Below are 56,907 nucleotides of genomic sequence, written 5' to 3'. Positions count from 1 at the left end.
CCGCCGCTGGCGACCGGCGCCCAGATCGGCGATTCGGGCACCGGCGTGCACTGTGTGGCGGGCATCCTGGCCGCGCTCTACCAGCGCACCCGCACCGGGCGCGGCCAGCGGGTGAACGTGGCGATGCAGCACGCGGTGCTCAATCTGTGCCGGGTCAAGCTGCGCGACCAGCAGCGGCTCACCCACGGACCGCTCGCCGAGTACCCGAACGACAACTTCGGCGACGAGGTGCCGCGCAGCGGCAACGCGAGCGGCGGCGGGCAGCCCGGCTGGGCGGTCAAGTGCGCGCCCGGCGGCCCCAACGACTATGTGTATGTGATCGTGCAGCCGGTCGGCTGGGAGCCGATGACCCGGCTCATCGGCCGCCCGGAGCTGGCCGAGGACCCGGAGTGGGCGACGCCTGAGGCGCGGCTGCCGAAGCTGGCGAAGATGTTCCAGCTGATCGAGGAGTGGTCCAGCACGCTGCCCAAGTGGGAGGTGCTGGAGCAGCTGAACGCCCACAACATCCCGTGCGGGCCGATCCTGTCCACGAAGGAGATCGTCGAGGACGCGTCGCTGGCGGCCAACGAGATGGTCGTCCGCGTCGACCATCCCGAGCGCGGGGCGTTCACCACGGTCGGCTCCCCGCTCAAGCTCTCCGACTCCCCCGTCCAGGTCGACCGCTCGCCGCTGCTGGGCGAGCACAACGCGGACGTGTACGGCGAGCTGGGGATCGGCGACGACGAAGTGCGGCTGCTCAAGGCGAACGGGGTGATCTGACAGTGAGCACGGATCAGGCGGTTCCGTACGAGAAGGACGCCGTACGCGCGGTACTGGACGCCGTACGCGCCGAGGGGCGCACCACGCTGACCGCGCCCGAGGGCAAGCGGATCACGGACGCGTACGGCATACCGACCCCGGCCGAGGGGCTGGCCGAGTGCGCGGACGACGCGGTGGCGCTCGCCGACCGGATCGGCTTCCCCGTCGTCCTCAAGATCGTCTCCCCGGACATCTCGCACAAGACGGAGGCGGGCGGGGTCCGGGTGGGACTGGGCTCGGCGGCCGAGGTGCGCGGCGCGTTCACCGCGATCGTGGCGAACGCCCGCGCGTACGACCCGACGGCGCGCATCCGGGGCGTACAGGTGCAGCAGATGGTCCCGGACGGCGGGACGGAGGTGATCGTCGGCGCGGTCACCGACCCGACGTTCGGCAAGGTGGTCGCCTTCGGGCTCGGCGGGGTGCTGGTGGAGGTGCTGAAGGACATCACCTTCCGGCTGGCCCCGGCGAGCCGGGACGACGCGCTGTCGATGCTGGACGGAATCCGGGCGGCGGAGGTGCTGCGCGGGGTGCGCGGCGGGGAGCCGGTGGACCGGGACGCGCTCGCGGATCTGATCGTGCGGGTGTCGGACCTGGTCGCGGACTTTCCCGAACTGACCGAGGTCGATCTCAACCCGGTCTTCGCGACCGGGAGCGGAGTACTCGCCGCCGATGTGCGGCTACTGATCGGCGACGACGCGCCACCGGCCCGCCGCCGCTACTCCCGCGAGGAGATCCTGGCCGCGATGGGGCGGCTGATGCGACCGCGTTCGGTGACGGTGGTGGGCGCCTCCAACGAGCCGGGCAAGATCGGCAATTCGGTGATGCGCAACCTCATCGACGGCGGCTTCCCGGGCGAGATCCACCCGGTCAATCCGAAGGCCGACGACATCCTGGGCCGCAAGGCGTACGCGTCGGTGCTGGACGTGCCGGGCGAGGTGGACGTGGCGGTCTTCGCGATCCCCGCGAAGTTCGTACCGGCCGCGCTGGAGGAGGTCGGCCGCAAGGGCATCCCGAATGCCGTGCTGATCCCGTCCGGCTTCGCGGAGACCGGCGAACACGAGCTGCAGGACCGGATCGTGGCCATCGCCGAGGAGCACGGCGTCCGGCTGCTGGGGCCGAACATCTACGGCTACTACTCCACCTGGCAGGACCTGTGCGCCACGTTCTGCACCCCGTACGACGTCAAGGGGCCGGTGGCGCTCACCTCGCAGTCCGGTGGCATCGGGATGGCGATCCTGGGATTCGCGCGGACGACGAAGACCGGCGTCTCGGCGATCGTCGGGCTCGGCAACAAGTCGGACGTCGACGAGGACGATCTGCTCACCTGGTTCGGCGAGGACCCGAACACCCAGTGCATCGCGATGCATCTGGAGGACCTCAAGGACGGCCGCGCCTTCGTGGACGCGGCGCGCGCGACGGTGCCCAGGAAGCCGGTGGTGGTGCTGAAGGCGGGCCGTACGGCGGCGGGCGCGCGGGCCGCCGGGTCCCACACCGGGGCGCTGGCCGGGGACGACGCGGTGTACGACGACATCCTGCGGCAGGCCGGGGTGATCCGGGCGCCGGGGCTGAACGAGATGCTGGAGTACGCGCGGGCGCTGCCGGTGCTGCCGGCGCCGCAGGGCGACAACGTCGTCGTCATCACCGGCGCCGGGGGCTCGGGAGTGCTGCTGTCGGACGCCCTCGTGGACAACGGGCTGTCGCTGATGGAGATCCCGCCGGATCTGGACGCCGCCTTCCGCCGCTTCATCCCGCCGTTCGGCGCGGCCGGGAACCCGGTGGACATCACCGGGGGCGAGCCGCCGTCCACGTACGAGGCGACCATCCGGCTGGGCCTGGAGGATCCGCGCATTCACGCGCTCGTCCTCGGCTACTGGCACACCATCGTCACCCCGCCCATGGTCTTCGCCGAACTGACCGCACGGATCGTGGCGGAATTCCGGGAGCGCGGCATCGCGAAACCGGTGGTGGCCTCTCTCGCGGGTGACACCGAGGTCGAGGAGGCGAGCCAGTACCTCTTCGAGCGCGGCGTCGTCGCCTATCCGTACACCACGGAAAAGCCGGTGGCCGTGCTGGGCGCGAAATACCGCTGGGCCCGCTCCGCGGGGCTGCTCACGTAAACCACTCCCGTTCTCCGGAGGGGACGCAACATGAGCGCAGAAGAACGACCGGACGGGCTGGTCGCCTTCCGGGAAATACAGGACAGCAAAGGGCGCGTGTACCGCGTCGGCGAGACGGACCGCGACATTCTCGGCTTCAACCGGAAGCTGATGGTGTATCTGCCGTGGATCGCCATGATGGCCATCAGCGTGTCCGAGTACGCGTACGGGTCCGCGGAGGACACGCTCTCGGAGGCCCACGGCTGGACCCAGAGCAACACCTTCTGGATCCTCAGCGTCTGGGTCTTCTTCCAGGCCGGGATCGCCTTTCCGGCGGGCTGGTTACGGGAGAAGGGCATTCTGACCGCCCGCCGGGCGATGCTGACGGGGGCGGGGCTCTGCCTCATCGGCTTCCTCGCGCTATCCCATCTGGACGACGTCTTCGCCGCGATCTGCGGCTTCGGCGTGGTCGGCGGGCTCGGCTCCGGGCTCGTCTACGCCACCTGCATCAACATGGTGGGCAAGTGGTTCCCGGAGCGGCGCGGGGCGAAGACGGGCTTTGTGAACGGCGGCTTCGCCTATGGCTCGCTGCCCTTCATCTTCATCTTCAACTACTGGTTCGACACCGGCAATTACCATGGAGTGCTCGACTTCATCGGCCTCTATGTGCTGGCCGTCGTCGCCCTCTGCGGCTGGTTCTTCAAGGACCCGCCCAAGAGCTGGTGGCCCGCGCATATCGATCCGCTCACCTTCGGCGGCAATGCCAAGAGCGCGAAGAGCCTGGCGAAGAATCCGCCCGCGGTGCGTCAGTACACCCCCAAGGAGGCCATCAGGTCGGGCATGCTGCCCCTGATGTGGCTTTCGCTCGTGCTGACCGCCGGGGTGTCCATCTTCGGTATCTCCTTCCAGGTCGACTACGCCAAGGAAGTGGGCTTCGGCCCGCTGGTCGCGGCCTCCTCGATGGGCATCATGTCCGTCATCAACGGCGTGGGCCGCGGCCTGGTGGGGTGGCTGTCGGACTTCTGGGGGCGCAAGACGACCCTGGTGTTCGTCATCGTGGTGCTGGGTCTGGCGCAGTTCGGGGTGATCTGGGCGGGAAATATCCGCAGTGAGTGGCTGTTCCTGTTCTTCGCCTTCCTCTCCGGATTCGGCGGCGGCGCCTTCTACCCGATGTTCGCGGCGCTGACCCCGGACTATTTCGGCGAGAACTACAACGCCACCAACTACGGCCTGGTGTACAGCGGAAAGCTGATCAGCGGGCTCTTCGGCGGCGGGCTCGGCTCGATGGTGGTCGACGACTGGGGCTACGACGGGGCGTACGCGCTCGCCGGTGGCATCTCCATGCTGGCGGCCGCGGTCGCCCTGCTGCTGCGGCAGCCGGGCCGGCCACGGGTCCGGGACATCGCCCCGAACCCGCAGCCGATCAGCCGCGAGGCGGTGTGAGCCACCGGCGTGTTCAGTCGCCGCAGCGCCCGGTGCGCAAGTAGCGGGCGCTGCGGCGGGCGGTGGTGAGCGAGCTGGCCGGGTTGTCGTGCTCCACCATCCACTGGTGGTTCCGGCGGCCCCCGTGGGTCCTGCCGACCTTGCCGAGGAAACGTACGTAGTCGATGTCACCGTCCCCGACGTCCACCATGCGGTAGCCGTCGGGGACGGTGTCGTCGCGCTCGCCGTCCTTGACGTGGAACAGCGGGTAACGGTCCGGGTCGGCCAGCACGTAGTCGAGCGGTTCGAAGGGCGCCGGGGTGCCGTCCACCCGCTTGCCGAAGCGGTGCTGGGCGACGTACGCCCAGTAGATGTCCATCTCCAGATGGACCAGCTCAGGGTCGGTCTCGGCGAGCAGCACGTCGTAGAGGCGGACGTCCGGCTTGTCGGTGGCGAACATGAACTCCTCGGCGTGGTTGTGCTGGTAGAACTTCATCCCGCGCGCCTTCGCGGCCGCGCCGTAGGTGTTGAAGTCCTCCGCGCAGCGCTTCCAGCCGTCGACCGTCGTGCCGTAGCGCCAGGGGCCGGACGCGGTGCCGATGTGCGGCAGGCCGAGGGCCTGGGCCTCGTCCAGCACCTTGGTGAGGTTGGTGGCGAAGGTGTAGGCGTTCGGGTCGTCGGAGTAGTAGCCGACGTGGCTGCCGATGCCGCGCAGCCCGTTGTCCCGCAGCAGCCGCTTCAGCTGCCGCAGGGTGATGGCGCCCGCCGATCCTTGGGTGTATCCGGCGAACTCCACCTGGTCGTAGCCGTAATCCGCCAGTTCCTCGAAGACGCGGGCGAAGCCGATGGACTGCACCTGGTCGCGGAGGGTGTAGAGCTGGATGCCGAGGTGGCCGCGCGGGACGATCGGACCGCGTCCGCCGTGGCTACGGGCCGTTGCGGTGGTGGTGCCGAGCAGGGTGGCGGCGGTGGCTCCGGCGGCGACGCCGAGGAAGCCTCGGCGGCGGAGGGTGGCGGCGAGTTCCGGGTGCTGGGCGCTCTTCACGTGCGGGTCTCCTGTCGATCGGGGTCTGTGGTGTGATCCAGTCCGGCGAGGCGGAGGAGCAGCGATTTGACGTCGGTGGCTGCCACCCGGCCGGATACGGCGTCCGGGCGGGAGCAGAGGAGTACGGGCCCGTCCTCGTCCCGCTCCGGCAACCGGCCGTGGCTGCCGCGCACCGGGGACGGATCGAGGGGGACGACGGCCATCCGGTAGCGCATCCCGAGCTTCTTGCGGGCCAGCGCGGTGGCCGCCTTGACGCGTACGTACGGATCGACGGGGTCGAGGAAGAGTTCGGCCGGGTCGTAGCCGGGCTTGCGGTGGATCTCCACCAGCTGGGCGAAGTCCGGTGCGCGGTCGTCGTCCAGCCAGTAGTAGTACGTGAACCAGGCGTCCGGCTCGGCCACCGCGACCAGTTCCCCGGAGCGGGGGTGGTCCAGTCCGTGCGTCTTCTTCCCCTCGTCGTCGAGGAGTTCGGCGAGGCCGGGCAGGCCGTCGAGGGCGGCCCGGGTGGCGGCCAGGTCCTCGGCGCGGCGTACGTAGACGTGGGCGAGCTGGTGGTCGGCGACGGCGAAGGCGCGGGAGGCGCCCGGGTCCAGGTACTCCATGCCGTCCTGGGTGTGCACCTCCAGCAGCCCGGCGCGGCGCAGCGCCCGGTTGATGTCCACGGGGCGGGACACGCGGGTGATGCCGTACTCGGACAGCGCCACGACCGTGCGGCCCCGGGCCCGCGCGTCGTCCAGCAGCGGGCCGAGGGCGGTGTCGAGGGCGGCCGCGGCGGCGTGCGCGCGGGGGTCGTCGGGGCCGTAGCGCTGGAGGTCGTAGTCGAGGTGCGGGAGGTAGGTGAGGGTGAGGTCGGTGGGGTGGTGGCGCAGGATGTGGCGGGTGGCGTCGATGATCCACTGGGAGGAGACCAGATCGGCGCCGGGGCCCCAGAAGTGGAACAGGGGGAAGGTTCCGTGGGCGGCGGTGAGTTCGTCGTGCAGGGCGGGCGGCCGGGTGTAGCAGTCGGGCTCCTTGCGGCCGTCGGCGTAGTAGACGGGGCGCGGGGTGACGGTGATGTCGGTGTCCGCGCCCATCGCGTACCACCAGCAGATGTTGGCGACCGTGTAGCCGGGGTGGGCGCGGCGGGCCGCGTCCCACAGCTTGTCGCCGCCGACGAGGCCGTTGTGCTGCCGCCACAGCAGGACGTCGCCCTGTTCGCGGAAGTACCAGCCGTTGCCGACGATGCCGTGCTCGGCGGGGGTCGCGCCGGTGAGGAACGTCGACTGGGCGGCGCAGGTGACGGCGGGCAGCACGGTGCCGAGCGGGGCGTACGAACCGGAGTCGGCCAGGGCGCGCAGCCGGGGCATATGGGCGAGCAGGCGCGGGGTGAGGCCGACGACGTCGAGGACGAGGAGCGGTGCTGGCCCTCTTGTGATGCTGCTGCGTGGAGCGCTCACGGCAGCTCCTTGAGGCCGAGGTCGGTCAGCAGATCGCGGGCGAGGGCGAGTTCGGCGGCGATGCCGTCGGCCAGCCGGTCGCGGTTGCGGGGCCGCAGCTCGGGCGGCAGCGCCTGCCAGGTGTACGTCTCGACCTCCAGGTGGCGGGTGAGCGGCGCCGGGCCGCCGACCAGATGGGCGAGGGTGTCGGTGAGGACGGGGAGGGTGGAGGTGAGCGGCGGCTCGGGCGGGGCGTGCAGGGGGACGTGGAAGTGGGAGCGCCAGGGGGCGGTGGTGTCGAGCCCGCGCGGCGCGAGGGCCTGGTCGAGGTCGTCGGTGCCGCGTACGCCGTGCGTGGCGGTGCGGGTGCGGGTCTGGTGGAGGAAGCGCGGCTCGGCGAACGCCGCCAGGGCTGTGCGTACGGCGGGGCGGTGCGGCTCCTCGGCGTGCAGCGCGGCCGAGAGCTGCGCCTTGACGATGGGCACACCGGCCGCGGTGAGGGCGGCGGTGGCGGTGTGCGGGTCCTCGAACTGCGTGGCGAGGTGGCAGGTGTCGAGGCAGAGGCCGACGCGGCGGCGGGGCGCTCCCCCGGGGAGCGCGGTCAGCGCCTCGATGGCCTGGTCGGTGGTCTCGACGGTGCAGCCCGGCTCGGGTTCCAGGCCGATGCGGATCGAACGGCCGGTGAGGTCCTGCAGCGCGTCGAGCCGTGCGGCGAGCGTGGTGAGGTGGTCGAGCGCGGCGCCCCGCCGGGCGGGGTCGAACGGGGTGCGCCAGGCGAGCGGCAGGGTCGAGACGCTGCCCTCGGTGACGTCGTCCGGGAGCAGGGCGGCCAGCAGCCTGGCCAGGTGGCCGGTGTGGGTCAGCCGCTCGGCCTCCGTCCAGTCCGGCCGGTACACGCGGTACTTGACCTCTTCGGCGCCGAATCCCTCGTAGGGGAAGCCGTTGAGGGTGACGACCTCCAGACCGCGCCGGTCGAGTTCGGTGCGCAGTCGGCGCAGGGCGGCCGGGTCGGCGGTCAGGGTGCGGGCGGCGTCGCGGGCCAGCCACAGGCCGATGCCGAGGCGGTCGCGTCCCAGGCGGCGGCGTACCGGCTCGCAGTGGTGCCGGAGCTGGTCCACGACGCCGTCGAGGTCTTCGGCGGGGTGGACGTTGGTGCAGTAGGCCAGGTGGACGGTGGAGCCGTCGGGGTGGCGGAAGCGCATGGGGTCACCGGCCTTCCGTGGTTACCGGGGCGCCGCGGAGGATGGAGTTCCCCTCGTGGGTGGCTTGGGGTGTGGTGTCCTCGACGTCGAGGTCCAGCCGTCCGCTGAGCCCGTAGAACGCCACCGGGTTGCGCCACAGCACCTGGTCGACGTCGTCCTCGGTGAAGCCCGCCGCCAGCATCGCCTCTCCCACGTGGCGCGTCTTCAGCGGATCGCTGCGGCCCCAGTCGGCGGCGGAGTTCACCAGGATGCGGTCCCGTTCGGTGGCGTACTCGCGCAGCACGCGCACCATGCGGTCCGGGTCCATCTTGGTGTCCGGGTAGATCGAGAACCCGAGCCAGCAGCCGCTGTCGGTGGCCGCCTTTACGGTGGTCTCGTTGAGGTGGTCGAGCAGGACGCGGTCGGTGGGGAGGGCGGATTCGTGGACGACGTCGAGCGTGCGGGCCAGGCCCGCGGCCTTGTCGCGGTGCGGGGTGTGCACGAGGGCGGGCAGCCCGTGGTCGGCGGCGAGCTGGAGCTGTGCGGCGAGCGCGGTGTCCTCGGCGGGGGTCATCGCGTCATAGCCGATCTCGCCGACGGCGACCACGCCGTCCTTGACGAGATAGCGCGGCAGTTCGTCCAGTACGGGGAGGCAGCGGGGGTCGTTGGCCTCCTTGGGGTTGAGGGCGAGCGTGCAGTGGTGGGCGATGCCGTGCTGTGCGGCGCGGAAGGGTTCCCAGCCGAGGAGGGCGTCGAAGTAGTCGTAGAAGCTGGCGGGCGAGGTGCGGGGCTGACCGAGCCAGAACGACGGCTCGACGAGGGCGCGCACGCCCGCGGCGTACATGGCCTCGTAGTCGTCCGTGGTGCGGGAGGTCATGTGGATGTGCGGGTCGAAGATGCGCATCAGGGCTCCTCGGGGGTCGTATGGGCCAGGACGCGGGTCAGGTCGGCGGGCACGTCCCGCCCGGCGGCGGTGCGTTCGCGCGCGTAGTCGGTCAGCATGCGGGCCAGCTCGGCGTCGCCCCGGGCGCGGGCGGGCCACTCGGCCACGGCGTCCAGGGGCACCCCGGTGAACAGGCACTTCAGTACGGCCTGCCGCCAGCCGTGCGCGTCGAGATGGCGCGCCGCGTACGGGCCGACGGCGGCGGCCACCAGGCGGGTGTCGTTCGTGCGCAGGGCGTCCTCGACCAGGGGGAGGGCGTCCGGGCCGGGGGCTTCGAGATGGGCCAGCGCGAGGAGGACGGCCCGGCGTTCGGCGGCCGTGCCGCGTGTGTAGAGGCGGGTGAGCGTGGGCACGTCGGGGCGGGCGGCTCGGAGGAGCAGGACGCGGGTGGCGGCGGCGAGTTCGTGGCCGGAGCGGGTGTGGCGGGCCGCGGCGGCGAAGTCCGCCTCCCAGTCGGGGGTGGGGCCCTCCTGGGCCGCGCTGGCCAGGGCGCGGTCCAGCCAGGCGGCGGCGTCGCCGTCGAGGTGGTCGCGTACGGTCGCGATCAGCATGGGACGCCTCCCGCGGCGGCGGTCCGCTCCGCCGCCTTGAGGTACGCCAGGGAGGAGCGGGCCAGTCCGGGCCCCGCGTGCGAGTGGCGGGGCAGCTCGACGCCGACCAGGCCCCGGTAGCCCGCGGCGTGCAGGGCTGCCAGCACCGGCGGGACGTCCATCTCGCCCTCCCCGAACGGCAGATGCTCGTGCACACCGCGCCGCATGTCCTCGATCTGCACATGCCGTATCCACGGCGCGGCCGCGCGAACGCAGTCGGCGGGCGGCTCCGGCTCCAGGCACTGGCAGTGGCCGATGTCGAGCGTCAGCCCGAGCGCGGGCGGATCGCCCAGCGCCCGGCGGAGCCGGTGGAACCCGGCGAGATCGCCCAGCAGATGCCCCGGCTCGGGCTCGACGGCCAGGGGCACCCCCGCGGACGTGGCGGCCTCCAGCACGGGCTGAAGGGCGTCGCCCAGCCGCTGCCAGGCGATGTCCTCGGCGGTGCCGTCCGGTCGCGCCCCGCTGAAGCAGTGCACCGCGTGCGCCCCCAGCTCCGCGGCCACCCGCACGGCGCGCAACAGCAGATCCACCCTGGCGCCGCGGGCCCCGGGGTCGGGGTCGAGGAGCGTGGGGTGGTGCTTACGTCCCGGGTCGAGCACGTAGCGGGCCCCGGTCTCGATGGCGACGCCGAGCCCGAGCCGTTCGAGCCGCTGCCCGACGCGGCGGGTGCGGGCCGCGAGATCCGGGGCGAGGGGGTCGAGGTGCATGTGGTCGAGCGTGAGCGAAACCCCGTCGTAGCCGAGGTTGGCGAGCAGGGCGAGGGCATCGTCGAGCCGAAGGTCGGTCAGGCCGTTGGTGCCGTACGCGAAGCGGAGCGCGGCGGCGGCCGGTGTCGGGATGCTCATGTCGGGCTGACCTTTCTGGACAGTCGCCGCGCGACGGGCACCAGCAGAAGCAGCCCCACCCCGCTACGCCCCGCCCCCGCGCGGCAGGCAAGCGCCGCCTGAAGCGGAATCATCGCCCGGATGCCACCACCGACGGCCCGCTGAAGGAGATAGGGGGAAGGGTTGAGCGCGGCGTGCGCGAGGGGGCGAGCGGCGGTGACGAGATAGGCGGCGGCGAGCGCGGCGGTGCGGGCACGGGTGGCTGGCGCACCACGCCGAGCGAGCGCCGGGGCCCGGCTTGGCCGCAGGCGGGCCGCCGGGCCCGCCACTGTGGCCGCCGCCCGGCCACCTGCGGCTGGGGCGACGCCCGGGACTCGGCCCCGCGAGGCGGCACCCGTCGCCCCCGCGGCCAGCCCCCGCAGGGCGGCGCGGGCAGCAGGTGGAACGCCACGGGGCGCGGGGGCTCGTCGAGGGGATGGGGGCGTTGGGGGGTTGCTGGTCGGTGTGGGGGGTGGGCGGGTGGCTGTCCAGGTTATTGCTGCGGCCGTGGCCAGGGCCGCGAGGGGGGCCTTCGTGGAGCCGCCCGTTGCCTCGTGCCGGGAGACCGTCGTCACGGCGAGGGTGTGGGCGCCCAGGAGGGCGGCCGGGGCGACGGCCTGCCGGGCAGCGGGGGCGTACGTGGCGGTGGCGCCCAGGAGCAGGTCCAGGGAGCGGGCCGCGGCCATGGCGTACGGGCCCGCCGGGGTGTTCTTCAGCCCCAGGTCGTACGCCCACACCGTGCCCGCCAGGGCCACGGCCGTGGCGAGGGCGCGGCGGCCCGCCAGGGCCGCGCACGCCAGGCCCGCCCCCGTCAGGCCCGTCGCGGCGGTCAGGGCGGCGGCCGGGGTGATACGGCCCGACGGCAGGGGGCGTGCGGGGCGTTCGATGGCGTCGAGGTCGCGGTCCGCCCAGTCGTTGAGGGCCATGCCCGCCTCGTACAGGCACAGCGAGGCGCCCATGGCGAGCGCGGTGCCGCGGTTCGGGGCGGTCCGGGTGGCCGCCGCGCCCGCGAGGGCGTCGCCGGGGACGGTGAACACGGCGGAGATTCTCAGGAGTTCCGCCCAGGCCCGCCCCTGTGACGGCGTCACGACCGCTCCCGCAGGCGGGACGCGAAACCGGTCAGGGCCGCGTACTGGTCGGCCAGGCCGGGCGGGCCGCCGTCCGGGTCCTTGAAGTAGAAGCCGAGTTCGGTGAGCGGCCCCGTGAGACCCGCTTCGTGGGCGCGGGCCGTGAGGCGGGCCAGGTCGAGGACGAGGGGCGCGGCGAGGGCGGAGTCGCAGCCCTGCCAGGTGGTCTGGAGGACCATGCGGGCGCCGAGGAAGCCGTCAAAGGCGACGTGATCCCAGGCGGTCTTCCAGTCGCCGAGTGCGGGCACGTTGTCGATGTGCAGCTCGCCGTCCGGGAGTTCGCCGAGGGTGTCGGCGAGGACCCGGGCCTTGCCCGCGTTCTTCGCGGCCGCGGCGGCGGGGTCGGCGAGGGCGGCGCCGTCGCCGCCGCCCAGCAGGTTGGTGCCGGACCACGCCCGTACGGGCAGCGCACGCTGCGCGAACATCGGCGCGAGCACGGACCGCAGCAGCGTCTGCCCGGTCTTGCCGTCGCGCCCGGCGTACGGCAGCCCGGCGCGGTCGGCTTCGGCGCACAGGCGGGGGTGGTGCAGCCCGGTGGAGGGGGTGAAGTTGACGTACGGGCACCCGGCGCGGAGGGCGGCGGAGGCGTAGAGGGAGCTGGGCGGCAGCCGGTCGCCACCGGCGGGGGCGGCGGGTTCGGTGGAGGCGACGTTGACGACGACGGCGCGGGCGAGGCGGTGGTCGCGGAGGAAGGCGTCGAGGTCGCGGGCGAAGGCGTCGATCAGCTCCTCGTCGTCGCGGGTGTCGCCGGGGTGCGGGCCGCCGGGGCGGATCGCTTCGTCGGCGGCGCTCAGTTCGGTGCGTACGGCGTCGGGCAGCCCGTAGGGCAGAACGCCTTCGGCGGTCAGTGCCTCGGCGCGCTTGGGGAGCGGGGTGGTGGCGGTGTCGTGGCCGCCGAAGACCAAGTCGCCGAGCGCGGGCAGACCGGTGTCCGCGAACGGCGCGGTCTCGGTCACCATCCCGGTCGCGGGCTGGAGCCCGGCCGCGACGGCGGCGCACCCGGCGACGGCGGTGGTGGCGACCGAACCGCGCGCGCCGATGAGCCAGATGCCGGTGCGGAGCCCGCCGCCCGGGGTGCCGGTGGGGTGTTGACGGGGGTTCGGGGTGTCGGGGCCGGTGGTCACAGGCTGCCTCCCGGGTGTGACGGGTACGCGGTGGCGTGGCGGTGGTCGCGGAGTGGTGCGGGGTGCGGCGCGGTGGTGCTGGGGTGGGCGGTGCGGGTGCGGGGCGGTGGTGTTGGCCCGCGTGTGGTGCTGTTCGCGCGGGTGCGGCGGTCGGGTGCGGTGGCGCGGGCGCCGTGGCGATGTGCGGTGGTGCCCGTCCGGGGGCGGGTCGGCCCGTGTCCTGGGCCGCCGGGCGTGGCCACCCGCCGCCGGGCGTGGCCACCCGCCGTCGGGCGAGGGGCCACGCCCGCCCCCGTCCGGTTGCCCGGGCCGGAGGCCGTTGCGCGGCGGGGAGGAGGCGGCGTACTCCTCCCCGCCGCCTGATGCCGCCCTACGGCTCCCCTCGGGCCGTTGGGCGGCAGATCACAGGGCCGGTCAGGACGGCAGTTTCTTGACGCGGATGTCACGGAAGTCGACCTTGTCGCCGTCTCCGTGGTTCTGGATGCCGATATGGCCGCCGCGCAGGCTGCGCACCGGGTCGTGGTTGGTGAAGTCGTTGATCCGTACGCCGTTGAGCCAGACCTGGAGGCGTTCGCCGCGCACCCGGATCTCGTACGTGTTCCACTCCCCCGGCGGGTTCAGCGCCGCGTCCCGCTTCGCGAGGTCGGCGGACTGGAAGCCGTACACCGCGCCGGTTGTCTTCTCCGGGGCGTCCGTCGCGTCGATCTGGATCTCGTAGCCGCGGTCGACCGCCGACCAGGGGTCGTCGGAGGCGGGGAAGCCGACGAAGATGCCGGAGTTGTCGTCACCGGAGGCCCCGGCCATGCGCCAGTCCAGCTTCAGCGAGTACGAGCGCAGCTCGCGCGCCTCGTACCAGAGCAGGCCCATGCCGCCCGTCGAGGTGAGCGTGCCGCCCGCCGGGTCGTGGGTGAAGGCACCGGGTCCGGCCTGCTTCCAGCCCGCCGTCGACGTGCCGTCGAACAGCGGCCGGTAGCCGTGCTCCGGGCGGCAGTCGGCGCGGGCGGCGCCGGTGGCGTAGCGGATGCCGCCGAGCAGGTGCTGCCGGAAGGCGGGGTCGGCGTAGGACTCCTTGGTGTGGCCGAGGCCGGTGTAGAAGGCGCGGCCGCCGCGGTAGTCCTGGCACCAGGCGATGGGGTGGTCCTCCCCCATCGAGCCGCCCTCGTAGGACGTTTCGTCGAGGGTGGCGAGGATGTGGGCCCGGTCGCGCGGGTTGCTGCGGTAGTCGTACCACTCGTCGGTGCGCTGCCATGCCGCGCCCAGGTGTGCGGTGGCCGGGTGGGCGCGGTCCTCGACGGCGACGGTGGCCTGCTGGATGGCGGGGTGGGTGCGGAAGTACGCGCCGACGAGGCCGCCGTAGAACGGCCACTCGTACTCGGTGTCGGCCGCCGCGTGCACCCCGGCGTATCCGCCGCCCGCCCGGATGTAGCGCTCGAAGGCGGACTGCTGCGCGGCGTCGAGGACGTCGCCGGTGGTGGAGAGGAAGACGACGGCGTCGTAGCGGGCCAGGTTGGCGCGGGTGAAGGCGGTGGCATCCTCGGTGGCGTCGACGGCGAAGCCGTGCTGGGCGCCGAGTTCCCGGACGGCGGCGATGCCGTCGGGGATCGCGTCATGGCGGAACGCGGCCGTCTTGGAGAAGACGAGGACGCGGTCGCTCCGGGGCGGCGGCGCGCCGGAGGCCGCCGCCGGGGCGAGGGCCGTGGCGGCGAGCAGCAGCGCGGCTACGGCGGACGTACGCAGGAGGGCGAGGCGGGGTCTGGAGCGGCGGGGGTGCGCGGGCATGGGCGGGTGCTCCTTCCTCCGGGTGCGGCCCGGGGCGGACGGGTGCGCCGCCCCGGGCCGGGCCGCGGGCGGGTCAGCCGGTGCCGATGGTGAAGTCGTCCACGTCGTACAGCGCTCCCGCACCGCCCTTGAAGACGAGGTAGAGCGTGGTGGTACGGGCCGGGGGCTTCCGCAGCTCCGTCTTGACGTCCTGGAACTTCTCCCAGTCGCCGGTCACAGGCACGGTGGCCCGGCCCAGCAGCCGCCCGGTCGGGGAGCCGGTGCGCACTTCGAGGGTGCCGCCCGCGCCCGCGGAGGAGACGCGTGCGGTGAAGTCCTTGGCGTTGCCGAGGAGGTACGGGGTGAAGGCGATCCAGTCGCCGTTGTCGATGTTGCCGACCGTCTTGCCGCCGTTGGCCGGGGTGTGGTTGATGACCGTGACGCCCTGGGAGTCGCCGTAGTGCTCGGCCTGGCGGTGCCGGGGCTGGACGACGTTCTGGTCGTGGGTGGTCAGCGACGGCTGGCCGCCCCCGCCGTTGTCGGTGTACTCGGCGTCGAAGACCCCGAAGATGTTGGCGTTGGGGTCGTGTTCGCTGTCAGCGCTCGTCTTGAGCGTTCCCGAGCAGCCGGTGGCCGAGGTGATGGGGTGGCCGTGGCTGTCGTGGCCGAGGACATGGGTGACCTTGACCTTGGCGCAGTCGATCTTCCCGTCCTCGGGGTCGGTCACCTTCACCTTGAACGGCACCTCGTCGCCGAAGGTGAACAGCTGGCCGTCGCCGGGCAGTTGCAGCGTCACCTTGGGGGCCGTGTTGCCGACCGTGAGGTGCACGCTGGCGCTGCCGCTGCGGCCGGAGGGGTCCTTGGCGGTGACGGTGGCGGTGTAGGTGCCGTTCTTGGTGTACCGGTGGGTGGGGTTCGCGGCGGTGGAGGTGTGGCCGTCGCCGAAGTCCCAGCGGTACGTGAGGGCGTCGCCGTCGGCGTCGGCGGTGCCCGCGCTGCTGAACGCGACCTTCATGGGCGCCTTGCCGGACGTACGGTCGGCGGCGGCCTCGGCGATCGGCGAGTATCCGTCGGTGGCGTTCTCGATGCGGTAGAGGGCGGAGTGCTCGTCCCCGTTGAAGTAGCCGAGGCCGTAGTCGAGGACGTACAGCGCGCCGTCCGGGCCGAACGCGGAGTCCATGACCTGGGTGCCGCTCCACGGGAAGTCGTTGATCTTCTGCACGGTGCCGTCCGTGCCCTGCTCGATGCGCTTGATCCACTGGCGGCCGAACTCGCCCGCGAAGAAGTCCCCGTCGTAGGCTTCCGGGAACTTCACCGGGGAGTCGAGCGAGGCGTCGTAGCGGTAGACCGGACCGGCCATCGGCGATTCGGAACCGGAGCCCAGCTCGGGCACCGAGTCGTTGTCGTACGGGAGCCAGGCGGGCTGGGCGGGCGGCAGGTCGGTCAGCCCGGTGTTGTGCGGCGAGGTGTTCTTCGGCGCGGCGCAGTCGAAGGCCGTGCCGGAGGCGCCGGTGGCGAAGTCGTAGTCGACGTACGGCTTGTTGTCGGCGATGCAGTACGGCCAGCCGAAGTTGCCGGGCTTGGTGACGCGGGCGAACTCGACCGCGCCGCCCGGTCCGCGCTTGGGGTCGGCGGCGCCCGCGTCCGGTCCGTAGTCACCGACGTAGACCGTGCCGGTCGGCTTGTCGACGCTCATCCGGAACGGGTTGCGGAAGCCCATCGCGTAGATCTCGGGCAGGGTCTTGTCGGTGCCGGGCGCGAAGAGGTTGCCGTCCGGGACGGTGTACGAGCCGTCCGCGGCCACCTTGATGCGCAGGATCTTGCCGCGCAGGTCGTTGGTGTTGCCCGCGGAACGCCGGGCGTCGTAGGCCGGGTTGCGGTCGGGGCGCTCGTCGATGGGGGTGAAGCCGTCGGAGGCGAACGGGTTGGTGTCGTCGCCGGTGGAGAGGTAGAGGTTGCCGTCGGCGTCGAAGTCGATGTCGCCGCCGACGTGGCAGCAGATGCCGCGGGAGGCGGGGACGTCGAGGACCTTCTTCTCGCTGCCGGAGTTCAGGGTGCCGTCGGAGTTGAGGGTGAAGCGGGAGAGCCGGTTGACGCCGTCGAACTTCGCGAAGTCGGCCGCCGTGCCCTCGTTGGGGGCGTCGCCCGCGGGGGTGTCCAGCGGTGGCGCGTAGTAGAGGTAGATGGCGCGGTTCTCCTGGAACCCGGGGTCGATGCCGACGCCCTGGAGCCCTTCCTCGTCGTGCGAGTAGACCGGGAGCTTGCCGGACACCTTGGTGTCGCCGGCCGCGTCGGTCAGCCACAGGGTGCCGTCGCGGGACGTGTGCAGCACCGAGCGGTCGGGGAGGACGGCGAGCGACATGGGCTCACCGGTCTCGGCCGCGCCCTTGGCGAGCGTGACCTGCTGGAACTTCTCCTCCGCCTGCTCTGCGGCCGCTTGTGCGGGTGGTGCGGTGAACGCGAGCCCCGCGCCCACGAGCAGGGAGCTCGTGAGCAGCGCGAGGGAGCCGCGCAGTCCATGCCGTTTCCTGTGCACGCTGATCCTCCGGGAAAAGAGGGGGTGTACGGACGGGGGCCGTTGACCGCCCGACCTGGCACAGGCGCGCGCCGTCGCGCCGTTCGGTGACCGGTTCGGGGTGAGGGGCCCCATGTGACCGGTACATCTCAAGGACGGTAGCGGGGTTTGTCCGGTTCGGAAACCCCTTTGACGGAGGGTGGGTTGGCTTGGTCCGCGGGGAGGACAAAGCCGCCGGGTTTGAGCGGGGCCCTGTTTCCCCACCCCGGCCCTTCCCGAAACCGGGGGAGGTCCCCCAGCCCCCCCGGCGGGGCCCGGCCTAGCCGGGGCGGGGCCGAGCGGACCGCACCCGGCCCCCGGGGCTCTGGGGCCCGGCACGCGGCCACGCCGGGGCCGGTGTACGCGCCGCTCGGGCCCCGGGCCGGGCAGGGTGCGGCGCGTCCTCGCCGGACCGCACGCGGACAGGGCCCACCCCAACACGCCCCGCACCACGGCCACACCGGGGACCGGTGTGCCCACCGTCCGCGCCCCGGACCGGCCAGGGAACGGCGCGCCCCCGCCGAACCGGCACCCCATCCCGGAGACCGCTGTACGCGCCGTCCGCGCCCCGGGCCGGGCAGGGTGCGGCGCGCCCCCGCCAGACCGCACGCGGACAGGGCCCGCCCCAACGCGGCCGGGGACCGGTGTGGCGGCGGGGCTGCCGGGTCGGGGGGCTGGGGGCTTGCCCCCGGTTTCGGGAAGGGGCGGGGTGGGGGAAGAAGCGGGCTCAGCCGGAGCCGAAGGCGGCGTCGAACGCGGCCGTCGGGGGGTCGAAGTCGTAGGACTTGAGGCGGCGCAGGGCCTCGGGGGCGCCGGTCAGGCGGTCCATGCCCGCGTCTTCCCACTCCACCGAGATCGGGCCGTCGTACGCGACGGAGCGCAGCATGCGGAAGACGTCCTCCCAGGGGACGTCGCCGTGGCCCGCGGAGACGAAGTCCCAGCCGCGGCGGGGGTCGCCCCAGGGGAGGTGGGAGCCCAGACGGCCGTTGCGGCCGTCGAGGCGGCGGCGGGCCTCCTTGCAGTCGACGTGGTAGATCCGGTCGCGGAAGTCCCACAGGAAGCCGACCGGGTCGAGGTCCTGCCAGACGAAGTGGCTGGGGTCGAAGTTGAGGCCGAACGCGGGGCGGTGGCCGATGGCTTCGAGGGCGCGGTGGGTCGTCCAGTAGTCGTACGCGATCTCGCTCGGGTGGACCTCGTGGGCGAAGCGCACGCCCTCGGCGTCGAAGACGTCCAGGATCGGGTTCCAGCGCGTCGCGAAGTCCTCGTAGCCGCGGTCGATCATGCCGGGCGGAACCGGCGGGAACATGGCGACCAGGTGCCAGATGGACGAGCCGGTGAAGCCGATGACGGTACGTACGCCGAAGGCGGCCGCGGCGCGGGCCGTGTCCGCCATTTCGGCGGCGGCCCGCTGCCGTACGCCCTCGGCGTCGCCGTCGCCCCAGATGCGGGCGGGGAGGATCGCCTGGTGGCGTTCGTCGATGGGGTGGTCGCAGACGGCCTGGCCCACCAGGTGGTTGGAGATCGCCCAGCACTGGAGGCCGTACTTGTCGAGGAGCTGACGGCGCCCGTCGAGGTAGCCGGGCTCGCCGAGTGCGCGGTCGACCTCGAAGTGGTCGCCCCAGCAGGCGAGTTCGAGACCGTCGTAGCCGAAGTCGCGGGCGTGGCGGCAGACCTCCTCCAGCGGCAGGTCCGCCCACTGGCCGGTGAAGAGGGTGAAGGGTCTGGGCATACGGGACTCCTCCTCAGGCGGGCACGGGGGTGTAGACGCAGTTCTTCTCGGCGCTGTCCTCGACCGCGGCCAGCACCCGCTGCACCTGGAGCCCGTCCTCGAAGGACGGCTCGGGGTCGGTTCCGGCGGCGATGGCCTGCACGATGTCGCGCGCCTGGTGGACGAAGGTGTGGTCGTAGCCGAGGCCGTGGCCCGGGGGCCACCATGCCTCCAGGTAGGGGTGGTCGGGCTCGGTGACCAGGATGCGGCGGAAGCCGGAGTCGGCGGCGGGCGCGGTGTGGTCGTGGAAGGACAGCTCGTTGAGCCGTTCGAGGTCGAAGGCGAGCGAGCCGTGGTCGCCGTTCAGCTCGATGCGCAACGAGTTCTTACGGCCCGCGGCGAACCGGCTGGCCTCGAAGGACGCCAGCGCGCCGGAGGCGAGGCGGCCGGTGAACAGGGCCGCGTCGTCGACCGTGACCGGGCCGCGCGCCGCCGCGCCCGCCCCGGCGGGCAGCGGACGTTCCCGTACGAACGTCTCGGTGAGCGCCGAGACGCCGACCAGCCGCTCCCCCGCCAGATACTGCGCGAGGTCCACGATGTGCGCCCCGAGGTCGCCGAGGGCGCCGGAGCCCGCCAGTTCCCGGCGCAGCCGCCACACCAGGGGGAATTCCGGATCCACGATCCAGTCCTGGAGGTAGGTGACCCGTACATGGCGCAGGACGCCGATCCTGCCCCCGGCCACCATGCGGCGGGCCTGCGCTATCGCGGGCGTACGGCGGTAGTTGAAGCCCACCATCGCGCGCTGCCCGCGGGCGCGGGCGCGGCGTGCCGCAGCGGCCATGGCTTCCGCTTCGGCGACCGAGTTGGCGAGGGGTTTCTCGCACAGCACGTGCTTACCGGCCTCCAGCGCGGCGATCGCGATCTCGGCGTGGCTGTCGCCGGGGGTGCAGACGTCGACCAGCTGCACATCGTCCCGGGCGATCAGATCGCGCCAGTCGGTCTCGGCGGCCGCCCAGCCGTGTTTGTCCGCGGCGGCGCGGACGGCGTCCGGATCGCGGCCGCAGATGGCGGCCATGGCCGGGCGTAAGGGGAGGTCGAAGACGCGGCCCGCGGTGCGCCAGCCCTGGGAGTGGGCGGCGCCCATGAAGGCGTAGCCGACCATGCCGACGCCGAGGCGGTCCGCTTCGTGTCGCGCTGCATGTTGCGCTTCGTGTTGCGCTTCGGGGTGTGCCATGAGGCTCCTCTCAGATCGCGGCCGATGCGAGGTGGAGCGGGGTCTAGCTGAATCCCGTGGGGAGGTACTGGTCCACGTTGTCCTTGGTGACGACGGCCGAGTAGAGCGTGAGCGAGGCGGGGATCTCCAGCTCGGCCAGCCCCCCGACGCCCTTGCCCTGGCCGAGCGCGCGGGCCAGGTCGATGGCGGAGGCGGCCATCGTCGGCGGGTACAGGACGGTGGCCTTGAGGACGGAGTTGTCGGCCTTGATGGCGTCCATGGCGCGCTTGGCGCCCGCGCCGCCGACCATCAGGAAGTCGTCGCGTCCGGCCTGCTGGATGGCGCGTTCGGCGCCGACGCCCTGGTCGTCGTCGTGGTTCCACAGGGCGTCGAAGCCGGAGTGGGCCTGGAGCAGCTGGGCCATCTTCGACTGGCCGGACTCGACGGTGAATTCGGCGGCCTGGCGGCCGACCTTCTTGATGTTGGGGTAGTTCTTGAGCGCGTCGTCGAAACCGGCCGTGCGCTGGCGGGTCAGCTCCAGGTTGTCCAGCCCGGCCAGCTCCACCACCTTGGCGTTCTTCTTGCCCTTGAGCTGTTCGCCGATGTAGCGGCCCGCGTTGAGCCCCATGCCGTAGTTGTCGCCGCCGATCCAGCAGCGGTACGCCTGCGGGGAGGCGAAGACGCGGTCGAGGTTGACGACGGGGATGCCCGCCTTCATGGCCTTCAGCCCGACCTGGGTGAGCGCCTTGCCGTCGGCGGGCAGGATGACCAGGACGTCGACCTTCTTGTTGATGAGGGTCTCGATCTGGCCGATCTGCTGGGCGGTGTCGTTGGAGCCCTCCGTACTGACCAGCGTGACGTCCTCGTACTCCTTGGCGCGCCGTTTGGCCTGCTCGTTGATGGCGTTGAGCCAGCCGTGGTCGGCCTGCGGACCGGCGAAGCCGACGGTGACCTTCTTGCCGGGCTTGGTGTCGCTGGCACCGGCGGGCTGCTTGCCCTCGTCCTTGTCGTCGTTGTTCTCGTTGCTGGTGCAGCCCGCCGCGAACAGCGCGCCCGCCGCGGCGGTGCCCAGGAGGAGGTTTCTGCGGCTGGTGGGGCTTCCCGGGGTGTGGTTCATGACGGTGTGCTTCATGACGTCGAACGACCCTTCTGTACCAGGACGGCGGCGACGATGATCGCGCCCTTGGCGATCTGCTGGACATCGCTCTGGAGGTTGTTCAGGGCGAACAGGTTGGTGATCGTGGTGAAGACGAGGACGCCGAGGACGGAGCCGGTGATGGTGCCGCGGCCGCCGCTGAGCAGGGTGCCGCCGATGATGGCGGCGGCGATGGCGTCGAGTTCGTACAGGTTGCCGTTGGTGTTCTGGCCGGAGCCGGTGAGGACGATCAGCATGAACGCGGCGATGCCGCAGCACAGCCCGGACAGCAGGTACAGCAGCAGCCGCTGGCGCCGTACGTCGATGCCCGCGAGCCGGGCCGCCTCCGGGTTGCCGCCGATGGCGACGGTGCGCCGGCCGAAGGTCGTACGGCCCAGCAGCAGCCAGCCGAGCACGGTGGCCGCGGCGAAGATCAGCACCAGCGGCGGGATGCCCAGCACATAGGCGTCGCGGAGCCCGAGGTCCAGCACCGGCTTGACGGTGACGACCTGCGTCTTGCCGTCGCTGATCTGGAGCGCGAGGCCACGGGCGGAGGCCAGCATGGCGAGGGTGGCGATGAACGGGACCATGCCGCCGTACGCGATGAGCACCCCGTTGACCAGCCCGCAGCCGAGCCCCACGAGCACGGCGCACAGCAGGATGCCGCCGAACCCGTAGTCCTGGGTGGCGAGCGTGGTCGCCCACACCGAGGCGAGCGCGACGATCGCGCCGACGGACAGATCGATGCCGCCGCTGGTGATCACGAAGGTCACGCCGACGGTGACGACGCCGATGACGGACGCCTGGGTGAGGACGAGTTGCAGGTTGTCGGTGCTCAGGAACTCGTCGGGCTTGGTGATGCCGCCCACGACGGCCAGGACGGCGAGCACGCCGAGGAGGGAGAGGTTGCGGAGGTCGGCGAGGCGTCTGAGGCCGCCTGTCCTGGCGGGTGGGCCGGGGGCGGGCCCGGCCGTCTTGGTCAGTGTGGCCGCGGCGCCGGGGACGGCGTCGGCGCCCGCCCCCGCGTCGGTGCCTCCGGGTGAGTTCAGCACGACGGACTCCCTTCCATCACGAGATCGAGGACGCGGTGCTCGTCCAGTTCGCCCGCGGGCGCCGTATGGACGACGCGCCCCTCACGGAGCACCAGCACGCGGTCGGCGAGGCCGAGGACTTCGGGCAGTTCGCTGGAGACCAGCAGCACCGCCATGCCGTCGTCGGCGAGGCGCCGTATCACCGCGTACAGCTCGGCGCGGGCGCCGACGTCCACCCCGCGGGTGGGCTCGTCCAGCAGCAGCACCCGGCAGCCGCGCAGCAGCCAGCGCGCGAGCACCGCCTTCTGCTGATTGCCGCCGGACAGCGTGCGCACCGGGCGCTCCGGGTCGTCCGGGTGCAGCGACAGATCGCGCACGCTCCGGCGGGCCGCGTCCCGCTCGGCGCCACGGTCCAGCCATCCGGCCCGGGAGAAGCGGGCGAGGGAGGAGACGGAGACGTTACGGGTGACGGACTCCAGCATCAGCAGCGCCTGCGCCTTGCGCTCCTCGGGCGCGAGCCCCAGCCCGGCGCGCACGGCGGCGGTCACGCTGCCGGGGCGCAGCGGGCGGCCGTCGACGAGAACACGGCCCGCGGTGGGGCGGCGGGCGCCGTAGACGGTCTCCAGGATCTCGGACCGGCCGGAGCCGACGAGTCCGGCGAGCCCGACGATCTCGCCGGGCGCCACGTCGAGGTCGACCGGCTCGAACTCCCCGGCCCTGGCGAGCCCTTGGAGCCGCAGCACGGGGTCCTGTGGCGCGGGGGTGGTGGCACGCCGCGGAAACGCGTACTCCACATCCCGCCCTGTCATCAGCGCGACGATGTCGCGGGTGGGCGTCGTACGGGCGGGCAGCCCGCGGGCGGCGGCGCGGCCGTCCTTCAGCACGGTGACGCGGTCGCCGATGCGGCGGATCTCCTCCAGCCGGTGCGAGATGTAGACGACCGCCACACCCCCGGTGGTGAGGTCGCCGACGATACGGAAGAGGTTGTCGACCTCGTCGGGGTCGAGCGCCGCGGACGGCTCGTCCATGACGATCAGCCGTACGTCGTGCGAGAGGGCGCGGGCCATGGACACGATCTGCTGTGCCGCGGCGGAGAGTTCGCCCACCAGGCGCCGCGGGTCGATCTCGGGGTGCCCGAGGCGGGCCAGCAGCTCGGCGACGGTGGCCCGGGCGGCCCGGGACCGCACGAAACCGGCGGTGGCGGGCTCATGGCCGAGGAAGATGTTCTCGGCCACGGACAGGCCCTCGACCAGGTCGAGTTCCTGGTAGATGGTGGCGATGCCGAGGCGCATGGCGGCCACCGGTGACTTCAGGGCGACCGGCGCGCCCTGCCAGACGATCTCCCCGCCATCCGGCTGGTGGGCCCCGGCCAGCACCTTGATCAGCGTGGACTTGCCCGCGCCGTTCTGCCCCAGGAGGCAATGGACTTCGCCCGCCTGGACGTCGAGATCGACGCCGTCGAGGGCCCGTACGCCGGGGAAGGACTTGGTGATGCCGGACATGGTGAGGAGCGGGGGCGGGTTGGTCTGACGCGGTGCGGGTGGTGCCATGGCGAGCCTCCTCGGGCGGGTCGCTGTGGCGGTGCGAGTTGCTGTCGCGGTGCGGGGTTGCTGGGTGCGGCTTGCTTGTGCCGTGCGGGTGGTGCGGCTGCTGCTTCTCCCCCACCCCGCCCCTCCCCGAACCGGGGCTCCACCCCGGCCCCCGCTCCTCAAGCGCCGGAGAGGCTGGTGACGCCGGAGCCCCGGCGCCTGCCTGCGACAGGCACCCCGGCCCACCGGCCCCGATTCGCCGGGTGACCGGCGGCCGGTCCCGGAGCACCGGGCGCCCTGCGCCGGGGCCTGGGAGCCAGGTCCGGGGTCCGGGACCGGGTCCCACTTCGGCTGCGGGATCCGGTGGTCGGGGTCCGGGGTAGGGAAGGGCGGGGTGGGGAAAGCCGCCCCTCGGAGGTCACCGTGCTGCGCGCTGTGCCTCGGTACGGTCCGTACCGCGGGGGCGGCGGGCCGTAGGGGTGGAGCCGGGCGGCGGGGCGGGTCAGGCTGGGGAGAAGAGGTGGTCGCTGATCAGGCGGGCCGCGCCGGTGACTCCCGCGGCTGGGCCCAGTTCGCCCAGCACGATGGGGAGGTTGCCGGTGGCGAGCGGGAGGGACTGGCGGTAGACCTGGGTGCGGATGGCGGCGAGGAGCGTGTGGCCCAGGCCGGTGACGCCGCCGCCGATCACCACCAGGCCCGGGTTGAAGAAGCTGACGAGACCGGCGATGACCTGGCCGGTGCGCATGCCGCCCTCGCGGATGAGTTCGAGGGCGGCGGCGTCCCCGGCCGAGGCCGCCGCCGCGACGTCCGTGGCGGCGAGTTGCCCCGCGGCTTCCAGCCGCGCGGCGAGTTCGGCGGAGCGGCCGTCGCGGGCGGCGGCCTCGGCGTCGCGGGCGAGGGCCGCTCCGCCGAAGTACGCCTCCAGGCAGCCGTGGTTGCCGCAGGCGCAGGGGCGGCCGTCGGGCTCGGCCTGGATGTGCCCGATGTCGCCCGCGCTGCCGGTCGTACCGCGGTGGACATCACCCCCGACCACGATGCCGCAGCCGATACCGGTGCCGATCTTGACGCAGAGGAAGTCCTTGACGGAACGGGCGACTCCGGCGTGCTGCTCCCCCATGGCCATGAGGTTCACGTCGTTGTCGACCATGACGGGACAGCCCAGTTCCTGGCTGAGCGCCTCCCGTACGGGGAAGCCGTCCCAGCCCGGCATGATCGGTGGCGCGACGGGCACGCCCTCGGGGTACCGGACCGGGCCCGGCACTCCGATGCCCGCGCCGTCGAACCCCTCCGCGACGCCGGAGGCGCGGAGCTTGGCGGCCATGGCGAGGACCTGTTCGAACACCGCGACCGGGCCCTCGCGGACATCCATGGGCTGGGTGAGGTGGCCGAGAATCTCCAGTTCCGCGTTGGTCACGGCGACATCGACGGACGTGGCGCCGATGTCGACGCCGAGCAGCCGCAGGGCGGGAGCCAGCCGTATGTTGTGCGAGCGGCGCCCGCCCCGTGAGGCGGCGAGTCCGTCGGCGACCACCAGTCCGGTATCCAGCAACCGGTCGATCTCGACGGCGAGCTTGGAACGTGAGAGGTCGATCTGATCGCCCAGCTGAGCCCGGGAGTTGGGGCCACCGTCGCGCAACAGGCGGAGCAGCCGGGCCTGATGCGCGTTCGCGGGTCGTGCCGTCATGCGCCTCACGCCGCCCCTCCCGCCGTCATCGGCATGCACATGGTCGGGCTTTCACGGGGAACGTAGCAGCGGTTGTCGGGGGTGGGAAGAACTTGCGCCGCAATCCATGCCGACTTTCTCCTGTGGAAGGACAAACTCAAGGACAGGCAGGGGCGATTTCCCGTCAGTGCCGCCCCGTACCATTCCGATCATGGAGATAGCGACCTACCTCACCCTCGTGGCCGTCGTCATGCTGTACGGCGCGCTGGAAGCCCGCCTCAAGCGGATGGAGCGCCGGGCCGCCCGGCTGGAGCGCAAGGCGGACCTGATCCTCGACCACCTGGGCCTCCGCCAGGAGGAGCCGGGCATGGAGCGAGTGGCGGCCCTGCTGCGCCAGAACAAGAAGATCCAGGCCATCAAGGAATACCGCGAGATCACCGACGCCGATCTCAAGGACGCGAAGGAAGCGGTCGAGCGGATGGACGGGACGCGCTGAAGGCCCGTTGAAGGACCCGAGGAGAAGTCAGTCCCTGGGGCGCTCGTGATAGCTGTGCCGCGTGTGCTCCGTGTGCGCGCGCATGACCGCCGTGGCGCGCTGTTCGTCGCGCGCGGCGATGGCGTCGATCAGCTCGCGGTGCTCGGTCCAGGACTGCTTGCCGCGCTGCCGGGCCACCGGGGTGTAGTACCAGCGGACCCGGCGGTGCACCTGGGCGGCCAGATCCGCCAGCACCGCGTTCCCGGCGAGGGCCATCACCGTGGCGTGGAATTCCGCGTTCGCGGCCACCGCGCCGTCCACGTCGTCGTCCAGGACCGCCCGTTCACCGGTGGCGCACACCTCCTCCAGCGCCGCGACCCCCTCCGGCCCCGCGCCCGCGGCGGCCAGCCGCGCGGCCTCGGCCTCCAGCAGGGTGCGGACGGTGAGGAGCTGATCGGCCTCCTCCTCCGTGGGCTCGTGCACGAACGCGCCCTGCGCCGGACGCAGATCGACCCACCCCTCGGTGTTGAGCCGCTGAAGCGCCTCGCGCACCGGCTGCCGGGAAACGCCGAGGTGGCCCGCCAGTTCGCTCTCGACGAGGTGCTGGCCGGGGCGGAGGGCGCGGGTGGTGATGAGTTCGAGCAGCGCCTCGTAGACGCGCTCGCGCAGCGGCCCGGGCCGCTCCAGCCTCGGCACCGCGCCCTGCGGCAGCCCCTTGGACAGCATCGCGCCCCCTGTGGATCGGCATCGGCCGGATTCCCGGATTGGTTATTGTCTACAGTTTACGCATACCGAGGGCTACGGTCTCAGGCCCGCGTGCAGGACAATGAGACCTTCCAGCACGCACCGAACCACGCACAGAACCGGGACTGATCGACATGGGACGGGTCACTGAGCGACGCCGCGTCATCCGCGTCCGGGACGGGGTGGCCAGCACCCGCCCGGACACCCTGGTGGCCGAGGAGCCGCTGGAGATCCGGCTGAACGGCCGACCGCTGGCGATCACGATGCGCACACCGGGCGACGACTTCGCACTGGCCGCCGGATTCCTGGTGAGCGAGGGCGTGCTCGGCAGCGCGGACGAACTGGCGAACATCGTCTACTGCGCGGGCGCGACCGAGGACGGCTCCAACACCTACAACGTGGTGGACGTGAGGCTCGCCCCGGGCGTACCCGTCCCCGACATCACCCTCGAACGGAACGTCTATACGACCTCGTCGTGCGGCCTGTGCGGCAAGGCCAGCCTGGACGCCGTCCGCACCACCGCGCGCTGGCGGCTGGACGAGCCGGACGGCCAGGACACCCCGGTCCGCATCACCCCGGAGACCCTGACCGCCCTCCCCGACCGGCTGCGCGCCGCCCAGCGCGTCTTCGACCGCACCGGCGGGCTGCACGCGGCGGCGCTGTTCACGCCGGAGGGCGAGCTGCTGGACGTACGGGAGGACGTGGGCCGCCACAACGCGGTGGACAAGCTGGTCGGGCGGGCCGTCCAGCAGGGGCGGCTGCCGCTGTCCGGGGCCGTGCTGCTGGTCTCCGGCCGGGCCTCCTTCGAGCTGGCGCAGAAGGCGGTCATGGCGGGGATCCCGGTGCTGGCCGCGGTCTCGGCACCGTCCTCGCTTGCCGTGGACCTGGCGGACGAAGCGGGGCTGACGCTGGTCGGCTTCCTGCGCGGCACCTCGATGAACGTGTACGCGGGCGAGCACCGGCTCGCGCTGCCGACGCCGGTCGGCGTCGTCTGACGACACCCCGAGGGCTCGCCGATAGCCGTCACCCGAACGTGTACTTGACCGACCGTTCTGGAAAGGTGCTACGGTTTTCCCATGGCCAGAACGAAGGAATTCGACCCGGAGGCCGCGCTGCAGTCGGCTCTCGAACTGTTCTGGCGGCGCGGCTATGAAGCGACCTCGATGGCGGATCTCGTCGACCATCTCGGCGTCGGCCGCGCCAGCATCTACGCGACCTTCGGCAACAAGCGCGAGCTGTACCTGAAGGCGATGGACCGCTACGCGGAGACCCGCGATCCGAACCTGCTGACCGAGCTGTCCCAGCCGGGCCCCGCGCTGCCCGCCGTGCGGGCGCTGGTGCGCCGCTTCGCCGAGGAGGCGACGTCCCCCGAGAAGCGGCTGATGGGCTGCCTGGTGACCAACACCGCGACCGAGCTGGCCCCGCACGATCCGGGGATGGCCCGCCGGGTGGAGATGAGCTGGGATCATGTGGAGACCCCGCTGCACTCCGCGCTGATCCGGGCCCAGGCCCAGGGGGAGCTCCCCGAGGACCGCGACCCCCACGCCCTGGCGCGGATGCTGTTCGTCCTGCTGCAGGGGCTGCGCGTGGTCGGCAAGGCGTCGGACGACCCCGCCCGGGTGCGGGACGCGGCGGAGCAGGCCCTGTCCCTGCTGGACTGACCCCGACTGAACCCCACCCCACGGGGTGCCCGCTTTTCGTGGCCGCATATTGAACCGAACGGTCAAATTGAATCCGCAAGGAGACATGCAATGAACCGCTTCACCGGAAAGACCGCCCTCGTCACCGGAGCGGGCTCCGGCCTCGGCCGGGCCATCGCGCTCGCCTTCGCCGCCGAAGGCGCGTCCGTCGTGGCCGCGGGGCGCACCGAAGCCACCCTGGCCGAGACGGTCCGCCTCATCGAGGCCGCCGACGGCCGGGCCGCCGCCGTCGTCGCCGATGTCACCGACTCCGACCGGCTGCGGGATCTGGTGCGCGATGCCGTCACCCGCTTCGGCCGACTGGACATCGCCGTCAACAACGCCGGGATACTGCGCGGCCGGGGCCCGGTCGGCGAGATCAGCGAGGAGGACTGGGACGCGGTGCTGCGCACCAACGTGACCGGCGTCTGGCTGGCGATGAAGCATCAGATCGCCCACATGAAGGAGAACGGCGGTGGGGTCATCGTCAACGTCTCGTCCAACCTCGGTGCCCATGTCCGGGTTCCGGGTCTCGGCGCGTACAGCACGTCGAAGGCGGCGGTGGCCACGCTGACCCGGGCGGCCGCGCTCGACCACATCCACCAAGGCGTCCGGATCAACGCGGTCAGCCCCGGCGCCTCCGACGGCCCCATGTCGCTGAATCCCGGCGAGACCGAGGCCGACCGAGCCGAGCGGATGAAGACGACGACCCCGCTGGGCCGTCTCGCGGAGGCGGAGGAGATCGCGGCGGCGGTGCTCTACCTGGCCTCACCGGCGGCGGGTTCCGTGGTCGGCACCGACCTCGTCGTGGACAGCGGTTCCTCAGCCTGACGGCCCGGTCGTCAGGTCCGGCCGTCGGGCCCGGTCGTCAGGTCTGGTCGTCAGGTCTGGTCGTCAGGTCTGGTCGTCAGGCCCGGCCGTCGGGTCGGCCCCACCCCCGCCCGGGAGCTGGCTCCACCCGGGCGGAGGGCCTGGCACCACCCGGGCGGTGGCCGCCACCGTGTGGTCCCGGCGCCCTCGCCCCGGCAGGCTGATGAGACATGAACCGACGCATCAGGGCGGCCCGTTCGCACCTCGCCACCGCCGCCACGGCGGCCGCAGCCCTCCTCATCGGCGCCACCGCCGTCCTGGCGGCCCCGCCCGATCGCCACACCCTGCCCACCACCCCCGCCTCACACGCCTCGACCCCACTCACCTCGGCCCCTCTCACCCCACGATTGCTGCACCACCGGGTGGCCCGGGTCCTCAAGGACGCCGGGTACACCGGCATCACCGTGGAGGTGCGGGACGGCGGCCACCGGATCCACGCCCGCGCGGGCAGGGCCGAGCGGAACACCTGCCACCCCATGCCGTACGGGGCGAACTACCGGGCCGCGAGCGTCACCAAGACCTTCGTGGCCACCGTGGTGCTGCAACTGGCCGCCGAGGGGCGGCTGTCGCTGAGCGATTCCGTGGAGAAGTGGCTGCCGGGCGTGGTGCGCGGCCACGGCAACGACGGCAGCCGGATCACCCTCCGGAATCTGCTCCAGCACACCAGCGGCATCTACCGCTACGACCCCACGGAGGACACCGGGGGCACGGCCGCCGCCTTCGAGCGGAACCGGTACCGGCGCATCGGCCCCGGGGACATCGTCGCCGGGGCGATGAAGCACCGGCCCGACTTCCCGCCCGCCGCCCAGAACGACCCACACCCGCGGTGGAACTACTCCAACCCCGGCTATGTCCTCGCCGGGATGGTCATCCAGAAGGCCACCGGGCGGCCATGGGCCACGGAGGTCCGCGACCGGATCGTCCGCCCGCTGGGCCTGACCGGCACCTACGCACCCGGCGACGATCCGCGCGTACCCGGCCCGCACGCGCACACCTACCACCGCTTCCCCGGCTCCGCCGAGTGGACCGACACCACCGTCCGCAACGTGGCCTCGGCCGACTCCGCGGGCGCCCTGATCAGCACCGACCGCGACCTGGACCGGTTCCTCACCGCGCTGCTGGACGGGCGGCTGCTGCCACCGGCGCAGCTCGCCGCGATGCGCCGCACCGTCCCCGTCGACGCGGACTACGAGCGGGCCTTCCCCGGCATGCGCTACGGCCTCGGGCTGGCCCGGCAGCCGCTGAGCTGCGGCGGATACCGCTGGGGCCACGGCGGCGACCTCGACGGCGGCACGATCAGGACCGCCACCGACCCGGGCGGGCGGCGCTCGGTCGTGATCATGACCACGGGCACGACGTCCGACGACAAGAAACTCCTGGCGGGCGAACGGGCCGTGCAGGCACTGCTCGACAAGGTGATGTGCGGACGCACGGGCTGACGCCGCCCGGACACCGCGCGCCTCCGCGAACCGGCTACTCCTCCCTGCACGGCTCGTCCGCCTCGGCCACCCGCCGCAGCAACGCCACCAGTTGCTCGCGCTCCGCCGCGCTCAGCCCCGCCGTCAGCTCGTCGTTGGCCTCGTCACCCAGCCGCCGCGTGCGCACCAGCCGCCGTTCGCCCTCCTCCGAGATGGCGATCGCGTTCTTCCGGCGGTCGCGCGGATCGGGGCTGCGGGTGACGAGCCCTTCCCCCTCCAGATCGCCGACGATCCCCACCATGTCCTTGGGGTCGATGCCGAGGCTGCGCCCCAGCTCCGCCTGCGACACGGGCCCCAGCTCCGCGACGGCGGACAGCACCGCGTGATGCATCATCCGCATCCCCTCCCGGGCCAGCGCCTCCGCCACCAGGCGGTGCCCGCGGGCGGCGGCGCGGCCGAGGAGCCAGCTGGGCAGGGAGCGGATCCGGGCGGGGGCGAACGGGGTCTCGGGCATGGCCTCAGCCTACCCACCACATCATTGGCCCACCCAACGTTGGAATTCCCAACGATTCCGGTTAGCGTTGGTCCACCCAATGAATTCGGCACCCCAGCAGGAGGCCCCATGCGCCGCGTCCGCTTCCCTGCCCACGGCGGCCCGGACGTCCTCCGCCTGGAGGAGGCCGATCCGCCCACGCCCGCCCCCGGCGAGCTGCTGATCCGCACCGAGGCGATCGGCGTGACCCTGCCCGGGGTGCGCCGTGTCCGGGACACCGGCACGCCGCTCCCCGGGACGCTCGGCGGCGATGTCGCGGGCCGGGTGGCCGCGCTCGGCGACGGCGTCACCGGCTTCGCCGTCGGCGACCGGGTGGCCGCGATCTCGTTCTCGGATTCGTACGCCGACCTCACCACCGCCCCCGTCTTCACCGCCTCGCCCATCCCGGACGGCGCGTCCGCCGTGACGGCGGTCGCCCTCGTCCGCGGCGGCCATGTCGCCCTCGCCGCCCTCGCGACCGCCGCCCCCTCCGCCGACGAGTCCCTGCTCATCACGGGCGCCGCGAGCGGCGTCGGCCATCTGGCGGTCCAACTGGCCCGCGCCCAGGGGATACACCGCGTCGTCGCGGCCGCCGGCTCCCCGGCGAAGGCCGCGTTCCTGCGGGACCTCGGCGCGGACGAGGTGGTGGCGTACGGGGACGCGTCCTGGGGCGAGCCGGTCGACGCGGTGCTCGACGGCGTCGGCGGCGACCTCCTGCCCCGCGCCCTCGCGGCCCTGGCCCCCGCCGGTCGGCTGATCTTCTTCAACTCCGGCGGCGGCACCGTCCCCGCACACGCGCTGCTCGCCGGTTCGAAGACCGTCACCGGCCTGACCATGGCCCATTTCTCGCGGACCCGGCCGGAGTTGTACGAACGGCACGGCCACGAGCTGTGGCGGCTCTTCGCCGAGGGCCGTCTGCGCCCCGCCGTGCACGCGGAACTTCCGCTCGACCAGGCCGCGAAGGCCCACGACATCATCGAGTCCCGTACCAGCCGGGGAAAGGTCGTCCTCGTTCCCTGACGCAACATCCCGATGACGCACGGTGCTTGTCCCGGCCGGGGGCAAAGCGGGACACTTCTGCGACAGTCTCCATGAGACGTGGGATGTCGTGATGTCTTGATGTCCAGATGGCTCTGAAGGGCAGGTCGTGACCATGGCGTCAGATCCCCGCACACGCCCCCGGACCAGACGTTGGCGGCGCCGCGCCCCGGTGCTTCTCGCCGCCGCGGCACTGGCCCTGACCCCGCTTCCGGTACGGGCCGCGGACACGGCTGACACCGTGTCCGCGGCCCGTACCGCTACCGGCTCCACCTCGGACTTCGCAGAGCAGATCCTCTTCAAGTCCACCCAGGACACGGGGTATTCCTGCTTCCGGATCCCCGCGATCGTCACGTCCAAGGACGGCACCCTGCTCGCCTTCGCCGAGGGCCGCAAGGACAACTGCGGCGACGCCGGGGACATCGACCTGGTGCTCAAGCGCTCCACCGACGGCGGCCGCACCTGGAGCCCGTTACAGGTGGTCAACGAGGGCGGTGGCGACACCCACGGCAACCCGGCGCCCGTGGTGGACACGCGCACCGGCCGGATCCTGCTGGCCAGCACGTACAACACCGGCCGGGACGACTCACAGAGCTGTGACGTGCCGTGTGACCGCACCCCGCACCTGCAGTACAGCGACGACGACGGCGCCACCTGGTCCACCCCGCGCGATCTGGGCCCCGCCCTGCTGCCGCCATCGTGGAACTCCTGGTACGCCACCGGCCCGGTGCACGGCATCCAGCTCAAGCACGGGCGGCACAAGGGGCGGCTGCTCTTCACCGTCAACACCGAGAGCCACGACGGCACCCGCATCACCGCCAACCACGCGGCGCTCGCCTACAGCGACGACGGCGGCAGGCGCTGGAAGATCGGCGCGGTGGACTCCTATCCGATAGCGCAGGACGGTACGTTCCGTCAGAAGCCGTCGGAGATGACGCTGGTGGAGCGGGCCGACGGCTCGGTCTACGTCAACGGGCGCGAGCAGGACGGCACCGACCTCGGCCACCGCGACTACGCCATCAGCCACGACGGCGGCGAGAGCTTCGCCGCGCCCTTCCGCACCCTTCCCGGCCTGTCCACCCCGATGGTGCAGGGCGCGGTCCTGCGGCTGCGCGACCCGGGTCGCGACGGCCCCGGGCGGCTGCTGTTCTCGGCGCCCGCCGACCCCGACCGGCGCCGCACCATGATGATCCGCTCCTCCTGGGACGAGGCCCGCAGCTGGGAGGGGACCGACCGCGGCAAGGTGGTCACCACCGACTGGTCCGGCTACTCCGACATGGCCCTGATCTCGCCCGGCACGGTCGGGCTGATGTACGAGGGCGGCGCGGTGGACGCCCGCGACGAGATCCGCTTCGCCCGCTTCACCGAGAACTGGCTGGGCCCGCGCGCCGCCCCGTCCCCGGTCACGGACGACCGCGCGCCCCGGGCCCGCCCGGCGACCGTCCTCGGCGGCGCCACCGGGACGGAAGGCCGCTTCGGCGGGGCGCTCGCCTTCGACGGCGGCGACGACGCCGTACGCCTCCCCTACCGCTCGTCGCTGCCGCTCGGCACGCGTGACTTCACCATCAGCCTGTGGTTCCGCTACTCCGCAGCCTCCGGGCAGCACCCCTTCCTCTGGATGGGCGGCATCGGCAGCAAGCAGGCCCAGGTCTGGCTGCGCGGGGAACCGTCCTCGAACCGCGTCCGCGCCCTGATGACCACCGTCAACGGCCCGGCCGCCTACACCTCTGCCTCGGTCGCCACCACCACCGCCCACAACGACGGCGCGTGGCACCACCTGGCCCTCACCCGCACCGGCGGCCGCCTCACCCTCGCGGTGGACGGCACCGCCCCGGTCTCCGCGCCCGACGCGCCCGGCACCATCAGCCGCTCCTCCCCCTTCGCCCTCCACCTCGGCGAGGCGGTCGACGGCCGCTCCCGGATGACGGGCGCCCTGGACGAGGTCCGCGTCTACGCCCGGGCGCTGACCGACACCGAACTCCGCCGGGTCCGCGAGTTCAACACCCCGCTCGACGCGCGGTCCGCCACGGCCCGGCTCCCCCTGGACCGCGTCCGCTAGCTCAGACCGCCGGAAGAGATCGCTCAGCGGGTCGCGGCCGAGGGCTGAGGGATCTCTTCCGGTACGGGCTCCGAGGCGGGTTCGGGCCCGGATCCGGGCCCGGATCCGGGCGCCGGTTCGGGGGCCCGGTCCGCGAAGCGGCGGGCCAGGACGGCGCAGACCATCAGCTGCATCTGGTGGAAGAGCATCAGCGGGAGGACGGCCAGGCTCGCCTGGGCGCCGAAGAGGACGCTGGCCATGGGCAGGCCCGCGGCGAGGCTCTTCTTGGAGCCCGCGAAGGTGATCGTGATGCGGTCCTCCCGGCGGAAGCCCAGCTTCCGGGAGCCGTACGTGGTCAGCGTGAGCATGAGCGTGAGCAGCACCGCCTCCACCGCGAGCAGGATCCCCAGCCGGGCCGGGGTGATCTGGTGCCAGATGCCCTGGGTCATGCCCTGGCTGAACGCCGCGTAGACGACGAGCAGGACCGAGCCGCGGTCGACCAGGCGCAGGACCGCGCGGTGCCGGGAGATGAAGCCGCCGATCCAGCGGCGGAGGAGCTGACCGGCCAGGAAGGGGGCCAGCAGCTGGAGGGCGATCTCGATCACGGAGTCGGCGGAGAACCCGCCGCCGCTGCCGCCGAGGAGCAGCGCGGCCAAGACCGGGGTGACGACGATGCCGATCAGGCTGGAGAAGGAGCCCGCGCAGATCGCGGCGGCGACGTTGCCCCGGGCGAGCGAGGTGAAGGCGATCGAGGACTGGACCGTGGAGGGCACCAGGCACAGAAAGAGGAGGCCGGTGTAGAGGGGCTGGGTGAGGACGTACGGGACCAGCCCGCGGGCGGCCAGGCCCAGCGCCGGGAAGATCACGAAGGTGCAGGCCAGCACGGTCAGATGGAGGCGCCAGTGGCGCACCCCGTCCAGCGCCTCGCGGGTGGAGAGCCGGGCACCGTAGAGAAAGAAGAGGAACGCGACCGCGACGGTGGTCGCCCCGTCCGTCACGGTGGCGGCCCGGCCGCTGACCGGGAGCAGCGCCGCGAGGGCGACGGTGCCGACCAGGCCGAGGATGAACCCGTCCAGCGGGAGCCAGGCGGGGAGGGTGATCTTGCGGTGGAGCGGGCGGAGCAGGTGGTGCGGGCGGTGCATGAACACTCTTTCTCGGTGCGGTGCGGTGCGGTGCGGTGCGGTACTGCTGTGCCGGTGCCTGGACGGGCCGAGCCCTCTCCAGAGTGCCCGTGATCAACCCCATCGGGAATCCCGCATACCGCACTGACTGCTATCGCGTTCCGTGATGAGCGCTGCCTACAGTGGCTGATGTGTTCGATCCCGCTCAGCTCCGTACGTTCCTCGCCGTCGCCCAGACCCTGAGCTTCACCCAGGCCGCTCGCCGCCTCGGGGTGCGCCAGTCCACCGTGAGCCAGCATGTCCGCAGGCTGGAGGAGGCGGCCGGGCGGCAGCTGTTCAGCCGGGACACCCACGGGGTGGAGCTGACCGAGGACGGCGAGGCGATGCTCGGCTTCGCGCGCACGATCCTGGACGCGAACGAGCGGGCGGCGAGCTGGTTCCGGGGCACCCGGCTGCGCGGGCGGCTGCGGTTCGGGGCGTCGGAGGACTTCGTGGTGACCCGGCTGCCGGAGATCCTGAAGGGGTTCCGCCGCGATCACCCCGAGGTGGATCTGGAGCTGACGGTCGAGCTGTCGGGCACCCTGCACCAGCGGCTGGAGGCGGGGAAGCTGGATCTGGTGCTGGCCAAGCGGTCCGAGGAGCGGCCGCAGGGGCAGCTGGTGTGGCGGGACCGGCTGGTGTGGATCGGCGCGGAGGGGCTGCGGCTGGATTCCGGCCGCCCGCTCCCCCTGATCGTCTTCCCGCCGCCCGGGCTGACCCGGGCCCGGGCGCTGGATGTGCTGGAGCGGCACGGCAGGACGTGGCGGATCGTGTGCACGAGCGGCAGCCTCAATGGGCTGGTCGCGGCGGCGCGTGCGGGGCTCGGGGTGATGGCGCACACCGATGGCCTGATCCCGCCGGGCCTGGTGCCGGTGCCGGAGCGGGCGGGGCTGCCGGAGCTGGGGCCGGTGGACTTCGTCCTGCTGTACGGGGAGCGGCAGCGGGACACCGCGACCCGCGCCGCGGCGGAGCGGCTCGCGGAAGCGATCCTGGCCGGGCCCGTGCCGTAACCGGGCCGGTGCCGTGATCATGCCCGCGACATGCTCGGGGCTGTGCCGCGCTCGGAGAGATTCCGTGCAGAAAGTCGTCACATATCAGCCACACATGCGGTGCATAGGGGTGGACTGAGCACAATCCGGCCCCCACAGTGACCGTTTGACGCTCTTTCACCTCACTGGTCTGCGCACATTCCGACCATTCCCCGACGAAACACCTCTCCCGCCCGGGGCTTCGGATCGGGTACGGTCGCGGCGCTGTGCGGAGCGGCTTCAAGGAGCAGGTATTGCGCGAGTTCACCGTCCCCCCGTTGGCGTCGGCGCCCCAGGCCGGAGGACTGGCGGATGCCGTCTTCGAGCATGCGGAGTCCGACCCTCATCGGGTGGCGCTGGCGCGCAAGACGCCCGACGGCCGCTGGGAGGACGTGACCTCGGCCCAGTTCCGGGACGAGGTGGTGGCGCTCGCCAAGGGGCTGCTGGCCCAGGGCGTCCGGTTCGGCGACCGGGTCGGCATCATGTGCCCCACCCGCTACGAGTGGACGCTGTTCGACTTCGCGCTGTGGACCGTGGGCGCGCAGAGCGTGCCGCTGTACCCGACCTCCTCCGCCGAGCAGGTCTTCTGGATGCTGCACGACGCGTCGGTCTCGGCGTGCGTGGTCGAGCACGAGGACCACGCCATGACGGTCGGCTCGGTGGTCGGCCGGCTGCCGTACCTCAAGCGGCTGTGGCAGCTGGACGCCGGGGCGCTGGAGCAGCTGCTCATCGACGGCGAGTCCGTCGACGACGACCTGGTCAACCGGCACCGGCTGGCGATGACGCCGGAGCAGACCGCGACCATCATCTACACCTCGGGCACCACCGGCCGCCCCAAGGGCTGTGTGATCAGCCATGCCAATCTGATGGCCGAGTGCGACAACGTCGTCGAGCGGTACGAGGACGCCTTCCACTCCAAGCGCGGCGACGAGGCATCCACCCTGCTCTTCCTCCCCCTCGCGCACGTCTTCGGCCGGATGGTGGAGGTGGCCGCGATCCGCGGCCGGGTCAAACTCGGCCACCAGCCGAAGCTGGCGGCGTCCGCGCTCCTGCCCGACCTGCAGTCCTTCAAGCCGACGTTCATCCTCGCCGTGCCGTACATCTTCGAGAAGGTGTTCTCGGCGGCGCGCCGCCGGGCGGAGGCGGACGGCAGGTCGGGGCCGTTCGAGAAGGCGGTCGACATCGCGGTGCGGTACGCGGAGGCGGTGGAGGAGAAGGCGTTCGGCATCGGCACGGGCCCCAGCGCCTCGCTGCGCATGCAGCACCAGTTCTTCGACAAGCTCGTCTACAGCAAGGTGCGCGGCGCGATGGGGGGCCGGGTCCGGCACGGGATGTCGGGCGGCTCGGCCATGGAGCGGCGGCTCGGGCTGTTCTTCCGGGGCGCGGGCGTCACCGTGTACGAGGGGTACGGGCTCACCGAGTCGACCGCGGCCGCCACCGCCAACCCGCCCGAGCGGACCCGCTACGGCACGGTCGGCCAGCCGATCCCCGGCACCACCGTGTACATCGCCGACGACGGCGAGATCTGGCTGCGCGGCGGCCAGATCTTCAACGGCTACCTCGGCGATCCGAAGGCCACCGACGGGGTGCTGCGCGACGGCTGGCTGGCCACCGGCGACCTGGGCACGCTGGACGACGACGGCTATCTGACGATCACCGGGCGGAAGAAGGAGGTCCTGGTGACCTCCGGCGGCAAGACCGTCTCGCCGGTCGGGCTGGAGGAGCGGGTGCGGGGGCATCCCCTGGTGGCCCAGTGCATCGTGGTCGGCAACGACCGCCCGTACATCGCGGCGCTGGTCACGCTGGACCCGGAGGCCGTCTCGCACTGGCTGACGATGCGCGGCAAACCGACGATGGCGGCGAACGAGCTGGTCCGGGACGCGGATCTGGAGACCGAGATCCGGCGGGCGGTGGTCGCGGCGAACACCACCGTCTCGCAGGCCGAGTCGATTCGTACGTTCCGCATACTTGCCGCCCAGTTCTCGGAGGAGCATGGTCTCCTGACACCGTCCCTGAAGCTGAAGCGCCAGGCGATCGAACAGGCGTACGCCGTCGAGGTCGAGGCGCTGTACAACGCCTAGACGGCTTACGGGACGCGCGCACTCCCTGGGAAACACCGAGCCGCGAAGGGGGCACGAAATGATCGACGTCATTCTCCCCGCACTTCCCGAGCGCGAACTGACCCTGGTATCCGAGGAAACCCCCCAGGCCCCGGCGCTGACCGGGCACATCACCCTGGGCGGGCCGGTTTCCGTCCCGGTCACGCCCGAGCTGGTCGCCGGGGACCCGGAGCTCCTGGCCTTCCTGGAAGCCGAAGCGCACACCGCCGTCTACCATCTGCTGCACTGTGCGGTCAGCTGCGCACAGGACGCGCCGGAACCCACTCTGCACACGGTCAACCTCGATCTGACCCTGTCGGCCGCCGAAGCGGGGGCGGCCGCCTTCGGACCGGTCGCCTGGTCCATGGCCCCGCATCAGCTCACCGAGGCCGCCGATGTCTCCGCCGTGTCGGCCCCGACCACCCCGGTCCGCCTCGGGCCCCGGCTGGGGCTCCGGGACGACAGCCACGCGCCACCGGCCGGTGAACGGGTCTGTCTGGAGGCGCGGCGGGAGCTGCGCCCCGACCCCGGCTGGGAGATCCGCCGCACCGGCACGGCCCCCATCGGCGGTACATACCGGCTGGTCATGGTGGTGCGGGCGCCGCGAGGTACGGTGAGCCTGGCGGCGGTCGCGGTGGGCGCGACGGTGCGCGAGGGGCACACCCCGCACCGTTTCCGCACGGAGATCGCGCGCCCGGTGCGCCTGGCGGACCGGGAATGCGTGGCGCCCGGTGATCGTTGACGACAGAGTACGTGTTCGCATTCCGACGTAAGGATCGACCGCTCGTGAGCAAGGTCCCCTTCATCACCCTCAACAACGACGTTCGGATCCCGCAGCTCGGCTTCGGCGTCTGGCAGGTCCCGGACGACGAGGCACAGGTCGCGGTGCGCAACGCACTGGACGCCGGATACCGCCACATCGACACAGCGGCCATCTACGGCAACGAGGAGGGCACGGGGAAGGCGCTCGCCGCGTCGGGCATCGCCCGCGACGAGCTGTTCGTCACCACCAAGCTCTGGAACTCCGAGCAGGGCTACGACTCCACGCTCCGCGCCTTCGACACCTCGCTGACCAAGCTGGGCCTGGACTACGTGGATCTCTACCTGATCCACTGGCCGCTGCCCGAGGTCGACAAGTACCTGGACACCTGGAAGGCGTTCGAGAAGATCTACGCCGACGGCCGCGCCAAGGCCATCGGGCTGTCCAACTTCCACCCCGCCCACACCCAGCGGCTGCTGTCCGAGGCCTCGGTCACCCCGGTGATCGACCAGGTCGAGCTGCACCCGCAGCTCCAGCAGTCCGAGGTGCGCGCGTTCAACTCCCGCCACGGCATAGCCACCGAGGCCTGGTCCCCGCTGGGCCAGGGCAAGGGCCTGCTGGAGGAGCCGAAGCTCGTCGAGATCGCCGCGAAGCACGGGAAGAGCCCGGCGCAGGTCGTGCTGCGCTGGCACCTCGACCTGGGGAACGTGGTGATCCCGAAGTCCGTGACGCCGTCCCGGATCAAGGAGAACATCGACGTCTTCGACTTCGAGCTGGACTCCGACGACCTGTCCGCGATCGGCGCCCTGGACTCGGGCAACCGCCTGGGCCCGAACCCGGACACCTTCAACCTGACCCAGGTCTGATGGCCTGACGCGGGTTCCGCACCGCCCCGTCGCGCACCGCGCGGCGGGGCGGCGTCATGCCCGCGCCCGCCGCGCGGTCCCCTGTCACCGCAATTACGCTTGGCGCTCAGTAGAGCACGCAGCGTGACACGCGACAGGAGAACGCACTATGCGCCGCAGACGTCGTCATGGTCTTGAGCTCGCCACGGGCTGCACCGTCGCCATAGCCGCCCTGTTCCTCGCAGGCGCGGGCATACCCGCCACGGCGAGCCCCTCCCCGCCGCCCGGTTCCCACCGGGAGATCCCGCCCGAGGTGCTGGCCGCCATGCAGCGCGACCTCGGTCTGACGGCCGACGAGGCGCGGACCCGGATATCGAACGAATACAAGGCCGGACAGGCCGAACCCGGCATGCGCAAGAACCTCGGCAGCAGCTACGCGGGCACCTGGGTGACCGGGAACACCGCCGAACTCACCGTCGGCACCACCGACCAGACCCAGAGCGGCGCCATCACGGCCGCCGGTGCCAAGGCCACCGTCGTCGGCCACAGCCTTGAGCAACTGAACGCCACGAAGGACGCGCTGGACCGGGTGTCCGAGGAGCGCCCCCCGTCCGCCACCACCGCCTCCCTCTGGTACGTGGACGTGAAGAGCAACAGCGTCGTCGTCCAGTCGGCCCAGCCCACCGCGGCCCAGCGGTTCATCGACGCCAGCGGCGTCGACCGCGGCATGGTGCGGATCGTGGAGTCGGCCGAGCGCCCGGCTCCCCTTTATGACCTGCGGGGCGGTGAGGCGTACTACATCAATGCCACCGCCCGCTGCTCCATCGGCTTCTCCGTCACCCAGGACACCCAGGCCGGTTTCGTCACCGCCGGGCACTGCGGCGACGCGGGCGACACCACCACCGGCTTCAACCGCGTCGCGCAGGGCACCTTTCAGGGCTCGGTCTTCCCCCGCAGCGACTACGCGTGGGTGGCCACCAACGCCGACTGGACGCCCACGCCCCTGGTGATCGGCCCCGACTCCACCACCGTCACGGTCACCGGATCCCAGGAGTCGCCGGTCGGCTCGTCCGTCTGCCGCTCGGGCTCGACCACCGGCTGGCACTGCGGCACGATCCAGCAGCACAACACCAGCGTGGTCTACCCCGAGGGCACCATCCGCGGCGTGACCCGCACCAACGTGTGCGCCGAGCCCGGCGACTCGGGCGGCTCCTTCGTCTCCGGCACCGAGGCGCAGGGCGTCCTCTCCGGCGGCTCCGGCAACTGCACCGTCGGCGGTACGACGTACTACCAGCCGGTGAACCCGATCCTCAGCGCCTACGGGCTCACCCTCACCACCGGCTGACGCCCCTGCGTCACTCCGTCCGGGCCGCCACATGAATGGTGTGCGCGGCCAGGAGGAAGACATCCGGCCGCCGCATGAGCCCGGCCTCGTCATCCGGGTCGAGCAGCCGGTCCAGGGCGGCGAGGTCGCCGTCGTCGAGACGGTCGGCGGCGGCCTCGCGCCGATGGGCCAGCTCGGTCCGCAGGGCCTCGCGGGCGTTTCCGTCCAGCGGGGCGGGCAGGTCGAGCAGGAAGCTGCGGCTGGTGGCGCCGGTGAGACCGGCCGCCGTGAGCATCCCGGGCCAGTCCTCGACAGTCTCCGTCGCGCCCGGCAGCTCGGCCCGCATCTCGGCGAACGCGTCCCCCTGAACGGCATCGAGCCGGGCCAGCAGTTCGGGGCGGCCGAGTCCCGCGTCCCGGGGCAGGAAGCGGGGCGGCAGCCCGCCCTCGCCGACCGCCAGCAGCCCGCCGGGGCGCAGGGCCGCGGCGAGCCTGCGCAGCGCGTCGAGCTGATCCCCCAGATGGTGCACGGTCCGGCTCGACCAGATCAGATCCGCGGTGCCGAACGTGGCCGGGTCGAGCCCGTCCGGCAGCTCGACGGCCAGCGTGGTGACGCGGTCGGCGAGCCCGAGCCGGGCGGCGCGCTCCCGGGCCCGCTCCAGCAGGGCGGGCGCACCGTCCACGGCCACGACCTCGGCGTCCGGGAACGCCTGGGCGAGGAGGCAGGTCACCACGCCGGGGCCACTGCCCACGTCGAGGACGCGGCGCACGGAGCCGCCGCCCGCCGCGACTCTCTCGCGCAGCCAGGCGGCGGCCTGTTCGTGGGCAGGGGCGTGCAGCTCGGCGCCCCGTTCGAGGAGCGGGGCGAAGGCGCCCCAGTCGGGCTGCCCGGTGCCGTGGTGGTCGTGGCTGTGGCCGTGGCCATGGCTGTGGTCGTGCTCGTGTGCGCTCATGGCCGTGAGCCTGCTCGCATCGGGGCCGAATTGCCAAACTTCCTTGCCGTAACGGCAAATTCGCCGGTCCGTGCGAGAACTCCACGCGTGTTCGGCTCATGTTGACCAATCCGCGCCCGCCCGGGCGACGAATGAGATACGACACGTGGGTGGTGCAGTAACGCTCATCCGGAAGGACGGCTAGTGAGAGAGCCCGTGTTCATCGGTGGACCGGCCCCCAGGGGCCCCAACCTCGAGGAGTTGCTCGGATTGGTGGCCCGGGGGGATCAGAACGCCTTCGCAGCGCTCTACGACGCCGTGAGCGGGTCCGTCCTCGGGCTGACGCGCAGTCTGCTGCGCGACCCCGCCCAGGCGGAGGAGGTCACCCAGGAGGTGCTGGTCGAGGTGTGGCGGACCGCCGCCCGGTTCGAGCCCTCCCGGGGCAGCGCCATGGCGTGGATCATGACGCTCGCGCACCGGCGCGCCGTCGACCGCGTACGGTCCGCGCAGTCCGCGTCGGACCGCGAGGAGCGCGCCGCGCTGCTGAACCGCACCCCGGCCTTCGACGAGGTGACGGAGCAGGTGGAGGCCAGGCTGGAGCGCGAACAGGTGCGGCGCTGCATGCAGACGCTCACCGAGCTGCAGCGTCAGTCCGTGACGCTCGCCTACTACCGTGGCCGTACCTACCGTGAGGTGGCGGAACTGCTCCAGCTGCCGCTCGGCACGGTGAAGACCAGACTCCGGGACGGACTCATCCGGCTTCGCGACTGCATGGGGGTCGGAGCATGACCAGAGCGGACCGAGCGGATCTGCACACACTGACCGGCGCCTACGCGGTGTACGCCCTCTCCGGGCGGGAACTGCTGGCCTTCGAGCGGCATCTCGGCGACTGCGAGGCATGCGCGCAGGAGGTACGGGAGCTACGGGCCACCGCCGCCAAACTCGGCATGGCCACCTCCCTGACGCCGTCGCCGGTGCTCAAGGACGATGTGATGCGGCGGATCGCCACCGTCCGCCAGGATCCGCCGCGGGTGGCGAGGAACGAACCGGAGTTCTCCGGCGGCGGCTCCCCGCCCCGGCGTGCCGCGCGCGGGCGCTGGCAGAACTTCGCGCTGGCGGCCTGTCTCGCCGGGGCGGTGGCGCTCGGCGGGGTCGCCGCGTGGCAGAACCAGCAGGCGTCCGACGCGCGCGATACGGCCCGCCGCTCCGAACAGCAGCTGGCGCGGGCGGCGGCGGTGACCGAGGTGCTGGCCGCCCCGGACGCCCACAGCCGCAACGCCAAGCTGACGAACGGGGCCACGGGGACGGTCGTCGTCTCGCACGGGCTGGACAAGGCCGCGTTCCTCGCCTCCGGCCTGCCGAAACCGCCCGAGGGGCGGGTGTACCAGCTGTGGTTCAGCGACGGCGGCACGATGCGGTCGGCCGGGCTCATGGACTCCGCCGGCACCGGGACCGGCGGCGGCACGGCCGCGCTGCTGAGCGGCACGGTCGGGAAGGCGTCCGGCGTGGGGCTGACGGTCGAGCCCGCCGGGGGCTCCAAGGCGCCCACCACGGACCCGATCGGGCTGATGTCGTTCCCGGCGGGGTGAGGGCGCCGGGTGTAAGGGAGAGGAGTGACCACCACACCCACCACCTCGATCGCCGTCTTCACCTCCGACCTGCGGCTGCGCGACAACCCCGTGCTGGGTGCGGCGGTCCGCTCGGCCGACCGGGTCGTCCCGCTGTTCGTCGTGGACCGCCGGGTGGCGGGGGCGGGGTTCGCCGTGCCCAACCGCGTGGCGTTCCTGCGGGACTGCCTGGCCGACCTCGACGCGGGCCTGCGGGAGCGCGGCGGCCGGTTGGTCGTCCGTACGGGTGACGCGGTGGAGGAGATCCGCCGGGTGGCCGAGCAGACCGGCGCCGGGGAGGTGCACATCGCGGGCGGGGTGAGCGCGTTCGCGGGGCGGCGGGAGGAGAGGCTGCGGGAGGCGCTGGGCGGGGGCGTTCTGCGGGTGCACGGCACCGTCGTGACGGCGGCCGAGCCGGGCTCCCTGACCCCCTCCGGCCCGGGGAAGGACCACTTCGCGGTCTTCACCCCGTACTTCCGCGCCTGGCAGGGCGTCGAACAGCGCAGACCGCTCGCCGCGCCGCGCGCCGTACGGGTCCCCTCCGGCGTACGGTCCGAACCGCTGTCGGCCGTGTCCTCGCTCGCCCCGGGCAGCACCTCCCCCGGACTGCCCGAGGGCGGCGAGCGGGCCGGGCGCCGACGCCTCGACGCGTGGCTGCGGTCGGGGCTGGCCGCGTACGCCGACCGCCATGACGACCTGGCGGGCGACGCCACCTCGCGCCTCTCCCCCTACCTCCACTTCGGCTGCCTCTCCCCCGTGGAACTGGTCCACCGCGCCCGGAAGTCCGGCGGGCCCGGCGCCGACGCCTTCGTACGGCAGCTCGCCTGGCGCGACTTCCACCACCAGGTCCTCGCCGCCCGCCCGGACGCCTCCCACACCGACTACCGCCCGCGGGGCGACCGCTGGCGGTCGGACGAGACCGCCATCGCCGCTTGGCGGGCGGGCCGCACCGGCTATCCGCTGGTCGACGCGGGCATGCGGCAACTGGCGGCGGAGGGGTGGATGCACAACCGGGCCCGGCTGCTGGTGGCGAGCTTCCTGACGAAGACGCTGTACGTCGACTGGCGGGTGGGGGCGCGGCACTTCCTGGACCTGCTGGTCGACGGGGACGTGGCGAACAACCAGCTGAACTGGCAGTGGGTGGCCGGAACGGGCACGGACACCCGCCCCAACCGGGTCCTGAACCCCCTCGCCCAGGCCCGCCGGTTCGACCCCGACGGCGCGTACGTACGCCGGTGGGTACCGGAACTGGCGGCCGTCCCCGACCGCCGCGTCCACACCCCCTGGACGCTCCCCGAAGCGGTCCCCTACCCGCGCCCGATCGTGGACCTCGACGAAGCCGCCACCCGCTTCCGCCAGGCCCGCCACACCCCCTGAATTCAGCCCCTCCGGCGGTTGAGGGCCGGGGAACGGCGGGGCAGGGGGAGGAATCCGCTCGTGCGGGCGGCGTGGACCGGGCGGCCGGCCATATGGCGTTCGAGGAGGGCCGTGCCGCTCCCCCGGGTTTCGAAGGTGAGGCCGAGGAGCCACAGCGCCACGCCGACCGACGCCACGGTCCCCAGGGAGCCGGTGGCGTACTGGGCGGCCTGGACCGGGAGGGAGACGAGGCAGATGAGGGCGGCCTGGGGGAGGTAGACGGCGCGCAGGGCGTAGAGGTGGCGGTTGCCGGGGGCGCGGGCGAGGAGGCGTTCGTAGCGGGGGTCCTCGCCGTGCCCGCATCGCCGTACGCCGATGTGGACGGCGAGCCGCAGCCCCCAGACGGCGGTGAGCACGGTGGCCAGCAGCCGCCGGGTGCCGTCGCCGTGGCCGTCGGAGGCGGCGAAGGTGACGAGGGCGATGGCGGTGAAGCCGAGCCCCCACGCCACGTCGACGATGCGGTGGACTCCCTTGGCGAGGGCGACGAGGAAGGTGAGCAGCATGACGACGAACGCGGCGACGGCGCTGTACACCAGGCCCGCCCCGAAGGGGGCCCAGGGGAACGCGGTCACGCCACCTCCAGCGCCGGATACCAGTCCGCGGGCGTGTCGGGCATGCCGCTGAGCCCGCGCGCGGTGGGCCGTACGGCGAGGATCTGGTCGATGCCCATGCGCCGCTCCTCGAAGGCGAGCGCGCCACCGGCCAGGTAGAGCCGCCACATCCGGGCGGTGTCGTCGCCCGCCAGCAGCCGGAAGGCGTCCCACTGGGCCTCCAGCGCCTCGCGCCAGGCGCCGACCGTGCGGACGTAGTGTTCGCGCAGGGACTCGGCGGAGCGCACTTCCAGCCCGGCGGCCTCCAGCAGCCCGATGGTTTCGCCGAGGGGCCGCATATGGAGGTCGGGGGCGACGTAGCTTTCGATGAAGGCGCCACCGCCGGGGGTTCCGGCGGCGCGCGACATCTGCTGGACGAGGGCGCGGCCGCCGGGCCGCAGCATGCCGTGGAAGGTGCGGGCGAGACCCGGGTACTGGTCGTGGCCGACGTGTTCGCCCATCTCCACGCAGGCGACGGCCTCGTACTGGCCGCCCGGCAGATCGCGGTAGTCGCTCAGGACGACGTCGACGAACTGGCCCAGGCCCAGTTCGTCGACCCGTGTCCGCACGAAGTCGCGCTCCTCGGGCACCAGCGTGACGGCGGTGACCTGCGCCTTGTGGCGGTCGGCCGCGTACAGGGCGAGGGCGCCCCAGCCGCAGCCGATGTCGAGGAGCCGGGCGCCGGGGACGAGCGCGAGCTTGCGGCAGATGACCTCCAGCTTGTCGCGCTGGGCGTCGGCGAGGCCGTACGAAGGGTCGTGGCTGGTCCAGTAGGCGCAGGAGTACGCCATCGAGGGGTCGAGCAGCCGCTCGTAGAACTCGCTGAGGAAGGCGTGGTGGTGGCTGATGGCGGCGCGGGCGCGGGACCGGGAGTGCGGGGCGCCGCCGAGGCGGGCGCGGCCGCCGGGGGCGGCGGGCGGGGGCCCGACGGCGCCGATCCGGGCGGCGCGGGCGGCGGCCCGGGCGCGGGCGGCGAGGGAGACCCGGGGCGGGGTGGCGGAGTGCTCGCGGAGGGCGTGCCATACGGCGCGCAGCGCGTCGGTGAGGTCGCCTTCGACGTCGAGGTCGCCGCTGATGTACGCCTCGGCGAGGCCGAGTTCGCCGGGCTGCCACAGCAGCCGCCGCACGGCGCGCGGCGAGCGCAGGACGACGCGGGGCGCGTCCGGCGGGCCCGCCTCGCTGCCGTCCCAGGCGCACAGCCGCACCGGCAGCGGCCCGCCGAGCAGGCGTTCGGCGATCGGGGCGAGGGTGGGGGCCGCGTCGCTCATCGGTCTGCCTCCTGGAGCAGGATCTGCTGGACGTCGAGGTAGCGGGCGCGGAAGCCCGCTTCGGAGTAGGCGAGGTAGAAGGTCCACATGCGGCGGAAGGTGGCGTCGAAGCCGAGGTCGGCCACCTGCGCGTCATGGGCGGTGAAGCGTTCCCGCCACAGCCGCAGGGTCTGGGCGTAGTGGTCGCCGTAGGCGTCCCGGCGGGCCATGCGCAGCCGGGTGTGGCGGGCGGCGCACTGTTCGAGGGCGGCGACGGAGGGCAGGAAGCCGCCGGGGAAGATGTACTTCTGGATCCACGTGTAGGTGTGGCGGGTGGCGAGCATCCGGTCGTGCGGCATGGTGATGGCCTGGAGGGCTATCCGGCCGCCGGGGGCGAGCAGCTCCTGCAGGGTGCGGAAGTAGCGGGGCCAGTACGCCGCCCCGACGGCCTCGATCATCTCGACGCTGACGATGGCGTCGTACTGGCCCTCCAGCTCCCGGTAGTCGCGCAGCAGCAGGGTGATCCGGTCGGTGAGCCCGTCGCGCAGGGCGCGCCGCGCGGTGAGCCTGCGCTGTTCCTCGGAGAGGGTGGCGGTCACCACGTGGGCCCCGCGCAGGGCGGCGCGCAGGGCGAGCGCGCCCCAGCCGGTGCCGATCTCCAGCAGCCGGGTGCCGGGGCCGACCCCGGCGAGGTCGAGCAGCCGGTCGATCTTGCGGTGCTGGGCGGCGGCGAGGTCGTCCCACCGCGCGGGGAGGCGGCTGAAGAGGGCGGTGGAGTAGCTGAGGGTGGGGTCGAGGAAGAGCGCGAACAGCTCGTTGGACAGGTCGTAGTGGTGATGGACGTGTTTGGGGGCCGCCTCCAGGGTGTTGTGCTGCCCGACGGGGTGCGCCGGGGCCCAGGCGCCGCGCAGCCGCTGCGCCCAGCGGGGGACGATGCGGTCGGCGTGTTCGGCGAACACGGTGAGCACGCCCACCAGGTCCGCCGCGTCCCACTCGTGGGCGAGGTACGACTCGCCGAAGCCGATGAGCCCGTCCCGGCCGATGCGCCGGACGAACGCCTCGGGGTCGGCGATCTCCAGCAGCGGCCCGGTGGTGCCGTGGACGGGCCCGGTGCCGTACCGCACCCGCAGCGGCAGCCGGGCCAGCGCCCGGCGGACCAGTGGCCGGGCCAGGGCGTCGCGGGGCCGGGAGGGGCGGGGCCGGTCGGCCACGGCGGGCCAGCGCGCGGCGTCGACGGCCGGGCGGTGGGCGGCGCCGGTGGCGTGGTGCAGTTCGGTCACTCCATGCCCTCCTGTACGGGGTGTCGGGGGCGCGGCTGGAGGGGCAGCCCGCGCAGGTACAGCCGGATGCCCTGGAGCCGGATGTGCCAGCTGACGGCGGCGGTGGCCCAGGGGTGGCGGATGGCGGCGCGCAGCAGGGCGCGCGGGGTGGCGGGGCGGGCCCTGCCCCGTACGGTCGCGGTGAACGGCCGCACTCCCTCGCGCTCCAGATGGACGGTCAGGGCGAGTTCTTCGGCGGGGCGCGGCAGCCGCATCCGGTAGCCGCCGTCCACGGGAAAGAACGGCGAGACGTAGAAGTCCTTGGCGGTGTGCGCCCGGCCCTCCTCGTCGGGGCGCAGCAGATAGCAGTGGCGTTCGCCGTAGGTGTTGTGCACCTCGGCGACGACGAGGACGGCGGCCCCCGCGCGGTCGTGGCACCAGTAGAGGGTGAGCGGGTTGAAGACATGGCCGAGGACGCGGGCGTGCCCGAGCATCAGCACCCGCCCGCCGGGCGGGGTGACGCCCTGTGCGGTGAGCCAGCGGTCGAGGGCGGCACGGAGGGTGGGCCCGGTGCCCGCGAAGTGGTCGCGCGGGTCGAAGCGCGCGAGCGGACCCAGCGCCCGGGGCGGACGCGGAAGATGGTCGAGGTCGACCAGCCACAGGTAGGTGCGGTGGGCGAAGCCATGGCGCAGCGGCCGGCTGCGGACGTGGGTGACGACGCTGTCGTAGAGGGCGGGCGTGCGGGTGACGGGCGTACCGGGCGCGGCGGGGGTACGGGCCCGGGGGCGGGCGGCTTGGCGGGGGCGTGGGAGGTTCACCAGCGCACCCCCAGTGCGGCGGCGGCTCGGGCGCCGGAGGCGCAGCCGTCCTCGTGGAAGCCCCAGCCGTGGTAGGCCCCGGCGAACGCGGTGACGCGGTCGTTGAGGGACAGCAGCCACTGCTGGGCGGCCACCGACTCGGGGGTGTGGACGGGGTGTTCGTACACCATGCGGGCCAGCACCCGGTCCTCGTCCACGCGTTCGCCGCCGTTCAGGGTGACGATGTGGTCGCGGGGCGCGTCGAGCCGCTGGAGGCGGTTCATGTCGTAGCTGATGAGCACCCCGCCGGAGGGGGCGGCGCAGGACGGCATCCGGTAGTTCCAGGCGGCCCGGGCGCGGCGGTGGCGCGGCAGCAGGGCGGGGTCGGTGTGCAGCACGGTGTCGTTGCGGGAGTAGCGGAAGGCGCCGAGGATGTCGCGTTCCTCGTCGGTGGGGCGCTCCAGCAGCCGCAGCGCCTGGTCGGCGTGGACGGCGATCACGACGGCGTCGTACGCGGCGTGTTCACCGTCCTCGGTGACGAGGTCGACGCCGTCGGGGTGGCGGACGACGGTGCGCACGGGGGCGGAGGTGTGGAGGGCGGAGAGCTGTTTGGCGATGGCCTCGACGTAACGGCGCGACCCGCCGGTCACCGTTCTCCAGGGCGGGGCGCCGGTGACCGACAGCATGCCGTGGTGGTCGAGGAAGCGGAACAGGTAGTGGGCGGGCTGGCGCAGCGCGCTCTCGGCGTCGCAGGACCAGACGGCGGAGACCAGCGGGGTGAGGAAGTGGGAGACGAAGTAGCGCGACCAGCCGCCGATGGTGAGGAACATGCGCAGGGTGACCGTGTCGTCCGGCTCCCGGTCGAGGAGGCGGCGGGCGGCCCGGTGGAAGGCCGGGACCTCGGCGAGCATGCGCAGATAGCGGCCGCGGACGGCGTTGGAGGGGCGCGCGAGCAGCCCGGGCAGGCCGCGCGCCCCGGCGTACGCCAGTCCGCAGCCCTCGCACACCACGGACATGCTCATCTCGGACTCCTGGGTGGAGACGCCGAGTTCGCGGAAGAGCTTCAGCAGCTGCGGGTAGGTGCGCTCGTTGTGGACGATGAACCCGCTGTCGACCGGCCACACCCGCCCGCCGGGGGCCGCCACGTGGTGGGTGTGGGCGTGGCCGCCCAGCCGGTCGTCCGCCTCGTACAGCGAGACGTCGTGCGTGCGTCGCAGTACGTACGCAGCGGTCAGTCCCGCCACTCCGCTGCCGACGACGGCGATCCGCTGCCGCTGCCCGCCCATGCCCGCTCCTCCGTTCGGCACCGCCCTTTCATGGGGGTATTCGGAGCCGGTCGGGGAGCGGTTTGGTCACGATTCCCGCGCGGGGGCGGCGGGTTCAGGTATGGGCCCCGTGACCGGGGGCGGCGTCCTCGACGCGGCGGGCGAGCCCGAAGTCGAGCGCGGTGACCTTGCCGCCGACGCTGTGGGTGTTCACGGTGACGGTGACCTTGTTGTAGCCGAGGGTCAGATCGGAGTGGTGGCCCAGCTCGTCCTGGATCCGGGCGACCTCCGCGACCAGCCCCGCGGCCTGCGGATGCCCGTCGAAGACGTACGTACGGGAGAGCTGGTCGTCCGCGAACGACCAGCCGGGCAGCTGCTCCAGGCGCTCCTCGATCTCCTCGCGGGCCAGCGGCTCGACTGCCATGGCGGCGGCTCCCTTCCTCGTACAGGTCGTCGGGTGACGGCTCGGCCTTCCACCCTGCCACGGGCACCGCCGCGGGTCCGTTACCTTCGGGGCATGACAACTGTCGCGCCGCCCGGGGTGGGCGCGCTGCTGCGTGCGTGGCGGGACCGGCGGCGGATCAGCCAGCTGGAGCTGGCGCTGCGCGCCGGCTCTTCGGCCCGCCACATCAGCTTCATCGAGACGGGCCGGTCCCGGCCGAGCCAGGAGATGGTGCTGCGGCTGGCCGACCACCTCGATGTGCCGGTACGGGAGCGCAACGCGCTGCTGATCGCCGCCGGATACGCCCCGCACTACCCTGAGCGGACGGTGAACGATCCGTCGATGAGCGCGCTGCGCGAGGGGATGGAGCGGCTGCTGACCGGCTACGAGCCGTATCCGGCGCTGGTGCTGGACGGGACGTACCAGGTGCTGGCGGCCAACCGGGGCATCAAGGCGCTGCTGGAGGGCGTGGCGGACCATCTGCTCGCCCCGCCGGTGAACGCGATGCGGCTCACCCTCCACCCGGACGGGCTCGCCCCGCGCATCCGCAACCTCCGTGAGTGGCGCGGCCATCTGCTGGACCAGATGGACCGCCAGCTCGCGCTGATGCGGTCCGCACCGCTGCGCGAGCTGTACGACGAGGTGGCGGGCTATCCGCTGCCCGAGTGCGGTGGCCGGGAGTCGGCCGCGGGTGGCGGCCACGCGCCGTTCGCGCTGCCGATGATGATCGAGCACGGCGGGCGGACGCTGTCGTTCATCTCGACGATCGCGACGTTCAACACCCCCATGGACGTGACCGTCTCCGAGCTGGCCATCGAGACGTTCCTCCCGGCCGACCCGGAGACCGCCACCGCGCTCAACGGCATCACGCTGCCGTAGGGACCCGGTCGAGGGCCCGGTGCGGAAGCGCCGGGGTCACAGGCGCGGGGTCTGCGGGGACTGGGACTCGACCAGGGCGATGGCCTCCTCCTTGGTCGCGACCGAGGGCGGCGAGCCCTCCAGCGGCTGGCGGGCCGTCTCCTTCATCACGGCCGAGGCGATGATGCCGACGATGGCCGCGAGCATCGTGTAGTACGCGGGCATCAGGTCGTCGCCGGTGCCGCTGACCAGAGCCTCGACGACCAGCGGGGTGGTGCCGCCGAAGAGGGAGACGGAGATGTTGAAGGCGATGGACAGGGAGCCGTAGCGCACATCGGTCGGGAAGAGCGCGGGCAGGGAGGCCGACATCACGGCGACGTAGGTCAGCAGACACACGCCCAGCAGCAGCAGACCCGCGAAAACGGGGACGATGCCGCCCTGCTTGATGAGCAGGAAGGAGGGCACGGCGAGGACGAAGAAGCCGATGGACCCGGCCAGCAGAATCGGCTTGCGCCCGATGCGGTCGGAGAGCCGTCCGACGAAGGTGATGGCCGCCATGAGCACCACCATCACGATGATGATCGAGACGAGGGCGCTCGTGGAGCTGTAGTGGAGCGTCGACGAGAGGTACGTCGGCATGTACGACAGCAGCATGTAGTCGGTGACGTTGTACGCGGCGACCAGCGCCATGCACAGCACCATCGCGCGCCACTGGGTCCGGAACACCTGCCAGAACGGGAGCGTCGTGCGCTCCTGCGACGATGCCGCCTCGTCCTCCAGCTTCTGGAAGGCGGGGGTCTCGTCCAGCTTCAGCCGCAGGTACAGGCCGACCAGTCCGATGGGCGCGGCGACCAGGAACGGGATGCGCCAGCCCCAGGAGTTCATCGCGTCGTCGGAGAGCGTCACGGTCAGGATGGTGACCAGTCCGGCCGCGGCGGTGTAGCCGATGAGGGTGCCGAATTCGAGGAAGCTGCCGAAGAAGCCGCGCCGCTTGTCGGGGGCGTATTCGGCGATGAACGTGGACGCGCCGCCGTATTCACCGCCGGTGGAGAATCCCTGCAGCATCCGGAACAGGATGAGGAGCGCGGGCGAGGCGTAGCCGATGGAGTGATAGCCCGGGATGAGGCCGATGGCGAGCGTGCTCGTCGCCATCATGATCATGGTGAAGGACAGCACCTTCTTCCGCCCGATGCGGTCACCGAGCGGCCCGAAAAACATACCTCCCACCGGCCGTACGAGAAAGGCCACCGCGAACGTCGCGAAGGAGGACAGGACCTGGATCGTGGCGTTTCCGCCGGGGAAGAAGACCTTGCCGATGGTGACCGCGAGATAGCTGTAGATCCCGAAGTCGAACCACTCCATGGCGTTCCCGAGCGCCGCGGCTTTGACCGCGCGGTGAACGTCCTTCTCCTCGGTGACAGTGATGTCACTGCGCCGCAGAGGAGGGTTCTTGCGCCGCTTGATGGCGCGGTGGAGCATGGGGTGCCGGGCTGCGGCGGGGGCATCGGAATCGGTCAGGGCAGGCACAGCTTTTCTCTCTCTTCGTCAGGCGGATTCGGGCGCCTACCCAGCAGTTCCTGGTTGATGCGTAAAACCGGTCTGGAGGTCTCGTGATGGAGTCAGCCGCCCGTGTCTTCGCCCGGCTCAGTACGGACGAACCGATCGCGAAAACCGAGATCCTGATGGGCAAGGCCGTTGTACTCGGCGGGAGTATGGCCGGAATGCTGGCGGCCCGGGTGCTGTCCGACCATGCCGAGAGCGTGGTGATCGTGGAGCGGGACGCGTTACCCGCCGCCGCGGCTCCACGGCCGGGTACCCCGCACGACGGGCAGTTGCACACGCTGATGCACGGCGGCCGGATGCAGCTGCAGCGGCTGTTCCCCGGATTCGAGGACGAGGCGAGGGCGGGCGGCGCGATCGTTTCGTCCCCGTACACGATCCGGGCCTACGCCGACGGCACCCCCAAGGTGAGCGACGGCACGATGGGGCTCATCTCCAGCAGCCGGCCGTTCCTGGAGTCACTGGTCCGCCGCCGCACCCTGGCCCTGCCCAATGTGAAGGTCCTCACCTGCCGCGCCCGGGGGCTGGAGTTCCGCGCTGGCGCGGTCAGCGGGGTGCGATGCGGGGCAGACGGGGATGAATGGGTCGAAGAGGCCGATTTCGTCGTGGACGCCATGGGGCGGGCCAGCAAGCTCGGCGACTGGCTGGAGCAGAACGGCTGGCAGCGGCCCGCGATGCGGCGGATGGCCATCAACATCGACTACGCCACCGGCTACTTCCGGCGCACCAGCGCCGACCCGGAGCTGGCCGCGGCCATCGCCTACCGGACCCCCACCGCGACCCCGCCGCGGGTGGCGAGCGGCGCGATCACCGCCATCGAGGGCGACCGCTGGCTGATCACCCTGGCCAACTACGGGAGGCAGTCGCCGATCCGGGACGTGGGCGAGTTCCGGAAGCTGTGCGGCGAGCTGCCGCCGGTCTACCGCGAGGCGGTCGCGGGCGATCAGCTCGGCGAGATCCTCCCGTACCACCAGGCCGACAGCCGCCGCCGTGACTTCCATCTCCTCACCCGCTTCCCCGCCCGGCTGATCAGCGTCGGTGACGCGGTCGCGTCGTTCAACCCGATCTACGGGCAGGGCATGTCCTCGGCGACGCTGCACGCCTCGGCCCTGTCGGAGTATCTGCGCTCCCGGCCGGACCTCGACGCCCCCGCCCGGAGCTTCTTCACGATGCAGCGCGTCGTGGTGGACGCCGCCTGGCAGATATCCACCGCGGCCGACCTCGCCCGGCCGGACGTGACCGGCCCGTATCCGCGCGGCTACCGCCTCTCCCAGTGGTTCGCCCAACAGATCGCCGACGCCTCGGTGACGGACCGGTCCGTCGCCGTGCGGTTCAACTCGGTGACGTACATGCGCACCCATCCCCGTTCCCTGGCCGCACCGTCCACGCTGCTGCGTGCCCTGCGGGTCAATCGCTCGCGGGGGATGCGGCGCGAGAAGGGTTAGCCCCATTGTTCGCCTCACTGGCCCGGTTCACCTGCCACCGCAGCAAACTGGTGCTGTATCTGTCCGGAGCGCTGCTGGTCATCGCGGGCGCGCTGGGCGGCGGAGTGATCCAGGAGCTGTCCGCCGGAGGGTTCGTCGACGAGTCGACGGAGTCCGCGAAGACCGCGAAGGTCATGGACGACAGATTCCGGGCGGGCGCCCCGGACCTCGTCCTGCTCATATCCGACAAACGGGGCGTGGACTCCCCCGCCGTGGCCGCCGCGGGCGCCCGGCTCACCGAACGCGTCGCCCATGAGCCCGGGGTCGAGCAGGCCGCGTCGTACTGGTCGCTGGGCAAGGCCGAGCCGCTGCGCGCGAAGGACGGCCGCCAGGCGCTGCTGATGGCCCGGATCTCCGGCGACGAGGACCAGGTCCAGAACACCTTCAAGCGGCTGGAGGCCCGGTACGAGCACCGCGCCGAGGGGCTGGACCTCCGGGTGGGCGGCAACGCCCTCGCCGACAAGGAGATGTCCGAGACCACCGAGCAGGACCTCATCAAGATCGAGGCGGTGACGTTCCCGGTCCTGCTGGTCGTCATGCTGTTCGTGTTCCGCAGCGTGGTCGCCGCCCTGGTGCCGCTGATGGTCAGCGGGCTGACCATCCTGTCGGTGCTGCTGGTCATCCGGATCCTGACCCTGTTCACCGAGGTCTCCGCCCTCGCCAGCAATGTCACCACCGGCCTCGGGCTCGGCCTCGCCATCGACTACAGCCTGATCCTCATCAAGCGCTACCGGGAGGAACGGAACCAGGGCGCGCAGACCGATCAGGCCATCGCCACGACGCTGCGCACCGCGGGCCGCACCGTGCTGTTCTCCGCGGTGACGGTGACCCTGGCGCTCGGGGCGCTGCTGGTGTTCCCGTTCTACTTCCTGCGCTCGTTCGCGTACGCCGGGATCCCGACCGCCCTGCTCGCCGCGTTCGTCTCGCTCACCTTCCTGCCCGCGCTGCTGAAGGTGCTGGACCACCGCATCGAGAAGGGGCGGATCCCCGGCCGCCGCGCGGCTCCCACCGAGCCGGGAGAGGGCTTCTGGCACCGGCTGGCCACCGGGGTGATGCGGTTCCCGCTGCCGGTCGCGGGTGTCGTCACCGCGCTTCTGCTGCTGCTCGGCGCGCCCTTCCTCGATCTGCGGCTGAGCCTGCCGGACGAGCGGGTGCTGCCCGCCCAGAGCCAGGCCCGGCAGGTCGGCAGCGACATCCGGGACACCTTCCCGGCCCAGGAGACCCAGGCGCTCAACGTGGTCCTCGACCGCACCCCCGGGCCCGGCGACCGGAACGTGGCGCCGTACGCCGAGCGGCTGTCGAAGCTCGGCGATGTGTCCCGGGTGGACAGCGAGGCCGGGACGTTCGCCGACGGGCGGCTGGTGCAGCGGCCGTCGGACCTCTCGGCGCGCTTCGGCTCCGGCCACAGCACCTACCTGTCCGTGGTGCCCAGCCACCAGTCGCTGTCGGAGGAGGGCCGCGCGCTGGTCGCGGACATCCGGGGCCTCCCGGCGCCCTACCCCGTCCAGGTGGGCGGGCCCGCGGCGGAGCTGACCGACTCCATCGACTCGATGAACGCCCGGCTGCCGCTGGCGCTCGCGGTGATCGCCGCCAGCTCCTTCACCGTGCTGTTCCTCTTCACCGGCTCCCTGCTGCTGCCGCTGAAGGCGCTGGTCCTCAACTGCCTGAGCCTGAGCGCCACGCTGGGCGTGCTGGTGTGGGGGTTCCAGGACGGCCATCTTGAGGGGATCGTGGGCGACTTCGTGGTCACGGACTCGATCACCTGGACCGTGCCGGTGCTGCTGTTCTGCATCGCGTTCGGGCTGTCGATGGACTACGAGGTGTTCCTGCTGTCCCGGATCAAGGAGGAGTACGACAGAACCGGCGACAACGTGACGTCGGTCGCCCTCGGGCTGGAGCGCACCGGCTCGATGATCACGGCCGCGGCGGTGCTGATCGCCATCGTGTTCCTGGGCTTCCTGATCTCCGGCATCGTCTATCTCAAGGCGATCGGGATCGGGCTGGCGCTCGCGGTGCTGATGGACGCCACGCTGGTCCGCGGCACCCTGGTACCGGCCTTCATGCGGCTGGTCGGCAAGGGCAACTGGTGGGCGCCGAAGCCGCTGCGGGCGCTGCACGACAAGGTGGGCCTGCGGGAGAAGTAGAAGGACGCGCAAAGCGCCGGGGGGGGGGGGGGGGGGGGGGGGGGGGGGGGGGGGGGGGGGGGGGGGGGCTGGGTGGGGGGGGTGGGGGGGGGTGGTGGGTGG

The 56,907-nt window shown here is 72.5% G+C and carries 48 protein-coding genes (1 of these 48 cut by a window edge); 21 read left to right on the top strand and 27 right to left on the bottom strand.

The window, feature by feature from the left end; translation table 11 throughout:
* The 3 genes in view from frc to ACZ59A_RS20780 are tightly spaced (at most 30 nt apart) and all read left to right on the top strand, a layout consistent with a single transcriptional unit that may run on beyond the window.
* Nucleotides 1–759: the 3' portion of a formyl-CoA transferase gene (frc, locus tag ACZ59A_RS20790; RefSeq protein ID WP_470960554.1), read on the top strand. Its footprint begins 468 nt before the window's first position; only the last 759 of its 1,227 coding nucleotides appear in the window; its start codon lies beyond the left edge, outside the window; it ends in the stop codon at nucleotides 757–759.
* 2 nt (nucleotides 760–761) lie between these two features.
* Complete coding sequence (locus ACZ59A_RS20785) at nucleotides 762–2,915, top strand: acetate--CoA ligase family protein (RefSeq protein ID WP_470960553.1); 2,154 nt, start codon at nucleotides 762–764, stop codon at nucleotides 2,913–2,915.
* 30 nt (nucleotides 2,916–2,945) lie between these two features.
* Nucleotides 2,946–4,337 carry an OFA family MFS transporter gene (locus ACZ59A_RS20780; protein ID WP_470960552.1) on the top strand — a complete coding sequence of 464 codons (1,392 nt, stop codon included), beginning with the start codon at nucleotides 2,946–2,948 and terminating at the stop codon, nucleotides 4,335–4,337.
* A 13-nt stretch (nucleotides 4,338–4,350) separates the two neighbouring features.
* Here ACZ59A_RS20780 and ACZ59A_RS20775 read toward each other — a convergent pair whose 3' ends face one another.
* The 16 genes from ACZ59A_RS20775 to ACZ59A_RS20700 form a co-directional block, all read right to left on the bottom strand.
* Nucleotides 4,351–5,361 carry a sugar phosphate isomerase/epimerase family protein gene (locus tag ACZ59A_RS20775; RefSeq protein WP_470960551.1) on the bottom strand — a complete coding sequence of 337 codons (1,011 nt, stop codon included), beginning with the start codon at nucleotides 5,359–5,361 and terminating at the stop codon, nucleotides 4,351–4,353.
* A complete protein-coding gene (locus tag ACZ59A_RS20770) occupies nucleotides 5,358–6,797 on the bottom strand; it encodes a nucleotide pyrophosphatase/phosphodiesterase family protein (RefSeq protein ID WP_470960550.1) in 1,440 nt (479 codons plus the stop codon). The genes ACZ59A_RS20775 and ACZ59A_RS20770 overlap by 4 nt, the downstream gene beginning before the upstream one ends.
* Nucleotides 6,794–7,978 carry a metabolite traffic protein EboE gene (gene eboE / locus ACZ59A_RS20765; RefSeq protein ID WP_470960549.1) on the bottom strand — a complete coding sequence of 395 codons (1,185 nt, stop codon included), beginning with the start codon at nucleotides 7,976–7,978 and terminating at the stop codon, nucleotides 6,794–6,796. Before eboE ends, ACZ59A_RS20770 begins: the two co-directional genes overlap by 4 nt.
* A gap of 4 nt (nucleotides 7,979–7,982) precedes the next feature.
* Entirely contained in the window at nucleotides 7,983–8,861 is an 879-nt protein-coding gene (locus ACZ59A_RS20760; protein WP_470960548.1) for a TatD family hydrolase, read from the bottom strand.
* Entirely contained in the window at nucleotides 8,861–9,451 is a 591-nt protein-coding gene (locus ACZ59A_RS20755; RefSeq protein WP_470960547.1) for an EboA domain-containing protein, read from the bottom strand. Before ACZ59A_RS20755 ends, ACZ59A_RS20760 begins: the two co-directional genes overlap by 1 nt.
* Nucleotides 9,445–10,335: a sugar phosphate isomerase/epimerase family protein gene (locus tag ACZ59A_RS20750; protein WP_470960546.1), complete on the bottom strand. Its 891-nt coding sequence runs from the start codon at nucleotides 10,333–10,335 to the stop codon at nucleotides 9,445–9,447. The genes ACZ59A_RS20755 and ACZ59A_RS20750 overlap by 7 nt, the downstream gene beginning before the upstream one ends.
* Nucleotides 10,332–11,441, bottom strand: a complete 1,110-nt coding sequence (locus ACZ59A_RS20745; RefSeq protein WP_470960545.1) for an SCO3242 family prenyltransferase — start codon at nucleotides 11,439–11,441, stop codon at nucleotides 10,332–10,334. The genes ACZ59A_RS20750 and ACZ59A_RS20745 overlap by 4 nt, the downstream gene beginning before the upstream one ends.
* A complete protein-coding gene (locus tag ACZ59A_RS20740; protein ID WP_470960646.1) occupies nucleotides 11,438–12,529 on the bottom strand; it encodes an inositol-3-phosphate synthase in 1,092 nt (363 codons plus the stop codon). Before ACZ59A_RS20740 ends, ACZ59A_RS20745 begins: the two co-directional genes overlap by 4 nt.
* Nucleotides 12,530–13,018: 489 nt before the next feature.
* Nucleotides 13,019–14,383: a ThuA domain-containing protein gene (locus ACZ59A_RS20735; RefSeq protein ID WP_470960544.1), complete on the bottom strand. Its 1,365-nt coding sequence runs from the start codon at nucleotides 14,381–14,383 to the stop codon at nucleotides 13,019–13,021.
* A 73-nt stretch (nucleotides 14,384–14,456) separates the two neighbouring features.
* The gene (locus ACZ59A_RS20730) at nucleotides 14,457–16,898 is read right to left on the bottom strand and encodes a PQQ-dependent sugar dehydrogenase (RefSeq protein WP_470960543.1); all 2,442 of its coding nucleotides are present in this window, start codon (nucleotides 16,896–16,898) and stop codon (nucleotides 14,457–14,459) included.
* 745 nt (nucleotides 16,899–17,643) lie between these two features.
* Entirely contained in the window at nucleotides 17,644–18,645 is a 1,002-nt protein-coding gene (locus tag ACZ59A_RS20725) for a sugar phosphate isomerase/epimerase family protein (RefSeq protein ID WP_470960542.1), read from the bottom strand.
* A gap of 13 nt (nucleotides 18,646–18,658) precedes the next feature.
* Entirely contained in the window at nucleotides 18,659–19,858 is a 1,200-nt protein-coding gene (locus tag ACZ59A_RS20720) for a Gfo/Idh/MocA family protein (protein ID WP_470960541.1), read from the bottom strand.
* 43 nt (nucleotides 19,859–19,901) lie between these two features.
* A complete protein-coding gene (locus ACZ59A_RS20715) occupies nucleotides 19,902–20,954 on the bottom strand; it encodes a substrate-binding domain-containing protein (RefSeq protein WP_470960645.1) in 1,053 nt (350 codons plus the stop codon).
* A gap of 11 nt (nucleotides 20,955–20,965) precedes the next feature.
* Nucleotides 20,966–21,955, bottom strand: a complete 990-nt coding sequence (locus ACZ59A_RS20710) for an ABC transporter permease (RefSeq protein ID WP_468046940.1) — start codon at nucleotides 21,953–21,955, stop codon at nucleotides 20,966–20,968.
* A gap of 62 nt (nucleotides 21,956–22,017) precedes the next feature.
* Nucleotides 22,018–23,553, bottom strand: a complete 1,536-nt coding sequence (locus ACZ59A_RS20705; protein WP_470960540.1) for a sugar ABC transporter ATP-binding protein — start codon at nucleotides 23,551–23,553, stop codon at nucleotides 22,018–22,020.
* Nucleotides 23,554–24,034: 481 nt separating this feature from the next.
* Entirely contained in the window at nucleotides 24,035–25,216 is a 1,182-nt protein-coding gene (locus ACZ59A_RS20700) for an ROK family transcriptional regulator (RefSeq protein WP_470960539.1), read from the bottom strand.
* A gap of 190 nt (nucleotides 25,217–25,406) precedes the next feature.
* On the opposite strand from ACZ59A_RS20700, the gene ACZ59A_RS20695 reads away from it, so the two are divergent.
* Nucleotides 25,407–25,691, top strand: a complete 285-nt coding sequence (locus ACZ59A_RS20695; protein WP_470960538.1) for a ribosomal protein L7/L12 — start codon at nucleotides 25,407–25,409, stop codon at nucleotides 25,689–25,691.
* Nucleotides 25,692–25,718: 27 nt separating this feature from the next.
* Here ACZ59A_RS20695 and ACZ59A_RS20690 read toward each other — a convergent pair whose 3' ends face one another.
* Entirely contained in the window at nucleotides 25,719–26,396 is a 678-nt protein-coding gene (locus ACZ59A_RS20690; protein WP_468045997.1) for a GntR family transcriptional regulator, read from the bottom strand.
* A 152-nt stretch (nucleotides 26,397–26,548) separates the two neighbouring features.
* On the opposite strand from ACZ59A_RS20690, the gene fdhD reads away from it, so the two are divergent.
* The 4 genes from fdhD to ACZ59A_RS20670 all read left to right on the top strand — a co-directional run bounded on the left by fdhD (nucleotide 26,549) and on the right by ACZ59A_RS20670 (nucleotide 30,402).
* Nucleotides 26,549–27,409, top strand: coding sequence for a formate dehydrogenase accessory sulfurtransferase FdhD (fdhD, locus tag ACZ59A_RS20685; protein ID WP_470960537.1), 861 nt, complete (start codon nucleotides 26,549–26,551; stop codon nucleotides 27,407–27,409).
* A gap of 81 nt (nucleotides 27,410–27,490) precedes the next feature.
* A complete protein-coding gene (locus ACZ59A_RS20680) occupies nucleotides 27,491–28,075 on the top strand; it encodes a TetR/AcrR family transcriptional regulator (RefSeq protein ID WP_470960536.1) in 585 nt (194 codons plus the stop codon).
* A 90-nt stretch (nucleotides 28,076–28,165) separates the two neighbouring features.
* Nucleotides 28,166–28,924: an SDR family NAD(P)-dependent oxidoreductase gene (locus tag ACZ59A_RS20675; protein ID WP_470960535.1), complete on the top strand. Its 759-nt coding sequence runs from the start codon at nucleotides 28,166–28,168 to the stop codon at nucleotides 28,922–28,924.
* A gap of 209 nt (nucleotides 28,925–29,133) precedes the next feature.
* Entirely contained in the window at nucleotides 29,134–30,402 is a 1,269-nt protein-coding gene (locus ACZ59A_RS20670; RefSeq protein ID WP_470960534.1) for a serine hydrolase domain-containing protein, read from the top strand.
* Nucleotides 30,403–30,436: 34 nt separating this feature from the next.
* On the opposite strand, the gene ACZ59A_RS20665 is transcribed toward ACZ59A_RS20670, so the two are convergent.
* The gene (locus ACZ59A_RS20665) at nucleotides 30,437–30,895 is read right to left on the bottom strand and encodes a MarR family winged helix-turn-helix transcriptional regulator (protein ID WP_470960533.1); all 459 of its coding nucleotides are present in this window, start codon (nucleotides 30,893–30,895) and stop codon (nucleotides 30,437–30,439) included.
* A 108-nt stretch (nucleotides 30,896–31,003) separates the two neighbouring features.
* Here ACZ59A_RS20665 and ACZ59A_RS20660 point away from each other — a divergent pair, with 108 nt between their 5' ends.
* Complete coding sequence (locus ACZ59A_RS20660; RefSeq protein ID WP_470960532.1) at nucleotides 31,004–31,933, top strand: quinone oxidoreductase family protein; 930 nt, start codon at nucleotides 31,004–31,006, stop codon at nucleotides 31,931–31,933.
* A 133-nt stretch (nucleotides 31,934–32,066) separates the two neighbouring features.
* Nucleotides 32,067–34,010: an exo-alpha-sialidase gene (locus ACZ59A_RS20655; RefSeq protein WP_470960531.1), complete on the top strand. Its 1,944-nt coding sequence runs from the start codon at nucleotides 32,067–32,069 to the stop codon at nucleotides 34,008–34,010.
* A 23-nt stretch (nucleotides 34,011–34,033) separates the two neighbouring features.
* On the opposite strand, the gene ACZ59A_RS20650 is transcribed toward ACZ59A_RS20655, so the two are convergent.
* Nucleotides 34,034–35,131, bottom strand: a complete 1,098-nt coding sequence (locus tag ACZ59A_RS20650; RefSeq protein ID WP_470960530.1) for a bile acid:sodium symporter family protein — start codon at nucleotides 35,129–35,131, stop codon at nucleotides 34,034–34,036.
* A gap of 170 nt (nucleotides 35,132–35,301) precedes the next feature.
* Between ACZ59A_RS20650 and ACZ59A_RS20645 the strand changes: the two genes are divergently transcribed.
* From ACZ59A_RS20645 to ACZ59A_RS20625, 5 genes are all read left to right on the top strand, one after another.
* Complete coding sequence (locus tag ACZ59A_RS20645; RefSeq protein ID WP_470960529.1) at nucleotides 35,302–36,159, top strand: LysR family transcriptional regulator; 858 nt, start codon at nucleotides 35,302–35,304, stop codon at nucleotides 36,157–36,159.
* Nucleotides 36,160–36,431: 272 nt separating this feature from the next.
* Nucleotides 36,432–38,258, top strand: a complete 1,827-nt coding sequence (locus ACZ59A_RS20640; RefSeq protein ID WP_470960528.1) for an AMP-dependent synthetase/ligase — start codon at nucleotides 36,432–36,434, stop codon at nucleotides 38,256–38,258.
* Between the two features lie 58 nt (nucleotides 38,259–38,316).
* Nucleotides 38,317–39,018, top strand: a complete 702-nt coding sequence (locus tag ACZ59A_RS20635; RefSeq protein WP_470960527.1) for a hypothetical protein — start codon at nucleotides 38,317–38,319, stop codon at nucleotides 39,016–39,018.
* 44 nt (nucleotides 39,019–39,062) lie between these two features.
* The gene (locus ACZ59A_RS20630; protein WP_470960526.1) at nucleotides 39,063–39,902 is read left to right on the top strand and encodes an aldo/keto reductase; all 840 of its coding nucleotides are present in this window, start codon (nucleotides 39,063–39,065) and stop codon (nucleotides 39,900–39,902) included.
* Between the two features lie 148 nt (nucleotides 39,903–40,050).
* Nucleotides 40,051–41,226 (top strand): S1 family peptidase, encoded by a 1,176-nt coding sequence (locus ACZ59A_RS20625; RefSeq protein WP_470960525.1) that lies wholly within the window; start codon nucleotides 40,051–40,053, stop codon nucleotides 41,224–41,226.
* A 10-nt stretch (nucleotides 41,227–41,236) separates the two neighbouring features.
* On the opposite strand, the gene ACZ59A_RS20620 is transcribed toward ACZ59A_RS20625, so the two are convergent.
* On the bottom strand, nucleotides 41,237–42,157 hold the full coding sequence (locus ACZ59A_RS20620; protein ID WP_470960524.1) for a class I SAM-dependent methyltransferase: 921 nt from the start codon (nucleotides 42,155–42,157) through the stop codon (nucleotides 41,237–41,239).
* A 183-nt stretch (nucleotides 42,158–42,340) separates the two neighbouring features.
* On the opposite strand from ACZ59A_RS20620, the gene ACZ59A_RS20615 reads away from it, so the two are divergent.
* Genes ACZ59A_RS20615 through ACZ59A_RS20605 form a run of 3 tightly spaced genes read left to right on the top strand, consistent with a single transcriptional unit; the run spans nucleotide 42,341 to nucleotide 45,120 of the window.
* Nucleotides 42,341–42,925 carry a sigma-70 family RNA polymerase sigma factor gene (locus ACZ59A_RS20615; RefSeq protein ID WP_468045968.1) on the top strand — a complete coding sequence of 195 codons (585 nt, stop codon included), beginning with the start codon at nucleotides 42,341–42,343 and terminating at the stop codon, nucleotides 42,923–42,925.
* A complete protein-coding gene (locus ACZ59A_RS20610) occupies nucleotides 42,922–43,725 on the top strand; it encodes an anti-sigma factor (protein WP_470960523.1) in 804 nt (267 codons plus the stop codon). Before ACZ59A_RS20615 ends, ACZ59A_RS20610 begins: the two co-directional genes overlap by 4 nt.
* Nucleotides 43,726–43,749: 24 nt before the next feature.
* Nucleotides 43,750–45,120: a cryptochrome/photolyase family protein gene (locus ACZ59A_RS20605; RefSeq protein ID WP_470960522.1), complete on the top strand. Its 1,371-nt coding sequence runs from the start codon at nucleotides 43,750–43,752 to the stop codon at nucleotides 45,118–45,120.
* A 2-nt stretch (nucleotides 45,121–45,122) separates the two neighbouring features.
* Here the strand turns inward: ACZ59A_RS20605 and ACZ59A_RS20600 are convergent, their stop codons facing one another.
* The 6 genes from ACZ59A_RS20600 to ACZ59A_RS20575 all read right to left on the bottom strand — a co-directional run bounded on the left by ACZ59A_RS20600 (nucleotide 45,123) and on the right by ACZ59A_RS20575 (nucleotide 50,741).
* On the bottom strand, nucleotides 45,123–45,731 hold the full coding sequence (locus ACZ59A_RS20600) for a DUF1295 domain-containing protein (protein ID WP_470960521.1): 609 nt from the start codon (nucleotides 45,729–45,731) through the stop codon (nucleotides 45,123–45,125).
* Nucleotides 45,728–47,017: a class I SAM-dependent methyltransferase gene (locus tag ACZ59A_RS20595; RefSeq protein WP_470960520.1), complete on the bottom strand. Its 1,290-nt coding sequence runs from the start codon at nucleotides 47,015–47,017 to the stop codon at nucleotides 45,728–45,730. The genes ACZ59A_RS20600 and ACZ59A_RS20595 overlap by 4 nt, the downstream gene beginning before the upstream one ends.
* The gene (locus ACZ59A_RS20590) at nucleotides 47,014–48,276 is read right to left on the bottom strand and encodes a class I SAM-dependent methyltransferase (RefSeq protein WP_470960519.1); all 1,263 of its coding nucleotides are present in this window, start codon (nucleotides 48,274–48,276) and stop codon (nucleotides 47,014–47,016) included. Before ACZ59A_RS20590 ends, ACZ59A_RS20595 begins: the two co-directional genes overlap by 4 nt.
* Nucleotides 48,273–48,947: a DUF1365 domain-containing protein gene (locus tag ACZ59A_RS20585; RefSeq protein WP_470960644.1), complete on the bottom strand. Its 675-nt coding sequence runs from the start codon at nucleotides 48,945–48,947 to the stop codon at nucleotides 48,273–48,275. The genes ACZ59A_RS20590 and ACZ59A_RS20585 overlap by 4 nt, the downstream gene beginning before the upstream one ends.
* Nucleotides 48,948–49,069: 122 nt before the next feature.
* Complete coding sequence (locus tag ACZ59A_RS20580) at nucleotides 49,070–50,338, bottom strand: NAD(P)/FAD-dependent oxidoreductase (RefSeq protein WP_470960518.1); 1,269 nt, start codon at nucleotides 50,336–50,338, stop codon at nucleotides 49,070–49,072.
* A 94-nt stretch (nucleotides 50,339–50,432) separates the two neighbouring features.
* Nucleotides 50,433–50,741, bottom strand: a complete 309-nt coding sequence (locus ACZ59A_RS20575) for a 4a-hydroxytetrahydrobiopterin dehydratase (protein ID WP_470960517.1) — start codon at nucleotides 50,739–50,741, stop codon at nucleotides 50,433–50,435.
* 93 nt (nucleotides 50,742–50,834) lie between these two features.
* Between ACZ59A_RS20575 and ACZ59A_RS20570 the strand changes: the two genes are divergently transcribed.
* Nucleotides 50,835–51,638 carry a helix-turn-helix domain-containing protein gene (locus tag ACZ59A_RS20570; RefSeq protein ID WP_470960516.1) on the top strand — a complete coding sequence of 268 codons (804 nt, stop codon included), beginning with the start codon at nucleotides 50,835–50,837 and terminating at the stop codon, nucleotides 51,636–51,638.
* Between the two features lie 36 nt (nucleotides 51,639–51,674).
* Here ACZ59A_RS20570 and proP read toward each other — a convergent pair whose 3' ends face one another.
* Nucleotides 51,675–53,096: a glycine betaine/L-proline transporter ProP gene (gene proP, locus ACZ59A_RS20565; protein ID WP_470960643.1), complete on the bottom strand. Its 1,422-nt coding sequence runs from the start codon at nucleotides 53,094–53,096 to the stop codon at nucleotides 51,675–51,677.
* A gap of 134 nt (nucleotides 53,097–53,230) precedes the next feature.
* Here proP and ACZ59A_RS20560 point away from each other — a divergent pair, with 134 nt between their 5' ends.
* Together ACZ59A_RS20560 and ACZ59A_RS20555 are read left to right on the top strand one after the other, a co-directional pair.
* Nucleotides 53,231–54,622, top strand: coding sequence for an FAD-dependent oxidoreductase (locus ACZ59A_RS20560; protein WP_470960515.1), 1,392 nt, complete (start codon nucleotides 53,231–53,233; stop codon nucleotides 54,620–54,622).
* A 5-nt stretch (nucleotides 54,623–54,627) separates the two neighbouring features.
* A complete protein-coding gene (locus tag ACZ59A_RS20555) occupies nucleotides 54,628–56,805 on the top strand; it encodes an MMPL family transporter (protein ID WP_470960514.1) in 2,178 nt (725 codons plus the stop codon).
* Nucleotides 56,806–56,907: the final 102 nt, after the last annotated feature.

Source organism: Streptomyces sp. NPDC040405, assembly GCF_055595765.1.
This window is presented reverse-complemented; position numbering and strand designations above follow the sequence as displayed.

Coding starts and splice junctions, on each gene's coding strand:
- ACZ59A_RS20675 (WP_470960535.1), top strand. CDS start 28,166: ATGAACCGCTTCACCGGAAAGACCGCCCTCGTCACCGGAGCGGGCTCC.
- ACZ59A_RS20750 (WP_470960546.1), bottom strand. CDS start 10,335: ATGAGCATCCCGACACCGGCCGCCGCCGCGCTCCGCTTCGCGTACGGC.
- ACZ59A_RS20725 (WP_470960542.1), bottom strand. CDS start 18,645: ATGCCCAGACCCTTCACCCTCTTCACCGGCCAGTGGGCGGACCTGCCG.
- ACZ59A_RS20760 (WP_470960548.1), bottom strand. CDS start 8,861: ATGCGCATCTTCGACCCGCACATCCACATGACCTCCCGCACCACGGAC.
- ACZ59A_RS20780 (WP_470960552.1), top strand. CDS start 2,946: ATGAGCGCAGAAGAACGACCGGACGGGCTGGTCGCCTTCCGGGAAATA.
- ACZ59A_RS20670 (WP_470960534.1), top strand. CDS start 29,134: ATGAACCGACGCATCAGGGCGGCCCGTTCGCACCTCGCCACCGCCGCC.
- ACZ59A_RS20650 (WP_470960530.1), bottom strand. CDS start 35,131: ATGCACCGCCCGCACCACCTGCTCCGCCCGCTCCACCGCAAGATCACC.
- ACZ59A_RS20580 (WP_470960518.1), bottom strand. CDS start 50,338: ATGGGCGGGCAGCGGCAGCGGATCGCCGTCGTCGGCAGCGGAGTGGCG.
- ACZ59A_RS20695 (WP_470960538.1), top strand. CDS start 25,407: ATGGAGATAGCGACCTACCTCACCCTCGTGGCCGTCGTCATGCTGTAC.
- ACZ59A_RS20700 (WP_470960539.1), bottom strand. CDS start 25,216: ATGACGGCACGACCCGCGAACGCGCATCAGGCCCGGCTGCTCCGCCTG.
- ACZ59A_RS20665 (WP_470960533.1), bottom strand. CDS start 30,895: ATGCCCGAGACCCCGTTCGCCCCCGCCCGGATCCGCTCCCTGCCCAGC.
- ACZ59A_RS20690 (WP_468045997.1), bottom strand. CDS start 26,396: ATGCTGTCCAAGGGGCTGCCGCAGGGCGCGGTGCCGAGGCTGGAGCGG.
- ACZ59A_RS20620 (WP_470960524.1), bottom strand. CDS start 42,157: ATGAGCGCACACGAGCACGACCACAGCCATGGCCACGGCCACAGCCAC.
- ACZ59A_RS20575 (WP_470960517.1), bottom strand. CDS start 50,741: ATGGCAGTCGAGCCGCTGGCCCGCGAGGAGATCGAGGAGCGCCTGGAG.
- ACZ59A_RS20635 (WP_470960527.1), top strand. CDS start 38,317: ATGATCGACGTCATTCTCCCCGCACTTCCCGAGCGCGAACTGACCCTG.
- ACZ59A_RS20625 (WP_470960525.1), top strand. CDS start 40,051: ATGCGCCGCAGACGTCGTCATGGTCTTGAGCTCGCCACGGGCTGCACC.
- ACZ59A_RS20705 (WP_470960540.1), bottom strand. CDS start 23,553: ATGGCACCACCCGCACCGCGTCAGACCAACCCGCCCCCGCTCCTCACC.
- eboE (WP_470960549.1), bottom strand. CDS start 7,978: ATGCGCTTCCGCCACCCCGACGGCTCCACCGTCCACCTGGCCTACTGC.
- fdhD (WP_470960537.1), top strand. CDS start 26,549: ATGGGACGGGTCACTGAGCGACGCCGCGTCATCCGCGTCCGGGACGGG.
- ACZ59A_RS20735 (WP_470960544.1), bottom strand. CDS start 14,383: ATGCCCGCGCACCCCCGCCGCTCCAGACCCCGCCTCGCCCTCCTGCGT.
- ACZ59A_RS20660 (WP_470960532.1), top strand. CDS start 31,004: ATGCGCCGCGTCCGCTTCCCTGCCCACGGCGGCCCGGACGTCCTCCGC.
- ACZ59A_RS20570 (WP_470960516.1), top strand. CDS start 50,835: ATGACAACTGTCGCGCCGCCCGGGGTGGGCGCGCTGCTGCGTGCGTGG.
- ACZ59A_RS20680 (WP_470960536.1), top strand. CDS start 27,491: ATGGCCAGAACGAAGGAATTCGACCCGGAGGCCGCGCTGCAGTCGGCT.
- ACZ59A_RS20655 (WP_470960531.1), top strand. CDS start 32,067: ATGGCGTCAGATCCCCGCACACGCCCCCGGACCAGACGTTGGCGGCGC.
- ACZ59A_RS20720 (WP_470960541.1), bottom strand. CDS start 19,858: ATGGCACACCCCGAAGCGCAACACGAAGCGCAACATGCAGCGCGACAC.
- ACZ59A_RS20610 (WP_470960523.1), top strand. CDS start 42,922: ATGACCAGAGCGGACCGAGCGGATCTGCACACACTGACCGGCGCCTAC.
- proP (WP_470960643.1), bottom strand. CDS start 53,096: ATGCTCCACCGCGCCATCAAGCGGCGCAAGAACCCTCCTCTGCGGCGC.
- ACZ59A_RS20560 (WP_470960515.1), top strand. CDS start 53,231: ATGGAGTCAGCCGCCCGTGTCTTCGCCCGGCTCAGTACGGACGAACCG.
- ACZ59A_RS20755 (WP_470960547.1), bottom strand. CDS start 9,451: ATGCTGATCGCGACCGTACGCGACCACCTCGACGGCGACGCCGCCGCC.
- ACZ59A_RS20595 (WP_470960520.1), bottom strand. CDS start 47,017: ATGAGCGACGCGGCCCCCACCCTCGCCCCGATCGCCGAACGCCTGCTC.
- ACZ59A_RS20715 (WP_470960645.1), bottom strand. CDS start 20,954: ATGAACCACACCCCGGGAAGCCCCACCAGCCGCAGAAACCTCCTCCTG.